Origin of the sequence: Oscillatoria sp. HE19RPO, from assembly GCF_024220515.1 — a bacterium.
Lineage (GTDB): Bacteria > Cyanobacteriota > Cyanobacteriia > Cyanobacteriales > Laspinemataceae > Laspinema.
Genome location: NZ_JAMXOT010000149.1, coordinates 1 through 49586 on the forward strand (window position 1 = coordinate 1; position 49586 = coordinate 49586).

Annotated in this window: 38 protein-coding genes; 19 read left to right on the plus strand and 19 right to left on the minus strand. The window is 47.8% G+C overall.

Annotation, left to right across the window (positions count from 1 at the left end):
* Nucleotides 1-947 precede the first annotated feature (947 nt).
* The gene (locus NG833_RS30435) at nucleotides 948-1082 is read right to left on the minus strand and encodes a hypothetical protein (protein ID WP_256555980.1); all 135 of its coding nucleotides are present in this window, start codon (nucleotides 1080-1082) and stop codon (nucleotides 948-950) included.
* Between the two features lie 951 nt (nucleotides 1083-2033).
* Here NG833_RS30435 and NG833_RS14040 point away from each other — a divergent pair.
* From NG833_RS14040 to NG833_RS14065, 6 genes are all read left to right on the plus strand, one after another.
* Nucleotides 2034-2573 (plus strand): PAP/fibrillin family protein, encoded by a 540-nt coding sequence (locus tag NG833_RS14040; RefSeq protein ID WP_254565914.1) that lies wholly within the window; start codon nucleotides 2034-2036, stop codon nucleotides 2571-2573.
* A gap of 51 nt (nucleotides 2574-2624) precedes the next feature.
* On the plus strand, nucleotides 2625-3026 hold the full coding sequence (gene msrB / locus NG833_RS14045; RefSeq protein ID WP_254565915.1) for a peptide-methionine (R)-S-oxide reductase MsrB: 402 nt from the start codon (nucleotides 2625-2627) through the stop codon (nucleotides 3024-3026).
* Nucleotides 3027-3532: 506 nt separating this feature from the next.
* Nucleotides 3533-3937, plus strand: a complete 405-nt coding sequence (locus NG833_RS14050; RefSeq protein ID WP_254565916.1) for a hypothetical protein — start codon at nucleotides 3533-3535, stop codon at nucleotides 3935-3937.
* Nucleotides 3938-4020: 83 nt separating this feature from the next.
* Nucleotides 4021-4347 carry a hypothetical protein gene (locus tag NG833_RS14055; protein WP_254565917.1) on the plus strand — a complete coding sequence of 109 codons (327 nt, stop codon included), beginning with the start codon at nucleotides 4021-4023 and terminating at the stop codon, nucleotides 4345-4347.
* A gap of 135 nt (nucleotides 4348-4482) precedes the next feature.
* The gene (locus NG833_RS14060) at nucleotides 4483-4902 is read left to right on the plus strand and encodes a hypothetical protein (protein ID WP_254565918.1); all 420 of its coding nucleotides are present in this window, start codon (nucleotides 4483-4485) and stop codon (nucleotides 4900-4902) included.
* Nucleotides 4903-4965: 63 nt separating this feature from the next.
* Entirely contained in the window at nucleotides 4966-5604 is a 639-nt protein-coding gene (locus tag NG833_RS14065; RefSeq protein ID WP_254565919.1) for a hypothetical protein, read from the plus strand.
* A 65-nt stretch (nucleotides 5605-5669) separates the two neighbouring features.
* Here NG833_RS14065 and NG833_RS14070 read toward each other — a convergent pair whose 3' ends face one another.
* Entirely contained in the window at nucleotides 5670-6758 is a 1089-nt protein-coding gene (locus tag NG833_RS14070) for an AI-2E family transporter (protein WP_254565920.1), read from the minus strand.
* 838 nt (nucleotides 6759-7596) lie between these two features.
* Here NG833_RS14070 and NG833_RS14075 point away from each other — a divergent pair.
* The 3 genes from NG833_RS14075 (at nucleotide 7597) to NG833_RS14085 (ending at nucleotide 12801) form a co-directional block, all read left to right on the plus strand.
* Nucleotides 7597-7872, plus strand: a complete 276-nt coding sequence (locus NG833_RS14075; RefSeq protein WP_254565921.1) for a hypothetical protein — start codon at nucleotides 7597-7599, stop codon at nucleotides 7870-7872.
* Between the two features lie 346 nt (nucleotides 7873-8218).
* A complete protein-coding gene (locus tag NG833_RS14080) occupies nucleotides 8219-12382 on the plus strand; it encodes a PAS domain S-box protein (RefSeq protein ID WP_254565922.1) in 4164 nt (1387 codons plus the stop codon).
* Nucleotides 12383-12552: 170 nt separating this feature from the next.
* On the plus strand, nucleotides 12553-12801 hold the full coding sequence (locus tag NG833_RS14085; RefSeq protein WP_254565923.1) for a hypothetical protein: 249 nt from the start codon (nucleotides 12553-12555) through the stop codon (nucleotides 12799-12801).
* A gap of 321 nt (nucleotides 12802-13122) precedes the next feature.
* Here NG833_RS14085 and NG833_RS14090 read toward each other — a convergent pair whose 3' ends face one another.
* Nucleotides 13123-13359, minus strand: a complete 237-nt coding sequence (locus tag NG833_RS14090; protein ID WP_254565924.1) for a hypothetical protein — start codon at nucleotides 13357-13359, stop codon at nucleotides 13123-13125.
* A gap of 663 nt (nucleotides 13360-14022) precedes the next feature.
* Complete coding sequence (locus NG833_RS14095; protein WP_254565925.1) at nucleotides 14023-15516, minus strand: hypothetical protein; 1494 nt, start codon at nucleotides 15514-15516, stop codon at nucleotides 14023-14025.
* Nucleotides 15517-15662: 146 nt separating this feature from the next.
* Here NG833_RS14095 and NG833_RS14100 point away from each other — a divergent pair, with 146 nt between their 5' ends.
* Together NG833_RS14100 and NG833_RS14105 are read left to right on the plus strand one after the other, a co-directional pair.
* On the plus strand, nucleotides 15663-16517 hold the full coding sequence (locus NG833_RS14100) for a DUF4351 domain-containing protein (RefSeq protein WP_254565926.1): 855 nt from the start codon (nucleotides 15663-15665) through the stop codon (nucleotides 16515-16517).
* A 72-nt stretch (nucleotides 16518-16589) separates the two neighbouring features.
* Nucleotides 16590-16823, plus strand: coding sequence for a DUF4351 domain-containing protein (locus tag NG833_RS14105; protein WP_254565927.1), 234 nt, complete (start codon nucleotides 16590-16592; stop codon nucleotides 16821-16823).
* Nucleotides 16824-16891: 68 nt separating this feature from the next.
* Here the strand turns inward: NG833_RS14105 and NG833_RS14110 are convergent, their stop codons facing one another.
* From NG833_RS14110 to NG833_RS14125, 4 genes are all read right to left on the minus strand, one after another.
* A complete protein-coding gene (locus NG833_RS14110; protein WP_254565928.1) occupies nucleotides 16892-17209 on the minus strand; it encodes a hypothetical protein in 318 nt (105 codons plus the stop codon).
* 10 nt (nucleotides 17210-17219) lie between these two features.
* A complete protein-coding gene (locus tag NG833_RS14115) occupies nucleotides 17220-22625 on the minus strand; it encodes a tetratricopeptide repeat protein (protein WP_254565929.1) in 5406 nt (1801 codons plus the stop codon).
* A gap of 139 nt (nucleotides 22626-22764) precedes the next feature.
* Complete coding sequence (locus NG833_RS14120) at nucleotides 22765-23169, minus strand: type II toxin-antitoxin system VapC family toxin (protein ID WP_254565930.1); 405 nt, start codon at nucleotides 23167-23169, stop codon at nucleotides 22765-22767.
* Entirely contained in the window at nucleotides 23166-23375 is a 210-nt protein-coding gene (locus NG833_RS14125; protein WP_254565931.1) for a transcriptional regulator, read from the minus strand. Before NG833_RS14125 ends, NG833_RS14120 begins: the two co-directional genes overlap by 4 nt.
* Nucleotides 23376-23578: 203 nt before the next feature.
* Here NG833_RS14125 and NG833_RS14130 point away from each other — a divergent pair, with 203 nt between their 5' ends.
* Nucleotides 23579-23791, plus strand: a complete 213-nt coding sequence (locus NG833_RS14130) for a hypothetical protein (protein WP_254565932.1) — start codon at nucleotides 23579-23581, stop codon at nucleotides 23789-23791.
* An 87-nt stretch (nucleotides 23792-23878) separates the two neighbouring features.
* On the opposite strand, the gene NG833_RS14135 is transcribed toward NG833_RS14130, so the two are convergent.
* The 6 genes from NG833_RS14135 to NG833_RS14160 all read right to left on the minus strand — a co-directional run bounded on the left by NG833_RS14135 (nucleotide 23879) and on the right by NG833_RS14160 (nucleotide 30184).
* The gene (locus tag NG833_RS14135) at nucleotides 23879-24067 is read right to left on the minus strand and encodes a type II toxin-antitoxin system RelE/ParE family toxin (protein ID WP_305884993.1); all 189 of its coding nucleotides are present in this window, start codon (nucleotides 24065-24067) and stop codon (nucleotides 23879-23881) included.
* Between the two features lie 81 nt (nucleotides 24068-24148).
* Entirely contained in the window at nucleotides 24149-24379 is a 231-nt protein-coding gene (locus tag NG833_RS14140; protein WP_254565933.1) for a hypothetical protein, read from the minus strand.
* Nucleotides 24380-24600: 221 nt separating this feature from the next.
* Nucleotides 24601-25152 carry a hypothetical protein gene (locus NG833_RS14145; protein WP_254565934.1) on the minus strand — a complete coding sequence of 184 codons (552 nt, stop codon included), beginning with the start codon at nucleotides 25150-25152 and terminating at the stop codon, nucleotides 24601-24603.
* Nucleotides 25153-25494: 342 nt separating this feature from the next.
* Nucleotides 25495-25722, minus strand: coding sequence for a DUF2949 domain-containing protein (locus NG833_RS14150; protein ID WP_015151158.1), 228 nt, complete (start codon nucleotides 25720-25722; stop codon nucleotides 25495-25497).
* A gap of 577 nt (nucleotides 25723-26299) precedes the next feature.
* Nucleotides 26300-27934, minus strand: coding sequence for a glutamine-hydrolyzing GMP synthase (guaA, locus tag NG833_RS14155; protein WP_375293912.1), 1635 nt, complete (start codon nucleotides 27932-27934; stop codon nucleotides 26300-26302).
* Nucleotides 27935-28408: 474 nt separating this feature from the next.
* A complete protein-coding gene (locus NG833_RS14160) occupies nucleotides 28409-30184 on the minus strand; it encodes a DUF3352 domain-containing protein (protein ID WP_254565935.1) in 1776 nt (591 codons plus the stop codon).
* Nucleotides 30185-31051: 867 nt separating this feature from the next.
* On the opposite strand from NG833_RS14160, the gene NG833_RS14165 reads away from it, so the two are divergent.
* Both NG833_RS14165 and NG833_RS14170 read left to right on the plus strand, forming a co-directional pair.
* Nucleotides 31052-32794: a TonB family protein gene (locus NG833_RS14165; RefSeq protein WP_254565936.1), complete on the plus strand. Its 1743-nt coding sequence runs from the start codon at nucleotides 31052-31054 to the stop codon at nucleotides 32792-32794.
* A gap of 89 nt (nucleotides 32795-32883) precedes the next feature.
* The gene (locus NG833_RS14170; protein WP_254565937.1) at nucleotides 32884-34065 is read left to right on the plus strand and encodes a hypothetical protein; all 1182 of its coding nucleotides are present in this window, start codon (nucleotides 32884-32886) and stop codon (nucleotides 34063-34065) included.
* A gap of 206 nt (nucleotides 34066-34271) precedes the next feature.
* Here NG833_RS14170 and NG833_RS14175 read toward each other — a convergent pair whose 3' ends face one another.
* Entirely contained in the window at nucleotides 34272-34883 is a 612-nt protein-coding gene (locus tag NG833_RS14175; protein ID WP_254565938.1) for a hypothetical protein, read from the minus strand.
* 140 nt (nucleotides 34884-35023) lie between these two features.
* Entirely contained in the window at nucleotides 35024-35482 is a 459-nt protein-coding gene (locus NG833_RS14180; RefSeq protein ID WP_254565939.1) for a YbhB/YbcL family Raf kinase inhibitor-like protein, read from the minus strand.
* A 507-nt stretch (nucleotides 35483-35989) separates the two neighbouring features.
* Here NG833_RS14180 and NG833_RS14185 point away from each other — a divergent pair.
* Nucleotides 35990-37651, plus strand: a complete 1662-nt coding sequence (locus NG833_RS14185; RefSeq protein WP_254565940.1) for an alpha-amylase family glycosyl hydrolase — start codon at nucleotides 35990-35992, stop codon at nucleotides 37649-37651.
* 217 nt (nucleotides 37652-37868) lie between these two features.
* Here the strand turns inward: NG833_RS14185 and cls are convergent, their stop codons facing one another.
* Both cls and NG833_RS14195 read right to left on the minus strand, forming a co-directional pair.
* Nucleotides 37869-39302: a cardiolipin synthase gene (cls, locus tag NG833_RS14190; protein WP_254565941.1), complete on the minus strand. Its 1434-nt coding sequence runs from the start codon at nucleotides 39300-39302 to the stop codon at nucleotides 37869-37871.
* A gap of 42 nt (nucleotides 39303-39344) precedes the next feature.
* The gene (locus NG833_RS14195; RefSeq protein WP_254565942.1) at nucleotides 39345-40163 is read right to left on the minus strand and encodes an endonuclease/exonuclease/phosphatase family protein; all 819 of its coding nucleotides are present in this window, start codon (nucleotides 40161-40163) and stop codon (nucleotides 39345-39347) included.
* A gap of 607 nt (nucleotides 40164-40770) precedes the next feature.
* Here NG833_RS14195 and NG833_RS14200 point away from each other — a divergent pair.
* The 4 genes from NG833_RS14200 (at nucleotide 40771) to cas6 (ending at nucleotide 48374) form a co-directional block, all read left to right on the plus strand.
* Nucleotides 40771-42681 (plus strand): AAA-like domain-containing protein, encoded by a 1911-nt coding sequence (locus NG833_RS14200; RefSeq protein ID WP_254565943.1) that lies wholly within the window; start codon nucleotides 40771-40773, stop codon nucleotides 42679-42681.
* A gap of 93 nt (nucleotides 42682-42774) precedes the next feature.
* Complete coding sequence (locus NG833_RS14205; protein ID WP_254565944.1) at nucleotides 42775-43332, plus strand: hypothetical protein; 558 nt, start codon at nucleotides 42775-42777, stop codon at nucleotides 43330-43332.
* A gap of 88 nt (nucleotides 43333-43420) precedes the next feature.
* Entirely contained in the window at nucleotides 43421-46957 is a 3537-nt protein-coding gene (locus tag NG833_RS14210; protein WP_254565945.1) for an AAA-like domain-containing protein, read from the plus strand.
* Between the two features lie 208 nt (nucleotides 46958-47165).
* On the plus strand, nucleotides 47166-48374 hold the full coding sequence (gene cas6 / locus NG833_RS14215; RefSeq protein WP_254565946.1) for a CRISPR-associated endoribonuclease Cas6: 1209 nt from the start codon (nucleotides 47166-47168) through the stop codon (nucleotides 48372-48374).
* A 283-nt stretch (nucleotides 48375-48657) separates the two neighbouring features.
* Here the strand turns inward: cas6 and NG833_RS14220 are convergent, their stop codons facing one another.
* On the minus strand, nucleotides 48658-49248 hold the full coding sequence (locus NG833_RS14220) for a hypothetical protein (RefSeq protein WP_254565947.1): 591 nt from the start codon (nucleotides 49246-49248) through the stop codon (nucleotides 48658-48660).
* Nucleotides 49249-49586: the final 338 nt, after the last annotated feature.

Below are 49586 nucleotides of genomic sequence, written 5' to 3' on the forward strand. Positions count from 1 at the left end.
CTCCAAAAAATAAAATCTCCAAAACGTTCGTTCGTAGATCAACGGAGTAGCGCGATCAATGTAGGGGCGCAAGCATTGCGCCCCTACACATACCTTACTTTCAGTTGCGCGTTTGGAGGATTTATATTTTGCAATCCCCTTAAGTCATCCCTCAACTACAGATGGGGAGATGTCATCAGTCTGCCTAACCTCTTGATCGCAACAGGGGTTAAACGCAATCGGATCTTTATTCACTCAAATTCCCCGTTAAGTTCCGGGTTGGAAATCAACCTCCGTACTCGGAACTCAACGGGGAATTTTCCTTCACTTGAGGCCGATTTGTCAGGTTGTAAACCGCACTGGCACATCCGCACCAACCCACTCGGTTTCTCACTCGGCTCAATTAGAATTGACGAGAGAACAAATCAAAATGAACCCGATTTGAACAGCGCCTTGTGGGGGCTAGATAGGGGTGAAATCAAGAGTCAGAGTCAGAGGTCCCTCAATAGCCGAATGTGATGACGATCGCATCGACCCTTGAGACCGATCGCCGCCTCCAAGTGAAAAACAATCTAGGATAAGTGATAAAGGTGAATGCATTGATTGCACGAGGCAAGGGTAAAACGATGGAGCAAACAAACCCCCCACTACGCCAAAATCCATTTGAGACCTATCGCGATCCCGTGACAGGTCAATGGATTGTCGTTAAACCGTCTGAGACATCCAACTCAAATTCGTCTCAAAGAGCGGCCTAGCTGAAAGGAAACCCCTCCGATTCCCTAACATTTGGCCCCGTCAGTCGATCGCCTTAGACCTCAAAAACCCGAACCTTCTTCCTAAAAAAATGAGACCTTCGCCAAATCTGGAGTAGCTCAGTTCATCCCCCGAAACCGGGCGTAAACCCTGAATTCTCCAATCGTTATCCCCTGTTGCTTTCAGCGAAAACGTCTGAAAAAGTGACGCGATTTTTAATGTTTAAGGCCAGATTTTTCCCTCGCCCAGGTGGCACAAGCAGTATTTTTAGGGTAGCGATCGCCCGAAGCGAATTTTTTGGGTACAAAAATTAATAGAGTCCGGGGATTGGCATCGGTTCGAGGGGTCATTTTTCCCGGACTCAAACTAGAGGGCGATTGCTGGGTTTCAGGCGATCGCTCTCATCTTATTTGGGCAAGTTTGGGAAAATTTGGGCAAAAATTTGGGCAAAACTTAACCAGAATACCCATAAACTATGGGAAAGAACAATCGGTCACCTTGCCAGATTTTCAATTGTCCATCCCGGGTCCGACTCAAGTGCGAGTCTGTAGCAGGGTTTAACGAAATAATTGGCGATCGGATCAAATAGCGACACCCTCCAAACCGGACGGGAAAACAAACCCGACTAGAGTTGATTTATCAAACATCAACGCTCACGACTATGTTAAATCGAATTTTTTTAGCCCTGGCAATCGTATCGTCTTTACAATTGTTTTTAACCAGTCCCTCCACCGTTCCCCATCAGTCCCGTTCCAATCTCTCTCAAAACCCCGTTAACTCAATCTTGACCTGGCAACGGTAGCACCCCTATTACCCTGAGATCATACGGAATCCGGTAGTCAAAGTCTGCAAAAAACCCACAGGCTCAAGCCCGGAGGCTATACGGACAAAGCCTGCCTACGCAGGCTGAAGAGAAAATCTACGTTTAACAACCGGATTTGGTATCATTCGGCGTTGATCCCCATTCCCCCTGATTCAGGGGTTTTTTTTACTTTGTCAGACAGGAAGGGTATTAAGACCAAATCCGGAGTTCAAAAGTCGTTTTTACTCTTGATGCCCGCGCAGGCGGGCTTTGTCCTGTGAGCCTCCAGGCTTGAGCCTGCGGGTTTTTTGCAGACCTTTGACAACCGGATTCCGTATAATATACAGGTCAAAAATTCAGCAATTCAGTGAAACTTAGGGAGAATTGAGGGCCAGAGGATAGGGAGCAAGATGCTCGCACTCCAAACTTCCCCAATCATCTCCCTCATCACCTTGAATCAGGCTATAAATTAGGGAAGAAATTGGGGACAGAAGAGAGTATGACAAACCAAACTAGGGATGAGGCAGTGCAAGCGGCGCGATCGCAACTGTTGAAGGACTCAGAAGAAGGCAGTCTGGACTTTTCAAGTCTGCAAGAGGCAGTCGCCATTTTGGAAAAAGCGCAAATCCGAGGCGATCGCCAGTTGCTAGAGGGAGAATGGCGGTTACTCTGGAGTTCGGGAACGCGCAACGCTCAGAAATTGAACAAACCGGGGAACGGCATGAACCGCAAGGCGATCGCCTCCGTCATCCAACGCCTGGATTGCCAGCGCCTATGGTTTGAAAATCAAATCACCATTGCCGGGAGTTCCCTGATTGTGGGCGGTCCTTTTGAGTACAAACAGCACCGCATTCAGTTCCGGTTTGAGCGCCTGGGGTTGCAACTCGGCCCCTTGGGACCTCTCAAACTGCCCCTGGGCAAGTGGGCCTCGGGATGGCTACAAACCACCTACTTAGATCAGGACTTGCATTTGGAACGGGGGGACCGAGGTGGGATTTCCCTCTATCGCAGAGTGGGGACTTCAACCCCAACCCTCTGAAAGGATCGCGATAGAATAATACTTTCACATACCCCACCAGAGGAATGAACAATGGTTCAGAAAATTCAAAAATCAGAAAGCGAGTGGAAAGAGCAACTGAGCCCAGAACAGTTTAAGGTGACCCGAAAGAAGGGAACCGAAAGAGCGTTCACGGGAGCCTACCACGATAATAAAGAGAAAGGAGTTTATAAATGCGTCTGTTGCGGGACGGAGTTATTTAGCTCACAGACCAAGTTTGACTCCGGTACTGGGTGGCCCTCCTTTTGGGCCCCGATTGAGGAGACTCATGTCGCCGAAGAAGAGGACCGCGCCCTGTTTATGCGTCGGACAGAAGTTCTCTGTGCCAATTGTGACGCCCATCTCGGTCACGTTTTTCCTGATGGACCGAAACCGACGGGGTTGCGCTACTGCATTAATTCGGCATCTCTGAACTTTGAGAAAGTGGACGATTAAAGGGGGGAGGAGGTCAGATGGCGATCGCAACCGCTGACCGTTGAACTCCCCGGAAGCACCTGGGCAACGCCTACTCTGCGATCAAACAACATATCCCGCGCTCATCGGGCGGGAAGTCATTTAAGGTCTATTGTCTGCATTTACCATAACACTCTGAGGGGAAATCCCCTCTTTTTTTTACAAAAGTTTACTTGTTTTCTCCCGGACCGTTTCCCACCGTTTCAGAGGCAACGACCGAAAAAGTTTTATGGTGAGGATGCAATATAACTAAAACCCAAAGTATCCTAAAAACTGTTTTTTTAAGCTAACTTATCTTTGCATGAACTCCATAAAATTATCCATAAAATTATCCTAACATCCCCCGCAGAGGCTCTTAAAAAAAACTTAAAACCCCCTTGACAGGAGAAAGCAGAGGCTCTTTAATGGGGATGTTCAGAGGATTAAAGAGGGTAGCGCCAGCGCTCCACTCTTCAACCCTTATTCACTTCAAACCAGACAAAACAATCATGATCTCTCTTAAAGCTTCTAAACCCGTTGCTCAAGTTGTCAAAATGCCGAAACTCAGCGGCCTATTGGGTTTACTGACCTTCGCCACTTTAGGCATTGCATCCCTTCCTGCTCAAGCTGGGGGATACCGCGTCACGGGAGATAGTGCGGTGGTTCAAACCAGTGAACAGCGTGCGGTGGTGACCGGCAATGGCAACTTTGTTGACCAAAATTCCACCCAAACCAATATCGATCGCCGGGGTGGTGGATTCGGAAACCAAGGGGTTGTTCAGGACCAATTGCAGAATGCCGATGTTTACGGACATCACAATCAAATCCGTCAAAGCAATCGGCAAACCACTGTGGAAGCGGATAGCACACGGTTCGCACCTCGCCCTCGTCCTCACTATCAAAAGAAACATTAAGGCGATCGCCTGTGGACGACTCCCGATCCTGACGTCGGGATAGATCTCACCCGACGTCATCCCCTTTACTCACGGTGCCCATTATGCTCACACCATTCAACCGAGTCTATCTGATAGCGACCCTTTCCACCGTGGCGATCGCCACTCCCCTAGCGGCACAAGTCTCCCCGGGTCACAATCGCCCCCCAATTCCCGCCATCAATCAACAAACAGCGATTAATGGCAACGGTAACACCGTTAACCAAAACATCAATCTGTATTATGGTGAGCCCCGGGGTCAGACCTCTCCCAATTCTTCTGTGCCCTCCTCGAACCGCCTATACCAATCGGTTAGCCCCAGTATCATCCGCACTCCGGCTAATCTTCCTAACGCTTCTTCACGAAATTCTCAAAATTTTATCCGCCACTAATGGCCTAATTTTGATAAGTCCGTGAACGCAATATCAAGGTCAATCTCGGTGCATCCCCTTTATTTCCTGTAATTCAATCGGGAAGAAAATACTTCTTATTTCTTCTCATTTTAGTCATCTTCATCGGTAAAATTCATGAAAAAATCTTCATTTCTAAGCAGTTTATCTATTGCAGCTTTATTCAGTATTGCCCCGGTTGCTACGGATTTAGCTGCCGCCCAATGTGTGCAAATTGATACCGGCGTGCAAATTTCCATCAGTGGCGGAGGTCCGGCCCAGCAAACCAATACCGTAGACATGGGAAACCCCGGCACTTGTGGTCGCAATGCCACCGTGACTACGGGAACTCAAATTCATGTCGGACCCAATCGGGCCGTTCAAAACCGTTCCGTTCGTCAGTCCGTTCGGGGGACAGAGCGACTGCTCAGGTCAACCAGCTACCCGGTGCAGATTCAAGTTAATCCTCAAATCAACGTAGATAATCCTGCCGATCGCCTGAACTCTATTAATAATCCGGCCATTCGCTATCGAGAACAACTGCGGTTAATTGAGTAATTGAATGGGATTAAATGAATGAGTTAGATTGGCTGTTGTTTCTTTGTATTTAGGACTAAAAAAATGTATAGAGCTATCAAGTTCATGGGGTATTTAATCAATCCGCCCCCCAGTGTGAGATGGGTTGCCCTGTTCACATCCTTAGCCGCATTGATGCTCGGTGCGACTCAGGCCCAGTCCCAGATGTCAATTCAGGTGGATGAACAGGGAATTCGCGTCGAATCCGAGGGCGGATTGAGGATTGAATCCGTTCGCAGTCGTAGTCGCCTCGGGCAACTGACTCACTTAGACCGATCGCGACCGAGGTGGATGGGTTTCCCCCTCGATCGCCCGAATCTGGTGTCTCAGTCGGTATATTCCCGACAGTCACGGGGGAGTAACCTGTCTCAAACCCAAGAAACAGAGATTACAGTGGATTCGGACCAGTTATTAGCCCTGGAAGTTTGGGGCGATCGCGGCACTTACATTAACGCCGAGATTGTGATTGATGGGACAGTGGTGGAAACCATTCGCGGCAACTATACGGCGATCGACCTCTCGTCCTATCTCAATCCGGGCAAAAATGAGATTGAAATCACCGGAACTTATACGCCAGCGAATTCCAGTATTTATGTGGAGTTAACCGGCGATCGTAATACGGTCAGCCATGAAACTCAGGGGACGGGCCGCCTCAATCAAACCCTGATTCTTGACCAGCGTTGATTTGTAATCCAGAACTTTTCGTCACCCAAACCCGCGCCCTCAAGGGTGCGGGTTTTAATCTGTACTTAGGGTTCAGAATCCGTTAAGGGTTCACCGGGTAAGGTGTCTTTTACTGGAGCAGAATAGACTTCGTGGCGGGTCCACTTGTTCATGACATCTTTAACTAATACTTCCTTTAACCAAACTTGTAACACCGCCACAATGGGGAGGGCGAGGAATAAACCAAGCAAACCAAAAAACTGAGAAAAAATCAGCATTGAGGTTAAAGTAACCGCCGGGGGTAAAGAGATTTCATTTTCCATCACCATTGGGGTTAAAACTAGCCCTTCTAGCTGCTCAATGAACAGGTAAAATACAATGACTATTACTCCTTTTACGGGTGAATCTAGGAAGGCGAGGGCGATGGGAGGAATGGAACCAACAATCGGGCCAATATTAGGAATGTAGGTCACTAAACCGGATATCATGCCGTTGACTAATGCTAAGGGGATGCCTATTACCCATAAGCCTAATGCACTGGCGACCCCAATAAAAACCATGTTAAAAATTCGCCCAACGGCCCAACCCACGAGATTGTGTTCGCACCCCTGGAGAATTTCATCGACTCGTCGGCGATAAAATGCTGGAAATAGTAGCATAAAACCCTCTCGATAGAGAGTTGGATTGGCTAATAGCATGACAATGAGTACGAGGACCAATAGCAAGTTTAATACAAAGTCTAACGAGTTAGAGAAAATATTAAAAAATCCACCAAACCAACTTAAACCGACATTGCGGATTCGTTCAATTAAAAAATCAATATTTTGAATATCTTCAATTAGCTGGTTAGGAATAAAGTTTTGTACCCATTGATACCACTGGCGTAACTGTGTCAAAGCTTGGGGGAGCAGTTCTAGTAATTCCTGAAATTGAGCAAAAACTCTGGGGAAAATTAAGACGAAAAATAAACCAACAATGGCGATAAGCAGGCTAATTGTCAGGGCAATGGCAAACCCGCGATTCAGACGCGATCGCTGTAATCGACACACCATCCGGTTGAGGACTGTGGCAAAAGCAATGGCGGCAAATACCAGCAACAGAACAGTTTTAATTTCCCAGAGGATAATTAAGGAAACAATAAAAGCGATTGCCCCAATCAGGTTGCCAAATTTCAATTCTATACTCCTTTTATAATCTAATATTTTGCAGGTCTATTTCTGAATTAAGCCGGGTTTTAAATTTTTTAAACTTTCTTTTTTTGTTAGTTCCATTGATAACGATAATAACGATAAGTTGACAAAGAGAAAATTTAGGGATTTCCGCTTATATAGCGAGTCTAAGTCAGTTTGACAATGGATCTAAGCCTTTTGGTCTTGTAGTGCGGTAAGCACCAGCTATGCCGCAGGCTTTGCATCTTGCTCGCTATCTCTATGTCAGAATGATTTAAGTTAGCTATAAAAAGAGTATTGTGCCGGTATCTCCCCGAGTCATCCCCCTTGAGACAGAGGTTTTTACTACATTTGTGGCTGCATTCATCTGAACAGTGCTGGAACTAACCCCATTGAACAATGGAGGATGATCGCACCTGTTGCAGGCGATCGCTACGCTCTCTCTAACTCTCAATTGAACAGAATCAATCGGGTTTCTCCTTCTGTGAGGGCCGTGAGGACTGAAGAACTTGGCAACATTGATGCTGTTCTCCAGGGGAGTTCAAGCCCCGATTAGCTTTTTTGCCTTCCTTTGGGGTGAAAGCACCGGGGTGAAGACTGGCTCTGGGAGACTGGTTTTCCCCGTTTGGGGAGCGGTTGTCATAGCGACTCTAGCTTTCTACTTTAAAAGAACAAGGGAGTCTCTCACCTCTATCTAAAGAAGGAAATAGCCGGAGGGTGTTGAAGTTCGAGGGAACTATCCCGGGGCGCATTGAGTGAGGTTTAAGTGAATTATTCCCGGCGATAGAGTCAAAAACTTCGGGTTACCCTTTATCCTAAAAATGTAGGGAACATTAATCTACCGATGGGGCGAGTATTCCGAATCCCTCGAACCACTCTCCTGTTTGATGCGGTTTGGACTTATGCTTTGGACTTGTGCTGTTGCTTTACTCTCGACTCTTTCATGAAACATAACCGGCCCAGTCACTCGATTTTCAATGTTATTTTCGCCCTAGGGGTTCTGTTTCTGCTTTTTGTGATCGGTGCAGTATTTCATCTGGTTTTTAATCAGACTTCAGAACAACTTCAGCCCGAACGAGAGACACCCCAACGGTTAGATATAGAAGGCGATCGCCCTTGAGCAATGTGGCAGTCTGACGAGTTAATCGGGCTAGGTTGCCTGAATCCGGTTTCCAACCGACCGAGAGTCCCGGCAATTCTCCCGTTGGGCTTCTTTCTCTTGACAATTTCATAGGGATCTAGTATTATTCACTCAGAAAATCTAACGTTTTTGTTCCTTCATCTAAAGGTTGATGCTACCTCACCCGGACTTTAACCGGGCGCTACAGGACTATTGAACATTGATGAGTAAGGCGAGTTCTGTTTACCCCGGAGTTGAGAGGGAAAGGGGTCATGGATATGAAAATCTGATGAAATGTGATTCAAGAATTTGACTCATCAAACCCTGTACCGTCCATTGAAAGACTATGCAAGACCAATTTCTCACGATTCTTGAGGGTATAACCGATGGTTTGGTCGCCTGCGATCGGCAATGGTGCATCACCTATGTCAATCAACGGGGTGCTCAAATCGTGGGAAGAAGTCAAGAGCAATTGATCGGTACAATCCTCTGGGAGAGTTTTCCCGGGGAGATCGCCTCGTCATGGAAGCCGGAATTTCATCGGGCGATCGCCCAAAAAATTTCCGTGGAAATACAACAGTTTTACCCGACCCTGAATTGCGGGCTCAAAGTGCAGGGCAGTCCCTCCCCAACGGGGCTAGTCATTTATTATCAGGATATCACCAACGCCCTCCCGGTTCAAACCCCCCAGGAATGCGCTGAAATAGGGGCAGAAGGGGGAGAAAGGGTCGGTTGTGGAGTGGCGATCGCCTCGGCTACAACTCACCGCTTAGAACAGGTCAATTCCACCTGGGCAAGAATCCAGGGGTACGAAGTGGCCGAACTGATTGGCATTTCAATTTTTGAGTTATTTTCCCGAGAGTGTCACGGCCAACTGATTAACACCATGAATTTAGCAGATGCCGGAGGTTTTCACACTTTTAAATCCATCCAGTCGGGGAAACAAGGCAACCTCATTCAGGGAATGACTGAGGTCAATTCTATTAAAAATCCAGAAGGAACCTTGCTATATCGGGTCTTTACCCTGATGCCAATTGATCCAGAAAAACAAGCATCAGAAAGGGTTGTAGGGAAACGGGTAGAAATCACCGAGTTAGAACAGGCGATCGAGATGTTAGAGAGCATGACCGATGCCTTTGTCTCATTAGATCGAGAATGGCGAATCATTGAAATCAACGGGGAAACCGCTCGAATTAATCAGAAAAAGCCAGAAGAATTAATCGGAAAAACCCATTGGGAAGTATGGCCTTGGTCCGTGGGAACGGAAGTGGAACGGGAATATCGACGAGCGATACAGGAACAAATCCCGATCCATTTGGAAGTGCTATATGAACCGTTGAAAATGCAGTTAGAGATTCAAGCTTATCCTTCTAATCAGGGGTTATTTATTTATTTCCGGGATATCAGCGATCGCAAGCAGTCGGAAGAAGCATTGAGGCACAGCGAACGCCTCTACCAAGCGATCGGGGAAACGCTGCAATATGGACTGTGGATCTGCGATCGCGAAGGTCGCCTAATTTATGTGAGCGAATCATTTCAGAACCTAGTCGGACTGACCCTCGCCGAATGTGCGGGGTGGGGATGGACCCAGGCGATGCATCCGGATGACCTGGATCGGACCCTCTCGTTATGGGAAGAGTGCTTGCAAACCGATGAAATCTGGGATCGGGAGCATCACTTTCGGGGTGTTGATGGGAACTGGTATCCGATGTTATCCCGAGGCGTTTCGGTCAAAAATGACCAGGGAGAGACGATTTGTTGGGCCGGAATCAACCTGGATATCAGCCGTCAAAAACAGGTAGAACGGGAACTGCGCGATCGCCAAGAGCGTTTGCAGGCCGCGTTATCAGCATCAGAAACCGGAACCTATCGATGGAATATCCAGACCGATTCCGTCGAGTGGGATGAAACGATGAATCGGCTGTTTTGCCTATCAGAAGACTATGTTCTGAGCACGTTGCAGGAGTTTGTCTCCCTGATCCACCCGGAAGACCGAAAAGCCGTGAAAGGTGAGATAGAAAAGTGCGATAACGCGAGTGAGGACTTCGAGATGGAGTTCCGAATTTTCTGTCCCGATGGCAGCATTCGGTGGATTTTTGATAAAGGAAAGACCTTCACCGATGAAGGGGGTACTCCCCTATATTTAACCGGCGCTTGTGTCGATATCACCAATCAGAAGCGGATGGAGGAAGCGGTCCAGATTGGACGGGAACGCCTGGATCTTGTCTTGGAATCGTCGGAGTTAGGCTTATGGTATTGTGACTTGCCCTTTGATAAACTAGAGTGGAATCACAAGTGCAAAGAACATTTTGGACTGTCTCCAGAGACGGAAGTCACCATCGATCTATTTTATGAGTGCCTGCATCCGGAGGACCGCGATCGCACTCACCAGGCCATTACTCAGGCGATCGCCGAGGGTACTCCCTATAAAATCGACTACCGGACGGAGGATAGAAAGGGAGAGACTCGATGGATTCGAGCGATCGGACGAGCCTTTTACAACGAGACAGGACAACCGACCCGGTTTGATGGGATTACCATTGATATTAGCGATCGCAAACGGGCCGAGGAAACCTTAGAGAGTAACCAAAAATGGTTAGCCTTAGCTCAAAACATCGGCAAAATTGGGATATGGGATTGGAATTTACAAACCGGGGAACTTCTTCTGACTGAAGAACTCCAATCCATCTATGGACTGGTATCCGGTAGCTTTGATAGTACATTTCAAAGCGGACTGGCTATGGTTCATCCCAGCGATCGAGCCAGAGTAGAACATGAAGTTCGAGGTTGTAGTCAGGATGGCGTCGCTTTTAATAGCGAATTTCGCATTCAACGCCCCGATGGTAAAATTTGCTGGATCGTCGCCAAAGCCAGAGCCTTTCCGGATGAAAATGGCACGCCTATCCGGGTGATCGGCGTTAACATGGATGTGACCGATCGCAAGTTAGCGGAAGAAGCCTTGCGGGAGAGTGAAAAGCGGTTTCGCGTCGCCCAAGAACTCTCCCTGGACGCCTTCACCATTTTTCACGCCATCCGCAATTCCACAGGAGAAATTATTGATTTTCATTGGGATTATGCTAACCCCAAAGCTGCGGAAATATTGGGCTGTTCCATTGATGAATTAGTCGGTCACCGCTTGAGCGATCGCCTGCCAAAAAACGAAACCAATCGTTACCTGTTTAAGCGCTACATCCAGGTGGTAGAAACTGGGATTCCTCATGATATTGAAGTGGAATATCACGCCGAAGGGATTTCCGGATGGTTCCGGAATATGGCGGTCAAATTAGAGGATGGCGTAGCGATTTCCTTTAGTAATATCACCGATCGCAAATTGCAGGAACAGGAACGATTGCACCTGCTGGAACTGGAACGAGAAGCGCGATCGCAAGCGGAAGTTGCCAACCGGATTAAAGATGAATTTCTCGCCATCTTATCCCATGAATTGCGATCGCCCCTCAACCCCATTCTGGGCTGGACGCAACTCCTCAAAAAAGGGACACTTTCCCCGGAAAAAACTATCCAAGCCTTGAACAGCATTGAACGCAATGCCAAATTACAAACCGAACTGATCGAAGACTTGCTCGATGTCTCTCGAATTTTGCGCGGTAAGCTGATTCTCACCGAAACCCCAGTGAAACTGGCTGATGTCATTGACTCGGCGATCGAAACCGTTCGCCTAGCAGCCCAGGCTAAATTTATACAAATTCACACCGAATTTAATCCGCAAGTCGGGCCAGTCTTAGGAGATGCTAACCGCTTGCAGCAAGCTGTATGGAATCTCCTGTCCAATGCAGTCAAGTTTACCCCCCCCGGAGGACAGGTAACCGTCTATCTCACTCAAGAGTCAGACTGCGCTCAAATTCAGGTCCAAGATACCGGATCGGGAATTGAACCGGATTTTTTGCCTCATGTCTTTGAAACCTTCCGACAAGCGGATAGTACCACCACCCGCACCTTTGGGGGACTGGGGTTAGGACTGGCGATCGCCCGTCACTTAGTCGAATTACATGGCGGCCAAATTGGGGCAGAAAGCTCAGGACTCGGACAAGGGGCGACCTTTACCGTGAGTCTCCCTTTGTTACCAGAGTCTGGGGAACCCTCTCCCCCGGAGTTCATCACCCCGGAGTTGCCGAACTTACAGGGACTAAAAATACTCGTCGTCGATGATATACCCGATACTCGGGAGTTTCTGGTTTTTCTACTGGAAATGGAAGGTGCGTTAGTACAGGCAGTCGAGTCAGCAGAAATGGCGATTTCTGTGATTAACCACTGGCAACCGGATGTTTTGGTCAGTGACATTGGAATGCCCGAACTCGACGGCTACGGCTTAATTCGCACCCTGCGATCTCGCTCACCCCAGGAAGGAGGAACCATTCCCGCCATCGCCGTCACCGCCTACGCCGGAGAAAGCGATCGCCAAGCGATTCTCGCAGCCGGATTTGATGCTCACATTCCTAAACCTGTAGAACCTTTGGATTTAGCCCAGGCGATCGCTCGGTTGTTGCAGTGAGGCGATCGGCACCGCTCTAGGGGTTCCCCGACTCAGGCATTACAGAGCTTTCGAGGAGTGCGAGCAGCTCGCACTCCGCAGAGTCTGCTTAGAGGACGAGACAGACCCTGGCGATACATTTTAGGATAGAGTACACTGAAAGTGTTCCTTTTGAACGTGAAATCTCATCCATGAAAATTGTTTCCTTATCCGCACATTTTGATGGACAGTCTATTCAACTCGATGAACCCTACCCCCTAGAACCCAATACCCAACTGATTGTTACCCTCATTCCCAAACAAATATCAGAACAAGAAGCCTGGTTTTCTCTATCCCATCATCACCTGAATAATGCTTACAGTGACAAAGATGATTACCCGGTAAATGCCATTAAAATACCTACTCCTCACTATACCCTGAGCAGGGCTATTTCATTCTGAACAACTCCTTAAGTAGTTTAAGGCCAAATCCCGTGCGCCGTTGGGCTTGAACCCTATTATTAAATCCATAATCGCGGTATATATTAAGTGCAAAGTTTTGAGCAACTGCCCAAATTTGAACTAAAGGGTTTGTCCTGATGCGAGAAGCCTCTTCACCTTGAGTTACATCACGCACATAATGAACCTTGTTTTCTCCTCCCCAATAACCTCGAAATTCACTTATCAAATTGTTCGGCACTTGCAATCAGAAAAAACATAAAAACGAGTTTCTACGCTGTTTTCAATAATATTGATTCGATAAAATTCCCAACATAAAATAATTCAAATTGGGGGTTTTAGTCCAGAAAATTCAGGAATATTATCTGGCTGATTACTAATACTAACCGTGCGGTTCTCAACTCGCCCATGTCCAACATGGTTCGATTCATGAGTCTGAATTGCTTCAAAATTTTCTTGGACTGCTTCAAGCAGACCCGATTGGTTCCCTTTGAGCGCACCGATGTAGTCATTTCCACTTTCTATAATGATTTCAGCAGTTTTTTTGGGTACTGATTGCATCAAAAGCAAATACCACCCCCTTGAGAGCCAGGTTTTTGATAAACTCGGGTAAGGCCGTGATTTCGTTAGTTTTGGAATCAACTTGATAGAGTTAGAGAATTAACCCTCGTTCTACAATGTAGGCAATTACTAACATAATTGCTGGATGATAATCTACATCAGGGTTGTCACTGATGGCCTCATAAGACCCTCTTAAAACTTTGCGATCGACTGCAATAGTTTCACTCTCTATCGGCTCAATTAAAAAAAAAGGGATAGGCAGTCTGAATATTTTTTACACTAATTCGTGGTAATATTCGTCGAATTGTACTATAGTAGGGTAAGCGGTTTTTCTCAGGCTTGAACAATTCCACCAACTCATCATGGTAGGACTTTAACCAATCTCCAATCGCTAGAAGCCACGATTTACCGCAGCAACACTAAGGGTAAATAAGGCTAGACATAGGCTTTGTTGATGCCGCATTCCAGCTTGACGACGGCAATCCTCTAGCTCCGCAAATGCTTCCACGATGGTGTTCTAGGACATCTTGACCTGACTTCTGAGTGAGATTACTCTGTTATTCTATCACGTCTTACATTAAGCTGAAATAGCCCTGCTCTATATCTCAATAAAATTGTTAAATCAGCCTGCCTCCGATGTCTTCCTTCCTATAACCACACCCTTCACCGTTTCGGTTTTTTTGATTGCCTTTCCTTCACATCCCGGAAGGGAAATCGCCCCTGTTTAATCCCCTCTTTGGCCCAATACCAGGCCCCCACGGAACAGGCAGCACTGAATAACAACGCAATCAAAAACGCCAACAACGGCAAGGGGAAAGAAAATTCAACTTTTTCTCCTTTCCACTCCCAAGGTTGAAACATTAACCCCGAAGTCGAAGCAACGATCGCCCCAGCAGCAATTCCCACCCCCACCGCTTGAATATGGTCTTGCAAGTCTTGATTCGCTTCCTGCTGATTGTGATTCATCTTGGCTTGTTCCACCTCGACAATGCCGCGCATCGTGGCAATACAGTGGCCGAATAGGGCATTTCCTGGCCTTAAATAATTCAAGTCCGTGTGGATTTGTCCTAATAATTTGGACCGGCATTCATAGCTAAACGCCTGTAAAAAACTTAACTCCTGTTCTCCGGCAATATTCGTTAATTCCTCCAATTTTGTGGTATAATTCTTTAAATTCGTAATGATCGTGGTGCGCTGGTCTTCAATATCCCGGATATGACTGGCATAGCTAAAGGCTAGGGGGTTAATTTTGAGGAGAGCCTCCTGCAAAGCCGTTAATTTTTCAGCCGTATCTTCCGGCAAGGTTGGTAACGCCTTCATCAGGGTTTCCAAATCAGTATAAAGTTGGCGACAGTCTCGATAGCGAGTCCGGGCTTGGTGATAGCTGAAACGGATTTTGCTGCGATAACAAAGCAAATCCATCAGAGGGTGATAGTAGTCTCCAGATGCTTCGAGGTGGGTGGTATTGGGATGGCAGTCTAACCAGATGAGAATGTGACAGGATTGGGCCGGATTTTCCGCGTCATTGTCATATTCAAAAATGGGACTGCCTAACAGTTTCCCCTCGGCACGATAGGACGGTAGAACAAGGGGGGGAGCGTTTGTGAGTAAGGCTTGTAAACAGCGATCGGCTAACTGGCGCAAGGTGTCAGGGGAGGGGGATTCTTCGGCAAGGACAGGTTTGGCGAACAGGACCAACGTTTGGCCAATGGAAGCGCAAATGCGATCGGGCAGCAGCATTCCCTCGGGGTTGAGGTGAGTGAGTTCCGCCACGGGGACCATTCCCGGATAGCGAAACGTGAGGTCAGCCACATAAGTATCATGAAGTTGGACCGCGTAGAGTTCCCCATTGCGCCGAGGAGTATCCGATTTACCCTCTACCTCGGGAAAGTGGAAGCTCAAACAGCGATCGAGTTCCTCCGAGAGGAGTTCTCGAAACGCGATCGTTGTCTGATGTTCCGGAATATTTAACCATTGACGACAGGTTTTGAGGGCTAGGATGTCCAGCGACTCGCCCAATTCCTCAAACCGCTGCCAGAGTAAATCAGCATCTTTCACCCGTTCCCCTTCCGCCAATGCCATATCATGACAGAGGTGGAAGGCATATAAGCTAAGTTTGGGATAGTGGAGCAATTCTCCCGACAATTGTTCAAGCATAGGGTTTCCTGGGGCAGCCAATAGATACAAATGATAGCATTTTCTCAGGTTTTCTGGTAAAATTTGAAATCAGGAGGGAGAGTCACCCCCCGAGAGTTTTCTAGTCCTCAGAAAGAGCCTACCCAGACATTACATTTATACCAACCATGTGTTATGACAACCTGCTAAAATATTGGGCAGAAAAATATGCCCAACAAATGGCATCCTGGGCCTTCAGACAACCCATTACCACCCCGGTTGAAATCTTAAAAACTGAACTTTCCGTCGAACCGATTCGGGCGGATTCAGTTATTTTCCTAAAAAGCGGCCCCGAAATTCAGCATTTAGAATTTCAAACGAGGGTTCCGCAAAATCGGCCCATGCCGATCCGGATGTGCAGCTATTCCATCCGGTTACAGTGGCAATATGAACTACCCGTGAGGCAAGTCTTGATTTGGCTGCTTCCTACGAGTAATCCGGCGGTATTCGAGACCGAATTTCGGACCGAATTCACCCACCACCGATATCAGGTCATTCGGTTATGGGAAGAATCGCCAGAACCTTTACTGGAGAATAATGCCTTACTGCCACTGGCGGTGTTATGCGCCACACAGAACCCCACGGAACTCTTGAGTCAAGTAGCTCAAGAAGTGGGTAAAATACAGGATACAGACCTGCGACAGGAAATTGCAGCCTGCACTCAAATTTTAGCGGGGTTGCGGTTTGATAACCAGTTAATATCCACCATGTTCAGGGAGGAAATTATGCAAGAATCTGTAGTCTATCAAGATATTCTGCAAAAGGGAATTGCCCAGGGATTAGAGCAGGGATTAGAGCAAGGCGAAAAACAAGGCGAAGTAGCGGTAATTTTGCGCCTGCTTCATCGCTTTTGTGGGCCGCTAAATCCTGAGATTAAGTCCAGAATTCAGTCCCTAATTAAGCCGCAATTAGAGGAGTTGAGCGAAGCGTTATTAGACTTTACCAACTTGGCGGATTTACAGCAGTGGCTGGATTCTCATTAAAGTCGATTTGGGGCAGTTTTTTAATTGCCCCATTCCTCATCAGACCCCTTGCTCATGTTCATGGAGGAAGTTATGCAAGAATCTGTAGTCTATCAAGACATTCTACAAAAGGGAATTACCCAGGGCGAAAAACAAGGTGAATTAGCCGTAATTTTGCGCCTGCTTCATCGCTTTTGTGGGCCGATTAATCCGGAAATTGAGTCCCGAATTCAGTCCCTGGGTAAGCCGCAATTGGAGGAGTTGAGTGAAGCGTTATTAGACTTTACCAACTTGGCGGATTTACAGCAGTGGCTGGATTCTCATTAAAGTCGATTTGGGGCAATCGAAAAAATTGCCCCAACCCCATGAGGGAATATTTTGTTCGCTTATGGGGTTTACTTAGGCGGTGACTGGATGCGACGGATGGCATTTTCCAGGATGTTTCGGTAGGTTTTGGGGTCTGGTGGCGGTGGGGCATTGCCGGTATGTCCTGGAGCCCGATCGCCCTCCTTTGGTTCAGACATGGCACCCATTGCGTCGCGAATCGTCGGGCGAGATTTACACCAGGCAGCGATCGCATTGGAGATTCCCGCAGTATCCTCGGGCAAACTTGTCCGCAGTTGTTCTAGTTCCTCTTGGCAATCGGCAAATAAAGGCGATCGCGTCTTGACTAAAGTGATAAAGTTTTGGATGTACTGGTCTCGTGATGACATAATTTTGCTCCTACGCTCCGATCGCACAGAACCCCGCCCAGTAGTAAGGCAAGGCAAAAGGTTTTGACCTTGAATCCATTTTACTCAGCCGACACCGCAACTCCTCTTGAGAGAAAGGATCTAATATTGGCTCACCCCACACCTGCAACGCCTCCACCGTCGCATCCCGCAACCAGATTTGGGCCTGTTTCAGCGCCAGAGTAACGGTTTCACCCTGTTTGACATTTTGGTAAAAGCGAATCATCAGCAAAGCGGTGGATAAATCATTCACGGTCCACAGAGAACAGACGACATTCGGGGAACCGGCCAAAATAAACCCACTGGGTAACCCGATATATTCATCACTGGTGGAGGTGAAGTCAGTGATGCCGGTTTCGCAAGCGGAGAGAGTGACGAGACGGCAATGGGTGAGGTCGAGGCGTAAGATATCTTCTATAGTCAGGCATTTCCCCAAGTCGAGGAGATTGCCATTTTGGAGGGGAATATAACGGCTTTGGTCCTCATGGGGTGGCGGTGGGGTAAATTCGCTCTTAGCCAGGAGGAGGGCCGATTTGAGGGCATCTTCAAAGTTGAAATAGCCGTGACAGGAGAAGTGAGTGCAGTGGGCATTTTTCAACTTATCCCCATCGAGAATCGCGGCTTTTTCCGCTTGGTCATGTTTGAGGACTTGGTGGGGGTTAAATAGGGATTGAATCGCGGCGACTTCGATATCGGTAAAGTCGAGGTCTTGGGTGGGGTTTTGGATGGCAAAGAGTTGGTTAAAATCGGGACGTTGGTTGATGCGTTTTTTGGCTTGTTTCAACACTTGGCAGTTGGGCGCATAATTCACTCCCTTGGGGAAGAGTTCCTGTAGGGTTTGACGCTGATTCTCTCCTGCGGCAACAGGTAAAGCATGGAGGGGGAACAGGTGCAGGAAGCGGTGAGGGATGAGGATGAGTTTTTTGCAGTTGGGGAAGTTTTCCCGCAGGTTTTGCAGGATTTCATCCAGATGCAGGATTTGAGCCAGGGTTTCGAGGCGTTGGGGGAGTTTATGTTGCCATTGGGTTTTGTTGTTGCGGTAGTCGTGGAGATAGGCGTTTGTCCAGTCGATGAGGTTTTGTCGGGCTTCTTTGGAAGATGTCCACAGGTTGAGGCTTTGGTTGGTGAGGGTAAACGTCAGGAATTTATCCCCCAGAATATACCATTCCAAAATAGCGGTTTCATCGTCCACTAAAGATTGAATATCCGAGAATTTCAACGGTTTATAGGGATATTTTGCCTGAAAATTTTCCCGCAGTTGGCTGATGTGGGTATAGTCGGGGTTGGGGTCTTGTTTGAGGCGGCGGTCTTCTTCAGAAATAGCTTGACGGATTTCTTGCAAGCGTTCGCGAACTTCTGCGGGAATTTCTCCGCCTGGGTATGCGTCACGGGTGGCGATCAGTTCCGTGAGGTTGCGGGCTTTACTGCGGTCTGCGTATTCAATCGCGCCCATGTATCTGCCCAATTCTAGGCACACTTCCACCATGCCGCGATAGAGTTTAGTCCATTCTTCATTGAGTTTCCGTTTGACTTCATCACCAGAGGTGATTTCTCCTCGCAAGTATTCCACTGTATCTAATGCCTGTTCAAAGGTGATGTATGCATTTTGGGGGGCAGTTTGTTTCTTTGTGGGGTCGTGGGTATAGTGCCTGGATTGGTCTTGATAGGTATGTCCTAAGTCATTGAGGGTTTCGGTGTGGGATTGGGGAAAGGCTTTATGGGTACGGACTTCCAACGCTTCTTGATAAAGGCGGATCGCCCGCTCCAGGTTCTCCCCCCGCTCTCCTTTGATGCGGTTAGCGTAAGCACCTGCCAAGTTATTTTGCGTCATGGCCCAATGTTCGGGATAGGCGCTGCGGGTGTACACTTCTAAGGCGGCTTCGTAGTAAGCAAGAGACCGTTCCAGGTTCTCCCCTCGTTCTCCTTTGATCCGTTTACTGTAGGCAGTCGCCAAGTTATTTTGCGTGGCTCCCCAATCTTCAGGATAGGTGCTGCGGGTTCTGACTTCTAAGGCGACTTCGTAGCAGGCGATCGCCCGTTCCAGGTTCTCTGCTCGCTCCCCTTTGATGCGGTCAGCGTAAGCACCTGCCAAGTTATTTTGCGTCATAGCCCATTTTTCGGGATAGGCGCTGCGGGTGTACACTTCTAAGGCGGCTTCGTAGTAAGCAAGAGACCGCTCTAGGTTCTCCCCTCGCTCTCCTTTGATACGATTATTGTAGGCAACTGCCAAGTTATTTTGCGTGGCTCCCCAATCTTCAGGATAGGTGCTGCGGGTTCTGACTTCTAAGGCGGCTTGGTAGCAAGCGATGGCCCGTTCCAGGTTCTCTGCTCGCTCTCCTTTGATACGTTTACTGTAGGCATTTGCCAAGTTATTTTGCGTTAATGCCCATTGTTCGGGATAGGCGCTGCGGGTGTACACTTCTAAGGCGGCTTCGTAGTAAGCAAGAGACCGTTCTAGATTCTCCCCTCGCTCTCCTTTGATACGATTACTGTAGGCAACTGCCAAGTTATTTTGCGTTAATGCCCATTGTTCGGGATAGGCGTTGCGGGTGTACACTTCTAAGGCGGCTTCGGAGTAAGCAAGAGACCGTTCTAGATTGTCCCTTCGCTCTTCTTTTATACGATTACCGTAAGCAGCCGCCAAGTTATTTTGCGTCATTGCCCAATCTTGAGGATAATCTTTAAGACTATAGACTTGTAAGGCCGCTTCGTAGTAACGAATGGCGGTTTCTAAGTTTTCCGACTTGTCTCCTGGAATGTCCTCAGAATAGATATGGCCAAGACAGTTTTGTAAACTCGCCCAATTTTCCCGATCTGACTCACGGGTTCTAACTTTTAATGCCGCTTGATAACAAGCAATGGCCCGCTTCCAGTTATCTAGCTTTTCTCTTTGAGTTAGTTCTTGATAAGTTCCTCCTAAATTTACTTGTACCATTGCCCAATCTTGAGGATAATCTTCACGACTATAGATTTCTAAAGCCGCTTCGTAGTGACAAATGGCGGTTTCTAAGTTTTCCGATTTGTCTCCGGAAATTTTCTCGGAATAGATATTGCCAAGCCGGTTTTGCAAACTCGCCCAATTTTCCCCATCTGCCTCACGGGTTCTAACTTCTAATGCTGCTTGATAGCAGAAGATTGCGCGATGCCAATTATCTAACTTTTCTCCTTGAATTCGTTCTCGATAAGTTCCTCCTAAATTCACTTGTACCATTGCCCAATCTTGAGGATGATCTTCACGACTATAGATTTCTAAAGCCGCTTTGTAGTGGCGAATGGCAATTTCGAGGTTTTCGGCTTTGTCTCCTAAAATGCGATATCTGTAAGCATTCCCCAGAGTATTCTGAGTCATTGCCCAATCTTTGGAAAAATCTGAACGAGTGTAACGGCTTAGATTTTCTGTATAAATTTCAATCGCTTTATCAATACTGTCGGCTTTCCTTAGCGGTAAATCATAGTAATAGAGATTGCCTAACTGATGAGACGAAATAGCCGCCCCTTTAATATCCTTGGCTTCTGGATAAAGATTGATGGCTTGCTTATAATTATCAATGGCTTTGGGTAATTGCTTTAATTTTCTATAACTTTTACCCAGCATATAATGAGCATTCGCTTGTTTGTAGGGCTGCCCCAAATCTTTCGCTAACTGGAGGGCTGATTCAAAATATTCAATGGCAGTTCCCCATTGCTCCTGGTTATTATAGAGCTTTCCAACATAATATAAACAAGTCTGTTCCGCCGTGGCATTGCCTTCCTGTCGGAATAGGTTTAACCGCTGTTTCTGAAAGCCGATCGCCTCCTCATACTGTCCCAACTCCCGGTGCAAATTCACCAAATATTCTAACCCAGAGAGTAACCACTTTTTAATCCCTAACTCACCATACAACTCAACCGCTTGCTGATAGGCTGAAATCGCTGATTCTTTTTGGCTCAACTTGCCATAACATTGCCCCCGCATATAATGAGCATTCGCCTGAAATTCTTTCTGTTCTTGTGCTTGGGCTAAACTCAGGGCTGACTCAAAATATTCCAGGGCATTTTCCCACTGCTTCAGATTATCATAGAGATTGCCAAGTTGATATAAACAAGACAGTTCCGATGTGGCATTTCCTTCCTGCCGGAATAAGTCTAACCGCTGCTTCTGACAGTTGATTTCCGATTCAGTCTGCTGGGTGTTTCGATATAACTGGAGTAAAGCATCTAACCCTTTCTGCGCCCAGTCTTTTACTCCTAACTCTAAATACAACTGCACTGCTGGTTCATAGTGGGAAATTGCTGGTTGGTTCTCTCCCAAATTGCGATAACATTCCCCTAGCATATAATGAGCATTGGCCGTTTTCCAAGGCTTTCCCTGCTCATCGCTCAAGGTTTCGGCGAGTTCTAAGGTCACCTGAAACCCTGATAATGCTTCGGGATATTGCTGGCGATTAAACTGATATCGGGCTAATTCATATAAACTGAGGTGCTGATTGAGGGCATCTCCTTGTTGCTGCCAGAGATTGGCTTGAAGTTGATAAGACTGGATGAGTTTATCGGGATGGTCTAATTGCGGGTAAATCTGAATTAACCAGGTTAAGGTTTCCTGTTGCGCTGCTGTATTTTCTAGTTGCTGGACTAAGGCTAAACGCTGTTCCAAATACTGCAATCCTTGCGCTAAGTCTCCACTCTGCCAATAACTGTATCCTAACCAAGCTAAAGCGGCATTTTCTAGGGCGGATTCTTTCAGGGTTTGGGCGCTGTCGAGGACGGAGGCATAACAGGCGATCGCCTGGGGGAAATCCTGCTGAGAATAGTACAGTTTTCCCAATTCTAGGGCAATCTCGGCGCTGGCTTTTAGGTCATCAAATTCTAACAAAACTTGAATTTGCTGTTTATAAAGGGCGACAGCTTCAGGAAATTGCTGATTTTGGATATACCGTTGTCCCTGTTGGACTAACTGCTGCCAAAGTTGAGCGGCAAACTCATTTTGTTGGAGTTGTCGAAACAACCGATATCCCTGAAAAAACGCCGCTACTGCTCGATCCGGTTCGTCGATCGCTTGTTGAGTAAATCCCAGATAATACTGTGCGACTGCCTCATCCCCTTGATTCCCCAACTCCCGCGCTAGATTGAGATATTCGCTCAGGGTTGTGAGGGCGCTATGCCATTGTTGGTCCTGATAATAAGCAATCCCTAACTTTCCCAGGATTTCGGATTCCCCAGGGCGATGATCCGGGAGAGATTGGGGGCGATCGCCTCGTTTTCTGAGTTGAATTAACGCTGACTGTAATGCCTCAATTTGCTCTTTGGGAGTTGGCAGATTCATGGCCCCAGTTTCTCCAGCTACAGTGGTCAGACTGTAGCACAATTTTGAGCATTTGTCTAGTTGCAACACCGGCGGGGGATCAATCCCCCGCCTCATAGCTAAAGTCGGTTAAAAACCGACTGCAAGTCTTATACCGTGGTGTTTTCAGTCGGTTTCAACCGACGTAGGGGCGCTTCGCGAAGCGCCCCTACAGGCCGCCAATCGTTTTAACCCCCGCCGGTTGTTGCAACTTAACTTAGGGACTGATGAGGATAAGTTCTGGGAAATAGGTTTGGTAACGGGTGGCATCACGAGTTAGCAGGGTGTAGCCACAGAAGAGGCTATGAGCGCCGATATAAAAATCGGGTAAGGGCGATCGCCTCACACCACCCCGGCGACGATACTGTAAAAAGGCTTGACCCGCTAAAAATGCCGCCTCATAAGGTAATCCGTCTCTGTGAAACAAGCTAGAAGGTAATACGGATTCGACTTCCGTTACTTCTTTAAAACCAATGGAGACTTCTGCATAAATAATTGGGTTGATATGCAGTGTTCCAGTTTCGGCACAATCAGCCAGTTGCGCTGCTGACCAATCAAACCACTGGGGATCTTCTGTTAACACATCCAAAATTATATTGCTATCGACGAGGAAATCCGTCATTCCTCACCCCTCGTTAAATTGAGAATCTCATCAGTGGTCATGTCCCCTGTGGCTTTTCCCCGCAGACTGGCGATTACATTTGCTCCTTTAGGCGAGGGGTTTTGATACCGCCAAGCTAAAAAGTCTAAGAATATTTTGGCTTCTTCCAGGGCAGGTTGGGGAAGGTTGCGAAGGATAGCTAAGATTTCGGTTTCCGTGGTTAGCATGGTGCCGTTTAGGATACAACCTTCATTCTACCCCATCCCTGCCACTGGTGAAACCCGGTTTCTTTCTGAAATCTTTGTGAAGGAATAAAGATGCTGCCAGAAACCCCGTTTCTTTTCTGGGGGCTAGAAACCTGGTTTCTTCCCTGAAAAGATGAGTTATAATCATCCGGAGAGTCCAATTAGCTGAAAACTCAACCCTGACTATGACCCTGGAATCCACCCAAAATCAACCCCAACCCATCGAAGCACGAGTCACAAGTTTGGAACTCGAACTCACTGAAATTAAACAAATCTTAGCCACTGTCACCCCACCACAAAAACCCTGGTGGGAACGCATTGCCGGGAGTCACGCCAATGATTCTACATTTGAAGCGGTGATTCAACTCGGACAAGAATGGCGCAAAATTGCCCAATAAAGTGATTCAAATCTGATGTATATTCTGGATACTGACCATCTGAGTCTCATTCAACTCTCTAGTGCAACACAGTTTCTCCGAGTCTCTTTAAGGGAAATACCGATAAAAGTCCCTACGGTGCAGAACTCGCATCATTTCTATCTGGTCTCCATTGACCTCAAAACCAATCCGATAATTGCCAACTCGGATACGATATCGGTTGGATGCTCCCGCTAAAGCCTTAACATTCGGTAAATCTTGAAGAGATGCTGTTTCTGGTAAGGTGGTGAAAACCAATTCATAAATAAATAAATGAATAAATTTCCTGTTTATTGAGTTTTTTTAAATCTTTCAAAAACAGGGTCCTATACTCAATATTCAATCTTCATCCTCTCCTAAAAATTCAAGGGCTTGCTGGCGGCTGAGAAGCGGTGTTTCTTTGGCTTCATCCATTGCTTTGTTTAGGCAATAGTCTTCGATATTTTCTGTCATGGTTTCGAGGGAGGGGTTGTCTTGAGGGAGAATTTGCCTCCACAAATCAATGGGAACAACGACAGCCGTTAGCTTGCCCTCTGAATCGGTTATATATCCAACTTCTTGGGGATTCATGCCTTTTATGTCTCCTTGGGTTCCTAATATGGGTAGTCCAATTCATACTAAATTTTCTGCGCTTACAATTGTACCGCAATTAAGGGCATTTGCATCTCTCATCGCTCAAATCAATGTAGAGGCGATTCGCGAATCGCCTCTACATTGAGCGTTTAATATACCTCGGGCCAGATTCTTATATAGGATACAAAATCTGGCACAGAAACCCCGTTTCTTATCTTCTAAGAATTGGAGGGCTCTAAACGAATCTCACCGGCGTTGGTGGATGTGCGATAGACCCAGGTTTGGTCTTCGTGAGAGATGACGACTCGCCAGCCTTCTACTAGCATTTCCACACAACCCTCGTTGGGGTCGGGGAGTCCTAAGCAATTATTGGGCCAGGTTTTGCGTTCTTCTTGCTGGATCTCTAGTTGGTTTTTCGGGAGGTGCGATCGCGCTGAGGCATCTTCCATCACTGCCTCGAATACCTCGGGGGGTAGGTTACCGCTATAGATATATTGATCCTCTAAGCGGATCTCTTCGGCTTCTAAGGAGGTTCGATACACCCACTTATGTCCGTCCTCTTGATTTTCGATGACGACTCGCCATCCTTCTACTTTGGCTAGGCTGCATAATTCGTCGGGTTCGGCGATGCCGAGGCAGCCATTCGGCCAAGTGTGCTTTTCAGCTTGGACGATTTGGAGTTGGTAGGGGGAAATTCCTGTTTGTTCTGAGGCGGCTTCTTTGACCGCTGTTTTTACGGAATCAGTTAATGTTATAAGGGTTTGGCTCATGGTTAACCTCTGATGAATTGGAATCTTTACTATTTGGTAGCCTCTGATCCCCATGTTAGAAGTGAATTTTAAAAACCTGGTGAAATTTCGGAGGGATTCTGCTTTTTTATGCCTTTAGGTATAGGCCACCTTCCCTAGGTTGGGCTAATTTATACTCCCCTAGAAATCAGAAAAAGCCCCACTTTTTGAGGGGATGGGGTTTTTCCTAATTAAAAAGCCGAGGTTTTTTCTCCTCGGCTTTTTGGGAATTTATTTTTCTGTTCAATGAGACGTAAAACCACATAAAATCGGGTTCATTCATCCCTAAATCATCCTCCTTATGATTGCTTGTGGACTACCTGTTCAGGTAGTGGTGGGGGTGGTTTCTTGCCAGTCAAAGATGCGCTCTAGTTGGTCGATGGTGACAAATCCATACTGCCAGAGCACCATTGGTAAGGTGCTGTAGTCTAGTTCGCGACTATGGAGGCCAAAAGTTCCGCAAATCCGCTCCGCGAAGGCGATCGACGCGGTGGAAATGGCGAGTTCTTCTTGCAGAAATCTGATAAATTGAGAATAGGTTGCCGGGGCCATAAAAACTATCACCTCCTCTGTTATTCCTCCTAATTGTGGTTGGAAACTGTTAGAGATGGGGTAGCGGAGTAGCTACTTTGCCATCTGTCCATTCTAGGGTGCGATCGCCCATAAAACATCAGCTCAGATTGCCGCAGATTTTATGACGACTTATTACTAATGCAGCATATCTAGCTGACAATGACATCCGAAAATTTACCGAATTCCAATCATAAGGCGGCATTTGCCGCCTTATGACAGTCTGATTTTTGTCTGATTGGAGTTCTCTACAGAGGAGGAAGACTCAACCGGGGTGCTCTCCCCCTCTTAAAAACTCCAAACCGCATAACTCAGCTTGAATGGGACTTACGCATTACCCCTAAATGTAGAGGCGATTCGCGAATCGCCCCTACATTTAGGGACTTTGTTGGTTAAAGGGAGACCTAACCCCCCAACCCCCTTCCCTCTGAGGGAAGGGGGAGCCGGAAAGCCCCTCCCCTCTTAGGGGAGGGGTTTGGGGAGAGGTCTCTTTCTTGATTCGCCAACAGAGTCATTGAGGTTGGATTCTCAAAATATGCGTAAGTCCTATTTAAGTAGTTTATTCCCACTCGATAGTTCCAGGCGGTTTGGAGGTGATGTCATAAACCACCCGATTCACCCCGCGCACTTCATTGACGATGCGGTTAGAAATCGTTTCCAACAAGTCGTAAGGAACCCGTGACCAATCTGCGGTCATGCCATCTTCACTGGACACCAAGCGCAACACGATGGGATAAGCATAAGTCCGTTGGTCCCCCATGACTCCCACACTGCGGATGGGTAACAAGACGGCAAACGCTTGCCAAAAATCATGGTAGAGTCCCTGGCGATTAATTTCCTGACGAACTACATAATCGGCATCCCGCAGGATATCTAACCGTTCTGCGGTGACTTCCCCAAGGATGCGAATCGCTAACCCAGGACCGGGGAAGGGGTGACGTTGAACGATTTCCTCGGGTAACCCAATCGATCGCCCGACTTTGCGGACTTCATCTTTAAACAGTTTCCGCAGGGGTTCCACCAATTTAAAACAGAGGTCATCCGGTAACCCACCGACATTGTGATGACTCTTGATTTTCACCGCTACCCGTTGACCCGGTTGGGAGGGAATGCTGGTATCTGCCGACTCAATCACATCGGGATAGAGAGTGCCTTGGGCCAGAAAATCGAAGGGTCCCAGACGTTTGGATTCTTCTTCAAACACCCGGATGAACTCATGTCCAATCCGTTTGCGCTTTTCTTCCGGGTCGGTAATCCCGTCAATTTGAGCTAAGAAGCGATCGCGCGCATTGACGTAAGCAACAGGAATATGAAACTGCTCATGAAACAGCTTGACTAAGCGTTCCGGTTCATATTTCCGCATGAACCCTTGATCGATGAACATACAGGTCAGTTGGTCCCCGATCGCCTTGTGCAACAAGAACGCCAAGGTGGAAGAATCCACCCCACCGGATAAGGCCAATAATACCCGACGGTCCCCGACTTGCTCCCGAATATCTTTAATCGATTCTTCGACAAAGGTGGCCGTTGTCCAGGTGGGTTGACATTCGCAAATATGATAGACAAAGTTGCGAATTAGGGGCATTCCCCCTTGGGAATGGACAACTTCCGGATGAAACTGCACGCCATATAATTGCTTCTCATGGTTGGCGATGGCGGCACATTCAGTATTCTCGGTATGCGCCAGTCGTTCAAACCCTTCTGGCATCCGCAGTACCGAGTCACCATGACTCATCCACATGGTGGAACCTTCTTCCACATTGGTGAGCAAATCCGTGGGGTCGTCAATGTACAACGATGCTTTACCATATTCTGCTCTTTCTGCCCGGGCCACATGGCCCCCAAGCTGCTGCACCATCAGTTGCATTCCATAGCAGACTCCCAGGACTGGGATGCCTAGCTGCCAAATTTCTGGGTCACACAGGGGAGCCCCTTCATCGTAAACGGAGTTGGGACCCCCGGATAAGATAATCCCTTTGGGATTGAGTTTTCGTAAAGTTGCAGCGTCAGTGCGATGGGAGAGAACCTCAGAATAAACCTGGGTTTCCCGAATCCGACGGGCAATCAGTTCGGAATACTGAGAACCAAAGTCTAAAATCAGAATGGTCTCGCGGTCAATCAATGGGCGATCGCGTTGGTCTTCTACAGATTCACTAATTGGACTTTGTGGAGTTGGAGTTTGGGTAGTCGTCACGGGTCAATCCTAATGGGTTGGGTGTTAGGCGGAAAATTAATGAACTCAGGACTTACGCACAAGAAAGCAGAATTCTAACGATTGGGTCATCCTCTTAAAAATATCCTCGGGTGGTAAGTCCTGGAATTGGAGGGATAAGATTAATTTTACATCGTCTATTTGCTTTTTTTTTATTGAGAAATTTAGGATTGGGCAGGGGTTTAAATTACCGTCGGTGGATCGGTTCGGCCAGGTGTGGGGATGTGGGTTGGTTGCCTGGGTGTGGGGATGTGGGTTGGTTGCCCGAGTGTGGGGATGTTGGTTGGTTGCCCGAGTGTGGGGATGTGGGTCGGTTGCCGGATCCGGCGGGGGTTCAAACCCCTATAGGTGTTGCAACAGGTGCAAGATGTCGGATAAATCCGACGTAGAGGCGATTCGCGAATCGCCTCTACAGGCCGCCCATCGTTTGAACACCCGCCGGTTTATCGGTTTGGATCACGAACCCAGGCGGATGAACAAGTCAGCTAAGGGAGACCCGTTAACCGGCAGTAATTCTATCCCCGGGTCGATCGCCGGTGCCGGTGAACTCAGGGAAATGGACTGCAACCTTTGGAATAGGGGTTTTCCGGCGAGGGTGACTAATCGCAGAACCGGGAAGCGACGGGTTAAGCTTTCTTCAGAGGCCAACCAATCCAGGTAGAAATAACCGTAATTGGATTCGGGAAGGGGACCGATCGCACTCTGAAAGTCAGGATTACTTAAAATTGAACCCGTTGTTGGGGCATCGATCGCCGCTGTTAAGGTTTCTAGGGAACTGGCAAAAATCTCATAAGCCCCAATTTCCGTATGCACGGCGCGAACATCAGCGGCAATCTGTAACGGTGTGTTCCCTTTTGCCTTGGTGGGGACGGGTTTGGTGGTTAATTTCGTCCAGGTGGAAATCGGGCGATTCCCCCAGGAGACGGGCCCGACGCTGAACCCTTGTTCTTGGGCGATCGCATCTAATTGTTCAATCCCTTTGACAGCAGTTTCCCCAGATTTCTGGGCAACAAAAATCCAAGCCAATCCAGGATTATCCACGTTTTCCACTGAGGATTTCGGTAATAAACCGATCGCATATTCCCCTTGCACCCAGTTAAAAATGGCCTCGGGTAAATCCAATCCCCAGCGCGATCGCACCATTGCTACAGGTTGCCGCAAAATTTCACCCACCGCCCCAGATTCGGGAAATCCTTCTTCTAGGGCCAACCATAACTGATTCAAATCGGCACCGGCGATCGCAAAAGCAGTCTGTTCTGGCAGATATTGCAATGCCTGGACAGGTCCCAATAAACTCGGTAAACTCGTTGCCCATTCCGTGGCGGTGTTACCATTCCAGATGGTATGGGCCAGCAGTCCCTGGCGATTTAACCCCAGGGCTATTCCTAAGCTGGGGGAGGTTTCGGCGGCGAGAACGCGCTCAGAGGGGGGTTTGAGGCCGGTTTCCCCAGGGCGATCGCTAATCCAGGCGGTAAATTGCTCGACGTTGATAAAACTGAGTCCAATTCCCCCGGATGACATATTGGCGAGTGCCTCTTGATAGGCGGGATTTCCCTTGAGGCTGAGATTTTGAGCTTGGACATTATTAATGGCATCTCGCAGCACTTTCGGATGATTGGCAAACAACACGAAGCGATCGCCCACCACCGCAGAGGCCCAATTTCCCCCTGAATCTGCATTGCTAGGAGTTTGGCGATAAATCAGCTTCACCCCTTGATAATTTTCAACGGCGACCTCTACCCCATTACTGGCATTCTGGGACCACAATACCTCTAAAAAATCCCGGCTACGTTGAGGACTTTTCGTTTCCACCGCCAGCAAATACCCCGCTTGCCGTCCATTCCCCTGTTCGCGATCGAAGTCGGAACTGGTAACAGCAAAGGTAATTTCATCCCCAAGCCAAGGTTCGATATCCTTGTGATAGTTTAAATCCGTATTGGCGAGGACTCCATTTTTAATCTTGTCAAATTCCTTCCGGACTTGAAAGCGCAATTTGGGGGCGACTGCCAATCGTCCCACATCTTCTAATTTGTCCACATTGACTAAGAGAGAGGTCATCAGAGGGGCTTGTCGGGGGACAAACATCGCTGCCTCAACCCGGGTTTCCACGGGTCCGCGCAATAAGGCGACGGGTCCGGTGGCAAGGATTTCATAGAAGCCCCCGGCACCGAGGAGGCAGAGGACCAGGGCGACGGCCCCTAACAGGGTGAAAAATAATTTTCGGTTCATCATTATCAATAAGAGTTAAGCGTAACGGGAGTTTACCGATTAGTTTATCGGGTTTCCTGGGTGGGTAGAGCGCGGATTGCTCCAGGGTTGGGAAATCATCTTTGATTCCCAGTTGCGATCGCACGGCAAATAAGGGACTCTTTCCAGAATACTCCCCTCCGGTGCCAGAAAGTAGGGTGGGCAGTGCCGAACCCTTGTCTCGATCCGATTAAACCCACTTTTAATCAGGTAACACAACGGGCAATTCTCTTTCTCTGAGCAGGTTTCAAGTTCTGAACAAACAGCCGACTCGGCTTAAATCGGGGTTCTCAACCCAGAGGGTTGATCCCCAGAACTGGAATGGGTTGAAGACATCCAAGACAGTTGTTCTCGACTTCAGTTGCCGATTTTCTGGACTCAGGAAGTATAATCTGCACTATTTTTGTCTCTGAATCCAGCCCTTTCCCGGGTTTCAATCTACTTTTTGAAAAAACTTCTTAAAAACGAAATCCCTAATTGCAACTCACTATCCAAGAATCCCTCTAATCCTCACATTCATCAAAAATTATATTTTCCTCACTTGCACTACCGGCAAAAGCGCGAAAATCATCTCCCCCTGATGGTTACAGCGCTATTCCCTAAGTTCACAACAAATCCTTGACAAAATTCCTCCCTTATTGTAAAGCGGTCAAATAGGGTTTAATCTGGTTCTGTTCATCTCAATTGGCTGACTTTCTTTGAATTTTTTTAATCAGCTATTGCTAATAACTTTCAATAGTGCTAAAAACTTTAAAGGGTGTTACTCCGGCATTTTTTGGGTGTTGGAGAAACAGGACAGAGCGACCCTTGCCCCTGTTGTCCACACCTTTGTTCTGAGGAGATCTAGCAGGCATGACTTTTTCTACCGTTTCTGCGGCACAGCGAGAACAACAAGAGGAGCAAATCAAGACCCTGATTGGATGGACCCTGGTTGGTTCCGCCGTGGTGCATTTGGTTTTCTTGCCATTGATGGCGAACTGGATGATGACGGCATCGCCCGAGGCGATCGAAGAACCCATTGAGTTTATCGTTCTTGAGGAACCCGAACCCGAACCCGAACCGGAGGAGGACCCGCCACCGCCAGAACCGGAAGCATTAGCAATCCCAGAACCGGAACCCGAACCCGAACCTCTCCCAGAACCGGAACCCGAACCCGAACCTCTGCCGGAACCGGAAATGGTCGAACCGGAACCTCTTCCCGAACCTGAACCCCTGCCGGAACCCGAACCCCTGCCGGAACCCGAACCTCTGCCGGAACCGGAAATGGTCGAACCGGAACCCCTGCCGGAACCGGAACCCCTGCTGGAACCGGAACCTTTCCTGCAAGAGCAACCGACGCCAGTTCCCGAACCCTTCATGCCGGAACCGACGCCGGAACCTGCACCGAGTCCGGCACCCTTAATACCCCAGGAAGCACCTTCTTTGTCCGAACCCGCGCCCCTGGAACCGCTGGAAAGTCCGCCGATCGCCCAGGAACCCGAGACCCAAAATTTAGAACCCCTACCCGAGGTGAATCCGGTGGACAGACTACCGGATCCCCCAGTGGTGAGTTCGGTTCCGCAACCGCCTGATCCCGAATCTGACTGGATGAACGACTTTAACTCCACGAATCAACCGATCGCCTTGGACGATCAAGAGGTTGCCGCGTCGAATCCGTTTGCTGAAAATATCCGGCCCCTCAATGAACCCTTAAACGAACCAAGTCCCCTAGAACCCCCAGTCACCAGCAGTTTACCTGAAACCCCTGGCGAGGAGTTGCTGACTGAGTTTCCCAACTCGGACGCCACCCCTGCTCTAGAGGAGTTCAACCCCACCGCGCAGTCGCCTTGGAATGACAACATCAACGACACCCCCGAGGAACCCTTCAACCCGAATATCCAACCCACCCCCAACAGTCCCGTCCTCAACCCCAGACCCGAGAATACCGGCAATCCCGACTTGTTCTCACAACTAGAAGAGAATAACCCTGCACCGAGAATAGAGGACAATCAAAACAGCGCCCCTTCTAATTGGAATAGTAACAGTGATTTGGGACTCGATGAACCCTTCAACCCTAATGCCAATAGTGCACCACCGCGTATTGCCGAATCTGCTGCCATCAACCCGAACCCCGGGAGTGGTGAGACGGGTTCTGACTTTTTGAATGATTTAGAAACCGCTGCCAACCCCTACTCTAGCGGGACAAATACCTCCTCAACTTCCCCCTCCACCGGGACGGGAAACAGTGATTATGATACGGCATCCGAACCCTTTGGCGGCAACATCGGGCCGATGGATCCGGGTGCTAATTCCGGAGGGCCTGCCGGTTCGCCCAACGGTTCCCCAGATGGGTCCGGATCAGTAGACTGCCGTCGTTGCGGGAAACCCAGCTATCCGAGAATTGCCCGAGAATCTGGATGGGAAGGGGTGGTCTTACTGAGTGTGGATATTGACCCCTCCGGAAATGTCACCAATGTGCGATTAGAAGAATCCAGTGGACATTCGGCCTTGGATGACTCAGCAATGGACACGATTAGGAATTGGAAATTTGAGCAGTCAGATCGTGGTCAGCAAAATAAGCTTGTGAGAATTCCCTTCCGTTTAGAGGAGTCCTAAATGATGGGGTGCGGTGGGTGATTCATCTCATTTCACCGTCACCCAAAACCCCAACTCCTAACTTAATGTTGTTTACCCTGAATTTATCTATGCTTCGTTCTATCCATTCATTCGGAATTCCCCTGTCCATCGCCTTGACCTTGACTCTCCCCTGGCCTGCGATCGCAGGTGTGGTCACCTTACCCGATGGCGGGCGTTGTGAGGGAGAACTGCAAGAGGGCAAACTTAGCGGTCCGGGAGTCTGCACTTATGCCAATGGCGATCGCTATGAGGGAGACTTTAAAGAAGGCCAACCTCATGGCCGAGGCATTTATACCTTTGCCGATAATAGTCGGTATGAAGGCGAATTTAGTAATGGTCAATTTAATGGAACCGGAGTCCGGGAATTTGCCAATGGCAACCGCTACGAAGGTGCATTTAAAGATGGCAAGTTTCACGGCACCGGGTCCTATACTTCTGGGAATGGCATCCGATTCGAGGGAGAATTTGTAGAAGGGTCTCCTGCCGGTAGCGGCACTTTTGTCTTTCCCAATGGCAACCGCTGCACGGGAACCGTTGCCGAGGGTAAACTCAACGGTCAAGGGTCTTGTGAATATGCCAATGGCAATCGTTATGAAGGGGAATTGGTGAATAGTCAACCCCAAGGTCAGGGAATTTATACCTTTGCCGATGGCGGACGGTACGAGGGCGAATTTACCGAAGGCCAATTAAATGGTCAAGGGGCGCGGGAGTATAGCAATGGCGATCGCTATGAAGGACCGTTTGTCAATGGTAAACCCGAAGGCCGGGGAGTTTTCGCCTTTGCCGATGGCAGTCGCTATGAGGGGGAATTTAGGGAGGGTCAATTTAATGGGGAAGGAGTCCGGGAATTTACCAATGGCAACCGTTATCAAGGGCTGTTTGTTAATGGCAAACCCCAAGGACGCGGAACCTTGACCTTTGAAAATGGCAATCAGTATGAAGGGGAATTTGCCGATGGCAAATTTAATGGGGAAGGGGTGTTTACCTTTGCCAACGGGAATAGTTATTCTGGTACGTTTCAAGATGGTCAGTTTAGTGGTCAAGGTACTTACAGTTTTGCCAATGGCGATCGCTGTGAAGGGGAATTTTCCGACGGGAAGTTTCACGGGACTGGAAGCTGTATCTATGCCAATGGCGATCGCTACGAAGGTCAATTTTCTGAAGGTGAAAAACACGGAACCGGCATCTATATTTATGCCGACGGCACCCGCGTCGAGGGCAGTTGGCAAAATGGGGAACTGAGAAATTAGAGTAAAAACCCGCACCCTGAAGGACGCGGTTGGTTATCGGGGAGACCTAACCCCCCAACCCCCTTCCCTAGGAGGGAAGGGGGAGCCGGAAAGCCCCGTACAGGCAAGATATTTATTCCTTCTAGCTCCCTCTCCTCGTAGGAGAGGGCCGGGGAGAGGTCTCTTTCATGATTTGCCAACAGAATCCTTTAGGGTGCAGGTTGTTGCTAACAAATGGGTTGATTGCCAGGATTAACCGCATGAATGTCTTCCGTCCCGGATTCGGGCCACGATCGCCGATAGGATGCCTCTTCCGGTTTACCCCATCCCAGTTGTAGGAGAATTTCCAAGAAGTCGGATTTTTCCCATTTAAATAGGGTCGCCCATTCAGTTTTAAGGGCGATCGCCTCCACATCCGCTTTAGAAATTTGGCGATCGTTTAACCCATTATTCACCCGCAGATACAAATCCATGCCTTCGGTGACTTCTAACCAAAACGACAACAGCGCAGGTTTTGCCGCTTTCAAAGTCTCCAGGTCCTCCGGCAGTGCAATCAACTGATCGTGGAGTTGGGGATAGGAGAGGGTTTTGCCTTTCAGGGTAATTTCATGGGAAATCAGACCCGACACCTGGTGCGATCGCTGATAATCATGCACGGCTGCCTTAAAATCCTGATAAGCCGTAAACTTTTGCAGACCTTCCGGTTTGAGGAACTGGTCAACCACTGGCAGCCCGATCGCCGGAGTCGCCGACAAGTTCAAACGCTCCCCTCTGAGGCAAGCGCGGCGCTCCTGTTCTAAAATTTCGATTAACTCCTGCGTACTGTAGACCTTCGCCATCAGAACACCATCGGGTTGGACTTTACCGATAGTTTAACCTGGCTCAGGTACTCCAGGAGTGGGATAGGCTACCCAAATTCGGGGTAAATCTGGCGAGGCGATCGGCCCCTAGCTGGGACCCCTCGCCCATCCGGTCTCAATTAACCCGTTCTACCATACCGTCCCATCAGTTCCACTGCCCCTAAAATATGACCTTCCATTGCAGATTTCACCTCCGCTTTGCTGGCCCCCGGTTCCAGACTGAGGAGAGTATCTAAGGCATACAGTTTGAAAAAATAGCGGTGGGTTCCTTCTTCTGGACAAGGTGCACTATATCCTAACGTGCCAAAATCATTTTTTCCCTGGACTCCGCCGCGTTCCAGTCTCGGTTCATTTGGCACTCCGTGAGGCAGGTGACGAATATTCGCCGGAATATCATAAGCCAGCCAGTGGGTTAAGCTGCGCGTAGCCACATCCGGGTCCTCCATAATCAGCACAAAACTAATGGTCCCAGCCGGGGGGGAGTCCCAACTCAGGGGTGGAGAAGTCTTTTCACCATCGCAGGTATGTTCAAACGGAAGGGTATTCCCAATGAAAAAAGCAGGACTTTTAAATTCCATGACGTTAATACAGTTGACGGTTAACTCGGTGCGAGTGGTGTTTTTATCAATCGTTCCATTTTAACGGCTGAGGAGATATCTGGCTGCCTGGGCACCCACTCCCCAGTAAAACCTTCTCCTTTTACTCACCCTTGGATCATCCAAGGGCGATCGCCTAACCCGAATCTTGACCCCTGGGTTTTTGTTCCCCATCCGCCAACTTGGCCTAAAGATCTAACTTCCGATAGATAGGTGATACTTTCTTGAGTTAGAGAGTCCTGACAATTAAATTGAGTTATCATTTCTATCATGACCCAAAAAGGTACTCAATAGAGCGTCTTCGTCCCCTGCCAGAAAAGGTCAGCTAAATCGAGCAGACAATTTCCCCCTGGATGGAAGAAGGAGTCTCGTATAAAGTCTTCCCTTCTTTGGACCCATACCACCTTTAAGCAAACTCATAAGGTGTCTCAACGGACAACAAATGGTTTTTGCTGCGGATTTATGTTTTTACAAAAAGAGAGAACTTTAATGGCTAATGCGATTGAATTTAAGTTGTTTGCACCCTATAATAAAGGGGCCGCACTGATCGGCTCGTTTTCCAAATGGGAAAACATTCCGATGGAAAAAGACGACCAGGGTTATTTTCGCACTTCAGTCAACCTCGAAGATGGGGTTTATGAGTATAAATTCCGAGTTCAGACTAAAACCGAATATTTAGACCCGGATTCCTGGGTGTATGCGATCGACCCTTATGCCAAGGAAATTGATAAAACCGGCCAAAATGGGATTATCCGCATTAAAGACGGCGAACCCATCGTTGATACTTATGTCTGGAACCATGATCGCGTTCCCTTACCGAGTAATGGGGAGTTGGTCATCTATGAAATGCTGCTGGGTAACTTTTGTGGGCAAAAAGAAGACCTAGATCGAGGCGGTTTTAAATCCACTATTGAAAAATTAGATTATTTAGCAGACTTAGGGATTAATGCCATTGAATTAATGCCCGTCATGGCAGGAGACCAAGGCTGGGGTTATCTCGTCCAGCACTATTTTGCCCCCGCCCCTCATTACGGTTCCTCTGACGAATTGAAGCGCCTAATCGATGAGTGTCATGCCCGGGGAATTCGGGTGATTATGGACATGGTATTTAATCATTCCCATGATGATTGCCCATTATTAAAAATAGACCGGGATTACTGGTACTATCACTATAAGCATTATCCCGATGATGATAACAATTGGTGGGGTCCCGAATTTAACTATGATCATCATGATTCTAACTTAGATATTCGTCCCGCTTGGTCCTTTACCGGAGATGTTGTGCGGTACTGGATTCAAGAATATCACATTGATGGAATGCGCTATGATGCCTTGAGTCAACTGGCGAATTGGGACTATTTACATTGGATTGCCAACCTGGCCCGAGAAACCGCTGGCCCTAAACCCTTTTATAATATCGGAGAACATATCCCCGAAAAACCGAAATATGCCCGGTTTGAAGGACCGATGGATGGCTGTTGGCATGAGAGTTTTCACTACTTCTTAGTAGACTTTATCTGCAATGATGATACCTTAGACCTGGACCAACTCAAGGAGGTCCTAGATTGCAAAACCCAGGGGTATGAAGACTCAACCAATGTGATTAACTACCTATCCAACCATGACCACGATCGAATCCTCAACTTGTTAGGCGATCGAGGCATTTTTGATGATCATGCTTTTTGTCGAACTAAATTAGGGGCAGCTATTTTAATGACCACCGTTGGCATTCCCATGTTGTGGATGGGTCAAGAATTTGGTCAAGATAGCTGCGAACATCCCAATCAAAGCTGTGAACTCAAATGGTATCTCTTAGACAACGAACGTAACCGCAGTTTGTTTGATTATTATAAAGGGTTAATCGCCTTACGCAGGCAGAATCATGCCATTCAAAGCGAAAATATCGAGTTTATCCACGAAAATCCCGACGATCAAGTTCTGGCTTATATTCGATGGAATGAGGAAGGGTCACGAGTCGTCGTTGTTGCCAATTTTTCCGGTAATTTTCTCGGCGGTTATACCATTCCCGACTTTCCCGATAATGGGAAATGGCACGAGTGGACGAGAAACTACGATATTGAATCTCACGATAACCAATTAGTGCTCGATTTGGGTGAATATGAAGCCCAGGTCTTTGTCTGGAATCAGTAAGGGTTTGATTCGAGTCAATCTAACTCATTATGCCCCGAACATTCAGGAGTGGAATAAGCAGTGGAAGCATCTTGCTCCCTATGTTAGCAAGACTGGACTTATGCAGATTTTGAGAATTTCCCAAAAATGTAGAGGCGAATCGCGAATCGCCTCTACATTTTTGATTTAATGTTAAATACAGGAAGGAAAAAAATCCCCGACTTCGGCCCAACCTTCCCTAAAGAATAGGCGACATTAAACGGGCCGCCCGCACCGCCAATTGACACCAAATTTTTCGATGGTCAAGTTGAGCATGATCCACTAAATAGGCATTATCAAAATCAGTTTTCAGCATCGTTTCAACATCGGTAACAAAGCGAGGATTCGCTACAAAAGCCATAATTTCAAAATTGAGTTCAAAGGAGCGATTATCTAAATTAATGGTTCCGACTCCGGCCAGAGTGCGATCGATGAGGAAGACTTTCTGGTGCATGAATCCCGGACGATAGCGATACAGCTTAACTCCCGTGCGTTCTACTTCTGTGATATAGGATAAGGAAGCGAGATAAACTTGGATATGATCCGGGCGATTGGGTAATAAGATTCGCACATCTACCCCACGCAATGCGGCCAATTTTAAAGCAGTGAGGACCGATTCATTCGGCACAAAATAGGGACTCGCGATCCACAAGCGACTCCGGGCGGCATTGATCAGACTCACCATAAACAGGGTACAAGCGGGGAGTTGATCTCCGGGACCTGTCGGCACAACGATCGCCGTTTGATTCTCCGGATCGGGTTGAATCGTCCAATCGACCTCGGGAATTTCTCGAACCGCCCAATACCAGTCTTTCAGAAAAGCGATTTGAACGCATTGCACCGAGGGACCTTTAAGTTCTAAATGAGTATCGCGCCAAGGGCTCAGACGGGGGTCTTTTCCCAAATATTCTTTTCCCAGATTTAACCCCCCGATAAAAGCTTGTTTGCCATCAACAATTAAGATTTTGCGATGATTCCGAAAATTAATCTGAAATCGGTTTCGTCTCCGTTTGGTACTATTAAAGGAAGTAACCCAAACTCCACTACTTCTGATTTCCCGTAAATATTCAGCAGAAAGGGCATAACAACCAATCGCATCATAAATGAAATAAACCCGCACTCCTTCCCTGGCTTTTATAATCATTTTTTGCTTAAAAGCATTACCAATTTCATCTTCACGCACAATGTAAAATTGAATTAAAATGTAATCCTGCGCGGCATCCATCGCCGCTAACAACGCGGGAAAGGTTTGGGTTCCATCAATGAGTAAAGTCGCCGCGTTCCCTGAAGTAAAAGGGAGTTGCGTTAATCCATCGGCTAATTGGGAAAACTCTGTAAACTCGTCTGGTTCAGCTGAGGAAAATTCTTGAATATCCTGATAAACTTGTTGACTAATCCACCGATATTCGCGGTCAGCATAGCGATGAGCATCGGCATATCCATAAAATTTGTGATTTCCCAACACCCAATACAGGGGAATGGCAATAAACGGAAAGGTAACCAGAGAAATTGCCCAAGCGACCGCACCCCGGGCCGATCGCACCGTCATGACTGCATGACCTGCCGTCATCAATCCCACTCCATAAAAGGCGACGATGATTGCAGTCGCCAATGCCATATAATTTAAATCCACAGTTTCCCTATTTAGCGCATCTTCTGATTGACTTTTTCTAGGTTACAGGACAAGGGCCAATTCCACGACCATCGGTTGATGATCCGAGGAGTACAGTTTATCTAAAACCTTCGCGGTATGCAGTTTTGGCGTTAACCCCCGATAAAAAATATGATCTAAAGGCGGCGACCCCAAAAATGTTTTAAGTTTAGCTCGGTCCTCTCTCGAAAACTGCACCGGCATTAAATTGAGTCGGTTTGCCATCAACTTCAACAAATTAAACCGCCCTTGACTCCAGGTATTAAAATCTCCACAGATAATCAACGGTTCCCGGCGATCGCCTAAAACCGCTTCTAGTTTCTGGAGTTGGGATTTAAACTTACTGAGGTTGACAAAATTAATCGCATGAGTATTCACCACTAAGAGTATGTGTCCCGTTTCCTTTAAGGGATATTCAGCAATGAGCGAAACCTTCGGAGTATTGGTAACGGGTTCAAATGCTGGCGTCAGAATGGCTCGACTGGCAACCGGCTGAACTTTAGATGCGGTTAAAATTCCACAATAAGTATTGTAATAAAAATCGACAAAATTTGGAGCAAATCTCCATCCCATTGACTCTAATGCTAAAATCTTTTGAGTATTTTTATTTAATTCAATTTCTTGAAAACAGATTAAATCAGGCTGATGACTCTCCACAATTTGATAAAAATCATTAGCCCATTTAGAAGTATTATTATTTTTAGCCACATTCCAATTAAGGATTTTGAAGCCCTTTCCCCCAATGGCCGAGTCGGAAAAATTATCCTGAGACAAGACGGTTTCCTCGACGGGAAGAAAGCGCTTAGGGGAGATAAATCCAGAGAAGGGAAATTGATTGTCCATCGGAATTCATTATTCACTGTTAGAAATTCAAGAATAACAGCGAACTAAAACTTCATGGCAAATTGACCCATGCTATAGGGCATCCAAATTATTCTAACCATTCATAGAGGTTCGCTTTATTCCAGTTAATCCTAGCCGATCGCCCATTCGCTCACCTCTATCAACAGTCAGGGATTTTTCCGAAAGGGTGCGACTCATGAGGAGTGCGAGCATCTTGCTCGCTCTTGACGATAGCGAGCAAGATGCTCGCACTCCACAAATGCACCTCATAACTAAGGGAAACGCTATAGATGACTTGGAGTTCCCTGAAACCATCCTCTGAAAACTCGCCCCTCGGCCTAGGAAGGGCGGAGTGGGGTCCCCATTGTCATAAAACCGACACCCCTTAGCCTCTGTAACTAGAGGGCCTATCCTCTACAACTGCACTTTTTTCCCGGAATAGGGGCTGCACCCTCTGAAAAAAACTGGATTAATCCGGATCACTCATCGGTTTTGTAGTAAGATATCTTATAAATGGAGCAGAATTCTGGGATACCCTCTGAAACCGAGGAACTATCCGAGGATAACAGAGTCTCTGTTATTGTATCGTTAAAGGGGCAGTAAATCGGTGTTTTCCCGCGAGTTCCTAACTCAGATCGCTCATCAGCATCAGCTTTCTCCCGATCAGGAGCGAGTCTTTTTGCTACGGTTTGCCGAGGATCAGGATTATGAAGATATTGCCGAACAGGTAGAAACTTCAAAAGGAGCCTGCCTCAAACGGATGGGTCAAGTTTATAAAAAATTTGGCATTGAAGGGGGGACTCGCGGGAAGGAAAGCGAACTGCGAGCATTTCTGGATCAACGCTGGGTGCAACATCGCGCCTCGGCGTTACCCGGTTTGGAGGTGAATCTTGGTTCGCCCACCGCCAGAGGTGCAGACTCGCGGGTGTTACCGGAGACATCAAGTGCGATCGCCCCTGTCTCGACAGCAGCAATGGTGAGTCGGAAAGTTGCCCTATTTTTCGGCGATCGCCAACCGGATGAACGACTCCTGACGCCGTTAACCCAGGCGATCGCCAGTGCGGGTCATCAACTGATCCTCGCGGGGACTCATCCCCAGTCAGGAGAGAACGGATTGCTACAACTGCAACAGGAACTCCAAGCTTGCGATCGCTTGTTACTGTTGCTCTCCGGACAATCCGCCTTTAGTGACCTCTTAATTGAAGAAGTGCGCCTCGCCCGAGAAGTGCGAGAAACCCGCAAAGATGGCACACCGGATATGTTCGCGATTCGGATCAATTGGCCGACGGATTCTCCGGTAAGCTACGATCTGCGCGTTTTATTACAAGGTGTACCCCAGCGCGAGTGGCGATCGCCCATCGATACCCCGGCGATCGTCAGCGAAGTGCTACAGGCGATCGACACGGGTAGTCTCCCCCGGCAAATTGCGGTAGAATCTGCCGTCATCAGCGCCTTAACCCCCACCTGGGAAAGTGCCGATGGTCGTCCCCTCCCCTTTGCTGGACCGGAACTCCCGGAAGGACAAGTGGATTTAGCCTCTCCCTTTTACGTCAATCGTAGCCCGATCGAAGAGCGCTGTTATGAAATGATTTTGCAACCCGGTGCGCTGATTCGCATCAAAGCACCGCGACAAATGGGCAAAACTTCTTTAATGGCTCGCATTCTCAATCATGCGGCCAATCATGGCTATCGTCCGGTTCATTTGAGCTTTCACCTAGCTGATAAAGGGGTATTTGCCAGTCTGGATAAATTCTTACAATGGTTCTGTGCCTATATCGGTCAGCAGTTACAACTCCCCAATCAACTTCCCGAATATTGGGATGATTTTTTAGGCAGTAATGTCAACTGCAAATCCTACTTTGAAGACTATCTTCTCCAAGAAATTCATACCCCTTTAGCCTTATGTCTCGATGAAGTAGACCGGGTTTTTCAACATCCGGATATTGCCGATGACTTTTTTGGCTTATTGCGAGCATGGCACGAAGAATCAAAACGGCGCGAGATTTGGAAAAAACTTCGCTTAGTCGTGGTTCATTCCACCGAAGTTTACATTCCCATGAATATCAATCAATCCCCCTTTAACGTGGGATTACCGATTGAATTACCGGAATTTACCCCCAATCTCGTCCAAGATTTAGCCCAGCGGTATGGAATCAATTGGTGCGAAACCGACGTCAATCGTCTTATGAATATGGTAGGAGGGCACCCCTTTTTAGTGCGGTTGGCGCTCTATCATATCGCTCGACAAGACATTACCCTAGAAAAATTGTTGAAAACGGCTCCTACCGAGGCGGGTTTTTATAACGACCATTTGCGGCGTCACCTCTGGAATTTAGAACAGCATCCGGCATTGGCTAGAGCCATGAAAGAAGTTGTTTTTAGTCCGAATCCGGTGCGTTTGCCCTCGGAACAGGCGTTTAAATTACATAGTATGGGGTTAGTGAAATTTCAAGGCAATGATGCCGTCGAACGATGTGATTTATATCGCCAGTATTTCCGCCATAGACTCGATGAATAATTGGGTTTTAGGGGCCTTTGACCATAGTCGGGCCAGTTATATTCAAGGAGCTGATCAGTTTCCATGACTCTCAAACATCTCCCCGAAATTATCATGATGGTAGCCTTTGCAATTCCGGTGTGTTTTACTCCAGCAGTCCATTCTCAAACCGTGAGAGTTTTCCCGGATAACTGCTCTGGGGAAAACGACCAAAACTTAGGGCTATCTTCTGGCTTAGGTGCAGACAGTAGAGAGTTTGATCGGGGTCAGGGGATGCAGGCATCAGCAGGGTCTGAAAACTGTTTGGGGGTGTCATCATTGGCGTTGAAACCCCAGACCCCCGATCAAGGGTTAGTCCGGAGTAAACAAAGTAAAGATGCTTGCTCTATTTCTGGCAGAATTTATGGCATTGAACGCCAGAATTCCCGAGGAATTTATGTGGTGGTGATTGACCCCAATACAGATAATGCTTTAGCTCGATTTCCGGCTTATCCTAATGGCCCAAACCAACCGAATTATGAATTTTCACTGATGCGATCGGGGCGTTATTTATTGAGTGTTTTTCAAGACCGAGCTGGAACGTTGGTTCCGTTTAGAACCCGACCCAGTGAACGATTGATTAACTGTAGTCGGGGGAGTGAGTTGGAAGAAACGGACTTTGAATTGCCGTAACTCACGCTCTTTGAAACAGGACTGAAAGGTTTTCGAGGTTGTTCAGGGTTAAAACCGAGGGCCAATGCAGGTAGAGACGGGTGACTGGATGAATAAAAAACTGACGTCAATGTACTATCAAGTCGGGGGAAGTTTACCGCCAGATTCTCCAACTTATGTGGTCCGTAAAGCCGATCGCGAACTGTATGAGAATCTCAAGGCGGGAGAGTTTTGCTATGTCCTAACCTCGCGGCAAATGGGTAAATCCAGCTTGCAACTGCGGACCATGCAAACCCTCCAAGCGGAGGGATGTGCTTGTGCGGCGATCGATTTATCGGCGATCGGGAATAAAGACGTGACCCCGGTGCAGTGGTATAGCGGGATTATTCATACTCTCGTCAGTTATTTTAATTTGTTCAGTCGCCAGGAGTTTAGAACCTGGTTGCGCGATCGCGATGAACTCTCCCCAGTCCAACGCTTGCATGAATTTATCGAGTCGGTTTTGCTAGTGCGAATGCCGGAACATATCGTCATTTTTATCGACGAAATTGATAGTGTTCTGGGCTTGAATTTTCCGATTGATGACTTTTTTGCAGCCATTCGGGCTTGTTATAATAAACGAGCCCAAAACCCAGAATATAAACGGCTAACTTTTGTTTTACTGGGGGTTGCCACCCCCACAGAGTTAATTCAGGATAAAAGTCGCACCCCGTTTAATATCGGGCGAGCGATTCAAATTGAGGGATTTAAACTCCCGGAAGTGCAACCGTTGGCGGAGGGATTAGAACCGGGCTGTTCTCGCCCCGAGGTGGTCCTGGAGGAGATTTTAAACTGGACCAATGGACAACCATTTTTGACTCAAAAACTTTGTCAATTGGTGTTAGCGGCGCAGAGTCCCATTGAGGCGGGAATGGAGTCCGAACGGGTGGAAGAGTTGGCCCGATCGCAAATTGTGGAGAACTGGGAATCCCAGGATGAACCCCCCCATTTAAAAACCCTGCGCGATCGCCTGTTACGAAATGAACAAAAGGCCAGTCGGCTATTAGGACTCTATCAGCAAGTGTTACTCTCCGGAGAACTCCCTGCTGATAACAGTCCGGAACAACTGGAATTGCAGCTATCCGGTTTAACCCTAAAGCGCCATTCTAAATTAACCGTTTATAACCCCATTTATGCCTTAGTTTTTAATGCGCAGTGGGTGGAACAGGCATTAGCGGATTTGCGGCCTTATGCCGAAGCGTTATCCGCTTGGGTGGCGTCGGATTGCCAGGATGAATCGCGACTGTTGCGGGGACAGGCATTACGGGATGCTCAACAATGGGCGACAACCCATAGTTTAAGCGATCGCGACTATCAGTTCCTCGCCGCCAGTCAAGAGGTGGAAAAACGGGAGGTTCAAAAAGCCCTAGAAGCCGAGAAAAAAGCGATTCACCTGTTAGCGGAAGCCAACCAAAAACAGATAGAAGCCAATCGCATTTTAACCGAAGCCCAACAACAAGCCAATCGGATGCTCAAACGAGCCTATTGGGGGATTACGGGACTGGTCATTCTGGCCGTCATTATCGTCTGTCGCGGGACCATTGCCTTAAAAGAAGCCCAAAAAGGCACGTTAATTGAGCGCCAAGGGGCGAATGCTTTAAAGTGGTTTGAATCGGAAGGGGTGGAACTCGAAGCCTTGTTACTGGCGATGCAAGCAGGACAAGATTTAAAAGCTCTGGTGAAGGGCGATCAACGCTTAACCAATTATCCCACGATTAGCCCTTTGTATGCATTACAAACCATCCTCCACCAAATCCATGAAAAAAATCAACTCAGAGGACATCAAGGTGCAGTTCGCAGCGTCAGCTTCAGTCCCAATGGAGAATTTTTGGCCACTGGAGGAGAAGATGGTCGAGTGGAACTTTGGACGCGGGCAGGGGAGCATCTGCGGACTATTGGAGTTCATAAAAGTGCTGTGGATAGCGTTAGGTTTAGTTCCGATGGGATGCAAGTTGCCACCGCTTCTGAGGATGGAACCGTCCAAATTTGGCAACGGGATGGTACCCCGATTGGGGCGATTACTGCCGAAACCGAAGCGATTGATAGCGTCAGTTTTAGTCCCGATGGTACGCGCCTCGCTACCGCTTCAGAAACTGGCACAGTCCGAGTCTGGAATCAACAAGGAAAGTTGCTTAATGAAATAGGAAGCGTGAACCGTCAAATTAATACCGTAAGCTTTAGTCCCGACGGAGAACACTTTGCCACTGCTGAAGTGGAGGGAACCGTGCAAATTTGGAATCTAAATGGCCAACGTCAAGCAACTTTGACCATTCCCACTACTCCCCGCCAAGAGTTCAGTTCTACCCCCGATGCTCAACCATCAGTCAACAGCATGACCTTTAGCCCCAACGGGGAATTACTAGCAACCGCTGGATTTGATGGGACGGTGAGAATTTGGAACCTATCGGGTCAAGAACTCTCGGAGTTTAACACTGCTCAAAGTGCAGTAAATAGCATGAGTTTTCATCCCAATGGGGCGGAAATTGCAATTGTTGGATTTGATGGCAAGGTGCGTCTGTGGACATTGGAAGGGGTATTACTCAAGCAATTTAAAGGCGATCGTCATGATCGAATTACCAGCATGACCTTTAGTCCCGATGGAGCGCGTTTAGTCACGGGAGGAGTGGATGGAACAGTCCGACTCTGGGATATTTCCCGCCAGGGCAATCAGCCCTTTCCCGTGACTGAAACTCCCAGCAACGCACTCTTATCTGAGAATGATAAACCAGTCCCCAACAACTCACCTAAAATGATGGTGCGATCGGCTAAAATTCCTTTAGAAAATCAATTTCTCAGGATCGGATTTAGTCCCGATGGTGAACGGTTTGCCACGGCTCAACCCGATGGGACGGTGCAAATTTGGACCCGTTCCGGTCAAGCGGTGATTCCCCCCTTTCAAGCCCATCAAAGTCGGATTTCTACCCTCAGTTTTAGCTGGGATGGAGAGACTCTCGCCACCGCAGGGGAAGATGGAACGGTTCGCCTTTGGAATCGGTTTGGTCAACCCCTACAGCCGGAGTTAAATCATAGCCGTGGGGAAGTCAAAAGCCTGAGTTTTAGTTTTGATGGACAACGAATTGCCTTCGCTAATGGACCGGGACTGTTACAAATTTGGAATCTCTCGACCCACCAAATCGATGAAATCCGCTTTCCCTACGGTCAAATTAGTAGCATTAGCTTTAGTCCGGAGGGTGACCGGCTGGCGATCGCCTCTGCTGATGGCAAAATTCGCCTCTGGACTCTATCCGGTGAAGAACTGGATAAATTCAACAGTGATACTCGGTGGGTCACTAGCTTGAGTTTTAATCCCACCGGACAACTTTTAGCCACGGCTGGAACGGATGGAACGGTGACAGTTTTCTTACTCACAGGCCAACTTTCAAAACAAGTTTTAGCCAAATTTAAAGCCGATGAAACCGATGTTTTGAGCATGACCTTTCTCTCTAATGGCGAAGGAATGGTCACCGTGGGAACAGACAATACTCTCAGGTGGTGGCGCATCAAAGAATTAGATGAATTGCTGGCAACTGGCTGTAATTGGCTGACGGATTATTTAAAAGCACATCCCCAAGCCCAAGCGGACCTACCTATTTGCCACCATCCCTAAACATGACGACCTGTTTAGGTTTCGTAGGTCTCATATTTGTCCTGATTTTACTTGAGGAATTGTTATGTTGGTTTGGCAAATTTTTAAAATTAATCCCCGGTGTCGAAGTGATTGAGGGTTAACTCCAACCCCACCTTTTAGCAAATTCCCATTCTGAGCGTTGTTCACGCGACTGAACCTTTTTTATACTACACCCAAGGAAATTACCATGATCTCCAATTTAACCTTGTCTCCCCTTCCCATCACCAAAACCCCCCTCCGCGAAGTTCTTTCCCCTCGTTATGTTCCCAACCCAACTCCTGTGGAAGTCCCCAGAACCCTCCCCAAAGAGGCCGTTACCTCTCACCTCACCTGGCCTGCGGAGACAGAATTGCTCGGGTTAGTTTTTGAGGTGACCCCTCGGGCAGCGGATTATCTATACGCGCAATACACCATTGGATTGCACGCTTGGTTTTTAGATCAAGTGCGACAAGCTGACCCGGAACTGTCCGCCTATTTACATGATGTCCAAACGGAAAAACCCTTTACCCTCTCCGGTTTAGAAGGCAAATTAGTCTCCTGCGGCAAAGATTTTCAACTCCAACCGGGAGAAACCTATCGGTGGTATGTGACTGCGCTTTCTAAACCCGTTGTCCAGTTTTTGCAACAGTGGGTGAAGCAGTTACCGGAAACGATCGCCTTGCGGAAAGCGCCGTTAGAAATTCGGTCCTGTAAAATTTCGATTGCGCCAACGACCTATCGCCAATTATTTGCTTCCCAAGAAGTGAATTCTTCCACCCTGCAACTGAGCTTTATGACCCCGACGAGTTTCCGTCGGAAGAAACATCACTTCCCCCTGCCGGTCCCGGCCAATGTTTTTCATAGTTATTTGCGCCGGTGGAATGATTTCTCGGGGATGAATGTCGATCGCGACCTGTTTTTAAAATGGGTGGAAGAATCGGTGTTAATTCACCGTCACGAATTGCAGTCGGCGAAAGTGGCCGCAGGTAAAAAAGGCATGGTTACCGGATTTACCGGATTGGTGGAATTTGGATTATCTCGACAGTCGGGAGAAGTCCCGGAATTCGAGCGGCTATTCTATACCTTGGGACAATTTGCCCCCTATTGTGGAACGGGACATAAAACCACCTTTGGGTTAGGTCAAACCCGCTTAGGATGGTCCGTTGAGGAAGCGATTCCGATTCCTTCTATCCAAGGAATGTTAGCCGAACGGATTGGGGAATTAACGGAATTGTTCATTGGCCAACGGAAACGCAAAGGGGGCGATCGCGCTCGGGACATTGCTGAAACCTGGGCCACCATCCTCGCCCGTCGTGAATTAGGGGAATCCTTACAGGCGATCGCCTCGGATTTACAAATGCCCTATCAAACGGTCAAAACTTATGCTAAATTAGCTCGCCGAGCTTTAAAAGTTTAGCATAATCTGATGTCTAGTCCATCAATTCTGTAGGGACATAGCCAGGTTATGTCCCTACTTTTTTCTATAACCCTTGTCAAGGCTTCGTTTAATTAAATCCTTAATTTATCCCTGTTTTTAAACTGATAAAATAGTTGGAATCAGACAAGTGTGAGCATCTTGCTCGCTATTTTTATCCCAAACTCATTTAGGGTCGCTATCCTTAGGTCTCTATCCAGCAATCAAGGGAATTTGGCTATCCCCTGATTGCGCTAACATCCGATTGCACTGCGGTTTTTTCCGGTTACAGGATGTCAAATCCTGCTTCCCCTAAAGCGCGCTCGTAGATATCGATGGTATGGAGTGCGATCGCCCATTCCCGAAGATACTCAAAGTCTAAATCCTCATTCTGAACCTTCAGCATCCAAACGAGATCCCGCCAGAGTTGATCTCCATTGCGATCGCTATCCCGATATTCGATGAGTTTTTCCAGAAAAATATCTTCCAAGGACGGTACCCACAGCGATCGTTCGGGGTTGAGTTGCACCGCGATCGACTTGCGCCGACTAAATAGGGACTGCCAAAACGAGTCATCTTTTAACAGCAACAGATTCACCGCAATATTCGTCTCTTTATGGACTAAGGTAACACCCGATTGCGCCCGAATCGCTTCTCGCATAGCCGCTTCTGTTACCTTGAAATTGGGTTCAACCGCCTCAAACAATCCCCCCAACTTATCCCGACGCAAATCGACAATCAGGGCGATAAAACTGGGAAGCTGGCGGTCGGTTTTCAGCGCATTAGCTAACCCACTTTCCGTCACATAAGGGATTGCCAATTGTTCAAAAATTTTAACCAGTTTTAAAATGATTTTAATCGGATCGGCAATAGACACAGCTTCTCTCCTATTTTTGGGGGTTTATTGTAAGTCAAATCCTCATCTAATCTTATCCTATTCCCCTGTGAACCCGTCGCTAATTTATTCGAGTCTTCATCAATAGGCCCGCTTCTAGCTCCCGAGTGTATTGGTGTCGTAGAAAGCAAAAAAAGTGGGAGCATTTGGGTCCCTTAGTGTAGTCGGTCAGCCGATGCTCTAGCCCTGTCAAGGTGGTAAATTTAATGACGAAAAATCGTTATTTCTCGTAGGGGCGTATTGCATACGCCCTCTTTATCGGTCAATGGAATCCCGCCTCATCCTTGTTTCTTGTAGGGGCGTATTGCATACATGATACG

Bases quoted from the DNA above. Each gene is read 5' to 3' on its own strand.
- NG833_RS30435 (WP_256555980.1), bottom strand. From the start codon at position 1,082: ATGACCCCTCGAACCGATGCCAATCCCCGGACTCTATTAATTTTTGTA.
- NG833_RS14040 (WP_254565914.1), top strand. From the start codon at position 2,034: ATGACAAACCAAACTAGGGATGAGGCAGTGCAAGCGGCGCGATCGCAA.
- msrB (WP_254565915.1), top strand. From the start codon at position 2,625: ATGGTTCAGAAAATTCAAAAATCAGAAAGCGAGTGGAAAGAGCAACTG.
- NG833_RS14050 (WP_254565916.1), top strand. From the start codon at position 3,533: ATGATCTCTCTTAAAGCTTCTAAACCCGTTGCTCAAGTTGTCAAAATG.
- NG833_RS14055 (WP_254565917.1), top strand. From the start codon at position 4,021: ATGCTCACACCATTCAACCGAGTCTATCTGATAGCGACCCTTTCCACC.
- NG833_RS14060 (WP_254565918.1), top strand. From the start codon at position 4,483: ATGAAAAAATCTTCATTTCTAAGCAGTTTATCTATTGCAGCTTTATTC.
- NG833_RS14065 (WP_254565919.1), top strand. From the start codon at position 4,966: ATGTATAGAGCTATCAAGTTCATGGGGTATTTAATCAATCCGCCCCCC.
- NG833_RS14075 (WP_254565921.1), top strand. From the start codon at position 7,597: ATGGGGCGAGTATTCCGAATCCCTCGAACCACTCTCCTGTTTGATGCG.
- NG833_RS14080 (WP_254565922.1), top strand. From the start codon at position 8,219: ATGCAAGACCAATTTCTCACGATTCTTGAGGGTATAACCGATGGTTTG.
- NG833_RS14085 (WP_254565923.1), top strand. From the start codon at position 12,553: ATGAAAATTGTTTCCTTATCCGCACATTTTGATGGACAGTCTATTCAA.
- NG833_RS14090 (WP_254565924.1), bottom strand. From the start codon at position 13,359: ATGCAATCAGTACCCAAAAAAACTGCTGAAATCATTATAGAAAGTGGA.
- NG833_RS14095 (WP_254565925.1), bottom strand. From the start codon at position 15,516: ATGCTTGAACAATTGTCGGGAGAATTGCTCCACTATCCCAAACTTAGC.
- NG833_RS14100 (WP_254565926.1), top strand. From the start codon at position 15,663: ATGTGTTATGACAACCTGCTAAAATATTGGGCAGAAAAATATGCCCAA.
- NG833_RS14105 (WP_254565927.1), top strand. From the start codon at position 16,590: ATGCAAGAATCTGTAGTCTATCAAGACATTCTACAAAAGGGAATTACC.
- NG833_RS14110 (WP_254565928.1), bottom strand. From the start codon at position 17,209: ATGTCATCACGAGACCAGTACATCCAAAACTTTATCACTTTAGTCAAG.
- NG833_RS14115 (WP_254565929.1), bottom strand. From the start codon at position 22,625: ATGAGGCGGGGGATTGATCCCCCGCCGGTGTTGCAACTAGACAAATGC.
- NG833_RS14120 (WP_254565930.1), bottom strand. From the start codon at position 23,169: ATGACGGATTTCCTCGTCGATAGCAATATAATTTTGGATGTGTTAACA.
- NG833_RS14125 (WP_254565931.1), bottom strand. From the start codon at position 23,375: ATGCTAACCACGGAAACCGAAATCTTAGCTATCCTTCGCAACCTTCCC.
- NG833_RS14130 (WP_254565932.1), top strand. From the start codon at position 23,579: ATGACCCTGGAATCCACCCAAAATCAACCCCAACCCATCGAAGCACGA.
- NG833_RS14140 (WP_254565933.1), bottom strand. From the start codon at position 24,379: ATGAATCCCCAAGAAGTTGGATATATAACCGATTCAGAGGGCAAGCTA.
- NG833_RS14145 (WP_254565934.1), bottom strand. From the start codon at position 25,152: ATGAGCCAAACCCTTATAACATTAACTGATTCCGTAAAAACAGCGGTC.
- NG833_RS14150 (WP_015151158.1), bottom strand. From the start codon at position 25,722: ATGGCCCCGGCAACCTATTCTCAATTTATCAGATTTCTGCAAGAAGAA.
- NG833_RS14160 (WP_254565935.1), bottom strand. From the start codon at position 30,184: ATGATGAACCGAAAATTATTTTTCACCCTGTTAGGGGCCGTCGCCCTG.
- NG833_RS14165 (WP_254565936.1), top strand. From the start codon at position 31,052: ATGACTTTTTCTACCGTTTCTGCGGCACAGCGAGAACAACAAGAGGAG.
- NG833_RS14170 (WP_254565937.1), top strand. From the start codon at position 32,884: ATGCTTCGTTCTATCCATTCATTCGGAATTCCCCTGTCCATCGCCTTG.
- NG833_RS14175 (WP_254565938.1), bottom strand. From the start codon at position 34,883: ATGGCGAAGGTCTACAGTACGCAGGAGTTAATCGAAATTTTAGAACAG.
- NG833_RS14180 (WP_254565939.1), bottom strand. From the start codon at position 35,482: ATGGAATTTAAAAGTCCTGCTTTTTTCATTGGGAATACCCTTCCGTTT.
- NG833_RS14185 (WP_254565940.1), top strand. From the start codon at position 35,990: ATGGCTAATGCGATTGAATTTAAGTTGTTTGCACCCTATAATAAAGGG.
- NG833_RS14195 (WP_254565942.1), bottom strand. From the start codon at position 40,163: ATGGACAATCAATTTCCCTTCTCTGGATTTATCTCCCCTAAGCGCTTT.
- NG833_RS14205 (WP_254565944.1), top strand. From the start codon at position 42,775: ATGATGGTAGCCTTTGCAATTCCGGTGTGTTTTACTCCAGCAGTCCAT.
- NG833_RS14210 (WP_254565945.1), top strand. From the start codon at position 43,421: ATGAATAAAAAACTGACGTCAATGTACTATCAAGTCGGGGGAAGTTTA.
- cas6 (WP_254565946.1), top strand. From the start codon at position 47,166: ATGATCTCCAATTTAACCTTGTCTCCCCTTCCCATCACCAAAACCCCC.